The sequence below is a fragment of the Microbacterium sp. CIAB417 genome (genome assembly GCF_022788845.1).
On record NZ_JAHZUT010000001.1, the window covers coordinates 279486 to 336900 of the forward strand.

Consider the following 57415-nt stretch of genomic DNA (forward strand, 5'->3'; position numbering starts at 1 on the left):
GTCATCACCGTGAAGATCAAGCCGGACCTGAAGTGGAGCGACGGCGAGCCGCTGACCGCCGAGGACGTCGCGTTCACCTTCACCTACGAGGGGAACAACCCCGACGGGCAGGGCCTGGACTCCGCCGAGCCGCAGGACGACACCACCGTGGTGCTGACCTACGCCACGCCGCAGTTCACGTCCGAGTGGCAGCGCATGGGCGGCACCTGGATTCTTCCGGAGCACGTCTGGAGCGAGGTCGACGACTTCGCCACGTTCACGAACGAGGAGCCCGTCGGCTCCGGCGCCTACGTCGTGGACAGCGTCACGAGCGAGTCCTATGTCCTGGTCGCGAACGAGAACTATCGCGGCGCCGACGACCTCGGCGTCGGAACCGTGCAGTACATCGCCGTCGACAACAACCAGGCCGCGCAGGACCTCCTCGCCGCAGGCGAGCTGGACTGGGCCGGCATGTTCATCCCCAACCCGGACTCGGTCACGGGCAACGGGAAGATCGACTGGATCAACACGCCTCAGGACCCCACCGTCCTCTACACGTGCGCGAACGCCGACCTCGGCTGCACGGGCGAGCAGACCGACGTGGCCGTCCGTCAGGCGCTGAACGTCGCGGTCGACCGCGCCACGATCAAGGAGAAGGCGTTCGTGGGTCTCACGGGAGACATCTCGCCGACCTACGCACTGCTCCCGCGTGATGAGAAGTGGGTGGCCGACCCGGCGAACGCCGTGAGCCCGCAGGACCCCGACGCGGCCGAGGCCGGGTCCATCCTCGAGGCGGCCGGCTACACCAAGGACGGCGACGGCTTCTACGGCAAGGACGGCACCCCGATCGAGCTCGACCTGATCTCGGTGGACGGCTGGACCGACTACAACGACGCCGCGAAGCTGATCGCCGAGCAGGCGGCCGCCGCCGGCATCAAGATCAACGTCGGCACGGTGCAGTGGCAGGAGTTCTCGGACGCCCGCCAGACCGGTCAGTACGAGCTGATCGTGGGAGGCATGGTGGGGACGTCGGTCGCCGACCCGTTCCAGATCTACCGCGACTGGCTCGGCGGGACCGAGATCCAGTCGACGGGCCCCGTCGGCGAGGAGGTCCCCGCCGGACGCTGGAACTTCAGCCGCTACAACAACCCGACCGTCGACGCCGCGATCGCCGCGGCCAACGCGACGAACGACGAGGCCGTCAAGAAGGAGCAGTACGCCACGATCCAGTCCGAGATCGTCCGCGACCTGCCCTACATCCCGCTGGTGATCAACGCCACCCAGACCTTCTACAACTCGGCGGAGTTCACGGGGTGGCCGACGGAGGAGGACCTGTACGCCTTCCCGCCGTCGTGGGGTTCCGTGTCGGCCGGATTCATCCTGCCGCAGCTGAAGCCCGTCGGTTGATCCCGAAATGACGCAGAGGAGCAGGAAGTCGAGGATCTGACATGAAGTACTATGCCCGCAGGATCGGGTTCTACATCATCACGCTGTGGGCCGCGATCTCCCTCAACTTCCTGCTCCCTCGTCTGATGCCCGGCGACCCCGCCGACATCATGATCGCCAAGCTGCAGCGCAACGGCGGCGAGGTCTCCGAGACCACCGTCCGCAACATCAAGCTGCTGCTCGGCTCCGACGACTCCTCGATGTGGGAGCAGTACCTCGGCTACTGGGGCCGGATGCTGCGCGGGGATCTGGGGATCTCCGTCACGAAGTATCCGACCCCGGTGGCCGAGCTGATCGGCCAGGCGCTGCCGTGGACGCTGATCCTCGTCGGCGTCGCCACGATCATCTCCTTCGTGCTCGGCATCGTCCTGGGCGCGTGGGTCGGCTGGAAGCGCGGAACCTGGGTCGATCACCTGATCCCGGCGACCACGATCCTCCAGTCCATCCCCTACTTCTGGCTCGCCCTCGTGCTGGTGTCGGTGTTCGCGGTCGGACTCGGCCTGTTCCCCATCATCGGCGGGTACAGCGTGTTCGACTTCCCCAAGGGCCCGGAATGGAGCTGGGCGTTCTTCGCGGATGCCGTGTGGCACGCCATCCTCCCGGCCACGACGATCGTCATCAGCTCGGTCGGCGGCTGGCTGTTCGGCATGCGCAACATGATGGTCTCCACGCTCGCCGAGGACTACGTGACCACGGCCGAGGCGAAGGGACTTCGGCCGCGCCGGATCCTCACCATGTACGCGTCGCGCAACGCGGCGATCCCTTCGATCGCCGGTTTCGCCATCACGCTCGGCTTCGTCGTGGCGGGATCGATCGTCATGGAGCAGGTGTTCACCTATCCGGGCATCGGCAAGCTCATGTTCCAGGCGGTGCAGAACAGCGACTACGCGCTCATGCAGGGCGTCTTCCTCGTGATCACCCTGACCGTTCTCGCCGCGAACTTCATCATGGACCTCGTCTACGGCTACATCGACCCGAGGGCACGCCACAATGTCTGAGACCATCACCAAGCCCACCGCCGCACCGCCGGACACCGTCGCCCTGGTCACGCAGAAGCCTGCCAGGGGAGGCTGGCGGGCCATGCTGCCGACCATGTCGGCGAAGCTCATCACCGGCATCGTCATCGTCGTCGCGATCGTGCTGTTCGGGATCATCGGACCGTTCGTCACGCAGGATCCTCGCTTCTCCGGAAACGACGCGCTGCAGCCGCCGAACTCCGAGCACCTGCTCGGAACGACGAAGCTCGGTTACGACGTGCTGGCCCAGCTCGCGTACGGAACGCAGGGGTCGCTGCTGGTCGGAATCGTGGCCGGTCTCATCGCCATCGTGCTCTCCCTGCTGTTCGGTGTGCTCGCCGGATACGTCGGCGGGTGGCGGGACGAGACGCTGTCGCTGGTGACCAACATCGCCCTCGTGATCCCTGGGCTCCCGCTGGCCATGGTCATCGCGACGTACTTCAACACCCGCAGCTGGCTGCTCGTGGCCTTCGTGCTCGGCATCACCTCCTGGGCGGGGGCCGCCGTCGTGCTGCGCACGCAGGCGCGATCGCTGCGCAGCCGGGACTACGTCTACGCCGCGAAGGTGGCGGGGGAGAAGTCCTTCCGCGTCATCCTCGTGGAGATCCTGCCGAACCTGCTCCCGCTGCTGGCCGCGCAGTTCCTGTTCGCGATCATCTTCGCCATCCTGGGCGAGGCGGGCCTGTCCTACCTGGGTCTCGGCGCGACCGACTCCATCACGTGGGGGACCATCCTCAACGACGCGCAGTCCGGTCAGGCGCTCGGCACGGGAGCGTGGTGGTGGTTCATCCCGCCCGGCATCCTGATCGCGCTCCTGGGCTGCGGACTGTCGCTCATCAACTTCGCGATCGACGAGATCATCAACCCGAAGCTGCGGGTCGCCCCCGAGGCCGCGCGCCGCGTGCGCAAGGCCGCGAAGACGAAGGGAGTGGGCGCATGACCGCCTCCGAACCCGTTCTCACCGCCCGCGGCGTCTCGATCGAGTACGAGGTCGATCCGCCCGTCAAGGCCGTGCGCGACGTCTCGCTCACTCTTCACCGCGGTGAGATCCTGGGCCTCGCCGGCGAGTCCGGCTGCGGCAAGACGACGCTCGCCTACGGCCTCAACCGGCTGCTCAAGGCGCCGGCGCTGATGACCGGCGGCGAGATCGTCTTCCACGACAGGGACGGCGACGACATCGACATCGTCGGGCTCGAGGACGAGGGCCTGCGCGCGTTCCGGTGGGACAAGATCTCCATGGTGTTCCAGGGGGCGATGAACTCCCTCAACCCGGTCATCAGTGTGAAGGCGCAGATCTTCGACGTCTTCGACACGCATCGTCCCGGCATGAGCCGCCGCGCCAAGACCGAACGCGCGGAGGAGCTGCTCCGGCTCGTGGGGGTGGATCCCTCCCGGCTGACGAGCTTCCCGCACGAGCTGTCCGGAGGAATGCGCCAGCGCGTGATGATCGCGATGGCGCTGGCGCTGGATCCGCAGGTCATGATCATGGACGAGCCGACCACCGCCCTGGACGTGGTCGTGCAGCGCGGGATCATCCGCGAGATCATGCGTCTTCGGGAGAAGCTCGGCTTCGCGGTCATCTTCATCACCCACGACCTGCCGATGCTCCTGGAGATCAGCGACCGGATCGCGGTGATGCTGCAGGGCGAGATCGTCGAACAGGGCACCGCGGAGGAGATCTACCGGACCCCGCAGCACGAGTACACCCGGAAGCTGCTCTCCAGCTTCCCGAGCCTGCGCGGAGAGCGCGGCGGCTTCGTCCGCAGCGGCGACGCCGCACACGCGGGGGCGGCCGCGGCATCCGTCAAGGAGGACGTCCGATGAGCACTCTGGAAGCACGCCACCTCGTCAAGGACTTCCGCCTGCGTTCGGGGCTCAAGTCCACGACGCTGCACGCGGTCAAGGACGTCTCGTTCACTCTGGAGGCGGGCAAGACGATCGCGCTCGTGGGCGAGTCCGGCAGCGGGAAGTCGACCATCGCCCGGATGCTGATGAAGCTGGAGACGCCGACGTCGGGGGAGATCCTGCTGGACGGCGCTCCCAGCGGGAGATCCGGATCCGCGCTGGCGCGCTACCGGTCGGACGTGCAGATGGTGTTCCAGGACCCGTTCGCGTCGCTCAACCCGTTCCACACGATCATCCATCACCTCGAGCGGCCCCTGCGCATCCACCACCCGAAGCTCTCCCGCGGCGAGGTGCGCGAGAAGGCCCTCGATCTGCTCGAGCGGGTGCGGCTGTCGCCGGCCGAGAGCTTCGCGGAGCGGCGTCCGCACGAGTTGTCCGGCGGACAGCGGCAGCGCGTCGCCATCGCCAGGGCGCTTGCGCCGGGCGCACGGTTCATCGTCGCCGACGAGCCGGTCTCGATGCTCGACGTGTCGATCCGTCTCGGCGTCCTGAACCTGCTCGCCGACCTGCAGCGCGAGGAGAACCTCGGCGTGCTCTACATCACGCACGATCTCGCCACGGCACGCCACTTCAGCGACGAGATCCTCGTGATGTACCGGGGAGACATCGTCGAGCGCGGGCCGGCGGACGCGGTCATCCTCGACCCGCAGCACGACTACACGAAGACCCTGTTGGGCGCGGCGCCCGACCCGGAGAACATGGGCCGGCTGCGCGACGAGGTGCGCGCGGAGCTCGCGGGGAGGCCGTAAGCTGGTCGCACAACTGAAGACGGCCCCACGACCCGTGCGGGAGAGCCCCGGTGATTCCGGCCGGGCACCGAAGGAGCAAGCCTCCCCGCCAATCTCTCAGGTACGCGTACCGCGCCGGTCGGGCCACTCTGGAAAGCGATGCCCGCGCATCCGCCGACGGTGAAAGCCCCATCGGGGTGAAACTCTCAGGCCCATGACAGAGGGGGAGTTCTCGGATACCGTGCATTCCGTACGGCATCCATCCGTCCGATCCGGGAGAACTCCGTGGCCCGCTTCACACCTCTGCGCGAGCGACATGAGTCGCTGGGCGCGTCCTTCACCGACTTCGGCGGCTGGCAGATGCCGGTGCGCTACACGTCGGACCTCGCCGAGCATCATGCCGTGCGCCGGGCCGCGGGTCTGTTCGACATCTCGCACATGGCCGAGTTCACCGTCGACGGTCCGGATGCCGCGGCCTACCTCGATCACGCGCTGGCCGGTCGGATCTCCGCCGTGGCCGTCGGCCGGGCGAAGTACTCGCTCGTGCTGGCCGAGTCCGGCGGCATCGTCGACGACGTCATCGTCTACCGGCTCGGCAAGGAGAGCTTCCTGATCATCTCCAACGCCGGGAACCGGGATGCCGTGGCGCACGCGCTCCAGGAGCGGACGCGTTTCGACTCGCCTGCGGCTCGCTCAACGAGCGAGGGGGGTGCGGACCGTTCGACGAGCGAAGGGGGTGCGGACCGTTCGACGAGCGAAGGGGGTGCGGACCGTTCGACGAGCGAAGGGGGTGCGGACCGTTCGACGAGCGAAGGGGGCGTCACGGTCGTCGACGTCTCCGACGACTACGCGCTGCTGGCCGTGCAGGGCCCGGCCGCCGAGACGATCCTCGCCGAGACGGACGGCATCACGGAGGTCTCGATCCCGTGGGCGGAACAGCGCTACTACGCCTGGGCGTCGGCCCGCTTCCGCGGCGAGCCGCTGCTGATCGCGCGCACCGGGTACACCGGCGAGGACGGCTTCGAGCTGCTCGTGCGCGCCGCCGACGCGACCGCCCTGTGGGATGCGGTGCTCGCGGCGGGGGAGCCGCACGGTCTCGTTCCCGCCGGTCTCGCGGCACGGGACACGCTCCGTCTCGAGGCGGGCATGCCGCTGTACGGCCACGAGCTGACGCTGGACACCAAGCCGGCGCAGGCGGGGCTGGGACGCGTCGTCGCCGCCGACAAGGACGATTTCGTGGGCAGGGACGCGGTGCAGCCGGCATCCGACGCGCGAGTCCTGGTCGGCCTCGCCGCTGAGGGCCGTCGAGCCGGCCGTTCGGGCTACGCCGTCGTGTCGGAGGACGGTTCCGTCGTCGGCGAGATCACCAGCGGTGCGCTCAGCCCGACGCTCGGACACCCGATCGCCATGGCCTACATCGACCCGGCGGCGCGCGAGCAGCCGCTCTTCCTGGACGTGCGGGGGACGAGGATCCCCGCGACCCTGACCGACATGCCTTTCTACCGGAGGACGAGATGACCGACCTGACAACCCTGAAGTACAGCGAAGAGCACGAGTGGGTCGCCGTCGACGGCGACACGGCGACGGTCGGCATCACCGACTTCGCCGCGGACGCCCTCGGCGACATCGTCTTCGTGGAGCTGCCCGCCGTGGGCACCGAGCTCACCCGGGGCGCCGTCTTCGGCGAGGCCGAGTCGACGAAGTCGGTCTCCGAGCTCTATGCGCCGGTCGCAGGAACCGTGACCGAGGTCAACCAGGCCGTGGTCGACGACCCGGCCCTGGTGAACTCCTCGCCGTTCGAGGACGCGTGGCTGATCAAGGTCGCCGTCGCCGATGGCGCGCTCGACGGCCTGCTGGATCGCGACGCCTACGTCGCCATCACGGAGGGCTGATGGTCTCCTTCGCCGACCGTCACATCGGGACGACCTCCGACGCGCAGCGGCAGATGCTCGACGCCCTCGGGGTCGCGGATGCCGAGGCCTCCGTCGACGAGCTGATGCGCCAGGCCGTCCCGGCATCCATCTTCACCGCCGCAGGGGAGTCCGCCATCCCGAGCGCCGCTACCGAGGCCGAGGCGCTCGCGGAACTGCGCGCCCTCGCCGCGCGCAACACGGTCAGCACGCCCATGATCGGCCTGGGGTACTACGGCACGATCACTCCGAGCGTGATCCAGCGCAACGTCCTGGAGAACCCGTCCTGGTACACGGCGTACACGCCCTATCAGCCGGAGATCTCGCAGGGGCGCCTCGAGGCGCTCATCAACTTCCAGACCATGGTGGCCGACCTGACCGGGCTGTCCACCGCGAACGCCTCCATGCTCGACGAGTCGACGGCGGTCGCGGAGGGCATGCTGCTCGCACGCCGCGCGTCCAAGGCCGCCTCGAACGTCTTCGTGGTCGACTCCGGAGCGTTCCCGCAGACCAAGGCCCTGCTGGCGACCAGAGCGGATGCCGTGGGCGTCGAGCTCGTCGAGCGCGACCTCGCGGCCGGCGAGGCGCTGCCCGAGGAGCTGTTCGGCGTCTTCGTGCAGTATCCGGCTGCCTCGGGCCTCGTGTGGGACCCCACGGCGGTCATCGACGCGACGCATGTCGCCGGGGGCCTGGCCGTGGTCGCGGCCGATCTCCTGGCCCTCACGCTGATCGCCTCTCCCGGCTCGCTGGGGGCCGATGTCGCCGTCGGGACGACGCAGCGCCTCGGCGTGCCGATGGGCTTCGGCGGTCCGCACGCCGGCTACATGGCCGTCCGCCAGGGGCTCGAACGTCAGCTTCCCGGCCGGCTCGTCGGCGTCTCGGTGGACGCCGACGGCAAGCCCGCCTACCGGCTGTCGCTGCAGACCCGCGAACAGCACATCCGTCGTGAGAAGGCGACGTCGAACATCTGCACCGCCCAGGTGCTGCTCGCCGTCATGGCGTCCATGTACGCGGTCTATCACGGACCCGACGGGCTGCGCGCGATCGCCTCGGAGACCGCGGCGAAGGCGTCGCTGCTGCGCGACTGGCTCGCCGACGCGGGCGTCGAGGTCCTGAACGACGCGTTCTTCGACACCGTGTCGGTGCGGGTGCCCGGCCGCGCGGCGGAGTACGCCGAGCAGGCACACCACGGCTACGGCATCCTGTTCCATGTGGCGGACGCCGACACCCTCGGCATCTCGGTGGACGAGACGACCACGCTGGGCGAGCTGCACCAGGTGGCCATGGTGTTCGGAGGCAAGCAGGAGCGCGCGCTCGGCTTCCTCGGCACCGGCGCGAAGGACGCGCTGCCGGCGGAGCTGCGGCGCCGGGACGAGTACCTGACGCATCCGGTGTTCCACGTGCACCGCTCCGAGACCGCCATGATGCGGTATCTGAAGAGCCTCGCGGACCGCGACTACGCGCTCGATCGCGGCATGATCCCGTTGGGGTCGTGCACCATGAAGCTGAACGCCGCGACCGAGATGGCGGCCATCACCTGGCCCGAGTTCGCGGGGATCCACCCCTTCGCGCCGGCATCCGACGTCGCCGGGTATCTCGAACTCGTCGACCAGCTCGAGGGCTGGCTCGCCGAGGTCACCGGTTACGACGCGGTCTCCCTGCAGCCGAACGCCGGCTCGCAGGGCGAGCTGGCCGGGCTCCTCGCGATCCGCGGATACCACCGCGCGAACGGAGACGACCAGCGCACAGTGTGCCTGATCCCGTCCTCGGCGCACGGCACGAACGCCGCCTCGGCGGTCCTCGCCGGTATGAGGGTCGTGGTGGTCGCGTGCGACGAGCTCGGCAACGTCGACCTGGACGACCTGCGCGCCAAGATCGCCGTGCACGCCGACGAGCTGTCCGCCCTCATGATCACCTACCCGTCCACGCACGGCGTGTACGAGGAGGCTGTGGTCGAGATCACCTCCGCGGTGCACGAGGCCGGCGGCCAGGTGTACGTCGACGGGGCGAACCTCAACGCCCTGCTCGGTTTTGCGCGCTTCGGCGACCTCGGCGGCGACGTGTCGCATCTCAATCTGCACAAGACGTTCGCGATCCCGCACGGCGGCGGCGGCCCCGGTGTGGGACCGGTCGCGGCCAAGGCGCACCTCGCGCCCTTCCTGCCGTCGCACCCGCTCGAGCAGAAGGCCGCACATGCGGGCGGATTCGAGTTCGGCGGCGGTCCGGTCTCGGCGGCCCCGTACGGCTCGGCCGGCATCCTGCCGATCTCGTGGGCGTACGTGCGCATGATGGGATCCGCCGGTCTTCGCGACGCGACCGCCGCGGCCGTGCTGTCGGCGAACTACATCGCCGCGCGTCTGGGCGAGCACTATCCCGTGCTCTACACGGGCGAGAACGGCCGGGTCGCGCACGAGTGCATCCTCGACCTGCGTCCGCTCAAGGAGGCCACCGGGGTCACGGTCGACGACGTCGCCAAGCGCCTGATCGACTACGGCTTCCACGCGCCGACCATGTCGTTCCCGGTGCCGGGCACGCTCATGGTCGAGCCCACCGAGTCCGAGGACCTCGGCGAGATCGAGCGCTTCATCGAGGCCATGATCATGATCCGGTCGGAGGCGGATGCCGTGGCGTCGGGCCGCTGGCCGGCGGACGACAATCCGCTCGTGAACGCGCCGCACACCGCGGTTTCGCTGATCGCGGGGGAGTGGACGCACGCGTACACGCGTGAGGAGGCCGCGTATCCGGTTCCCGCGCTCGTGGCGGGCAAGTACTGGCCCCCGGTGCGGCGCATCGACCAGGCCTACGGCGACCGCAATCTCGTGTGCGCCTGCCCTCCGGTGGAGGCGTTCGCCTGAGCTTCCGCCACCCTCCGAGATCCCGTCGCCGGCCCGTCCGGCGGCGGGATCCGTCTTTTCCGACCGTTCGTTCAGTAACAGTTCATTAACGGCGTCTCCCGGGGATGCACGCGCAGGCGCACGGGGGCTTAACCTCTGAGTATCACGACGCACTCGATGAGGAGTGCGCGCTTGTCGATGTCCATTGGAGGACACAAAGTGAAGCGAAACAGGAGCGCCCTCGCGGGCGCGGCGCTGCTGACCGCAGGCGCCATCGCACTGGCCGGATGCTCGTCTGGTGACGGGGGCGACGGGACCGGAGACGATGAAGGATCCGGCGCCTCGACGGGAATCGTCACGGTTCAGAACAACGAGCCGCAGAATCCGCTGATCCCCGCCGTCACCAACGAGGTCGGCGGTGGCCTGGTGCTGCAGAACATCTTCGCAGGCCTGGTGTACTACGAAGCCGACGGCGCCATGGCCATGGACATCGCCGAGTCCATCGAGTCCGAAGACAACAAGACCTGGACGATCACGATCAAGGAAGACCAGACGTTCAGTGACGGGACGCCCGTGACGTCTTCGTCGTTCGTCGACGCGTGGCAATATGCCGCTTCGGACGCGGAATTCGAGAACCAGTGGTGGTTCGCCAACTTCGCGGGTTACAACCCTGAGGGCGGGGAGGACACTCTCGCGCTCGAAGTCGTCAACGAGACGTCGTTCACGGTCGAACTCGCAGCCGCACAGTCCGACTTCCCCATCTCGTTGGGCTACCAGGTCTTCTCACCGCTGCCTGAATCGTTCTTCGAGGACCCGGAGGCGTTCGGACAGAACCCGATCGGCAACGGCCCGTACAAGCTCGATTCCTGGGAGCACGACCAGGTGATCTCCCTGGTTCCGAACGAGACCTACGACGGCCCGAGGGTGGCCCAGAACGGCGGGGTCGATCTCGTCGTCTACGCGACGCAGGAAGCGGCCTACTCCGACCTGCTCGGCGACAACCTCGACGTCATCAACCCGAACGTGCCTCCGTCGGCGCTCGCCACCTACAAGGATGATCTGGGCGACCGCGCCGTCGACCAGGGCGCCGCGATCTGGGAAGGCCTCACCATCCCCGCTCGACTGGAGCACTTCGGCAACGATGAGGAAGGGCTGCTGCGGCGTCAGGCGATCTCGTACGCGATCGACCGAGAGCAGATCACCGACGTCATCTTCGAAGGCACGAGGACCCCGGCCGTCGACTTCACCTCGCCGGTGATCGAAGGCTGGTCGGATTCGATCCCCGGATCCGAGGTCACGCATGCCGACGCCACCAAGGCGCAGGAACTCTGGGCGCAGGCTGACGCCATCTCGCCGTGGAGCGGGACGTTCACGATCGCTTACAACGCGGACGGCGGCCATCAGCCGTGGGTCGACGCCGTGGCGAACCAGCTGAAGAACACGCTCGGCATCGACGCGATCGGCCAGTCGTTCCCCGACCTCGCCACGCTGCGTGAGGAGATCTCGAATCGCACACTCGACGCGGCGACTCGCTCGGGCTGGCAGTTCGACTATCCGGGCGCTTACAACATCCTGGGTGCCCTCTTCATCACCGGAGCCGGGTCCAACGACGGCGACTACTCCAACGAGGAGTACGACTCGCTCGTGCAGCAGGGCGCGACGGCGCCGTCCGTCGAAGAGGGCAACGCTCTCTTCGCACAGGCGCAGGAGGTGCTGTTCCAAGACCTGCCGGTGCTGCCGCTCTGGTACCGCTCGACGAACGCCGGTTACTCGACGCTGGTCGAGAACGTCGAGTACGGCTGGGACAGCTGGCCGATCATCTACGCCATCACGAAGGAGTGATACTCGGATCCTGCTCGGGTCCGTGGTGCGAGGCGGTTGCGATTCGCCGCCTCGCACCACGGGGCGCGCGTGCCTGACATGACTGCCTACATCATCCGACGCCTCCTGCAGGCGATTCCCGTCTTCCTCGGGGCGACGTTCCTGATCTACTCGATGGTCTTCCTCCTGCCGGGGGACCCGATCCTCGCGTTGTTCGGCGACAAGACGCCGACGCCAGCGCAGTACGAGGCGCTTCAGGAGCGCTTCCACCTGAACGAGCCCTTCCTCCAGCGCTACCTGATCTACCTCGGCGACCTGTTCCAGGGCGACCTCGGCACGACGTTCCGTGGACAGAGCGTCAACGACATCCTTGCGAGGACCTTCCCGGTGACGCTGCGTCTCGCCCTGCTCGCAGTGCTCATCCAACTGGTGTTCGGTGTCGCGATCGGTCTGATCGCGGGGCTGCGCAAGAACGGGATCGTCGACCATGCCTCGATGCTGCTGAGCCTCGTGCTCATCTCCGTCCCCGTGTTCGTGCTGGCGTTCGTCGCGCAGTACTTCCTGGGCATCCAGCTCGGACTCTTCCGGCCGACCGTCGGGCCAGGGGCGCCCTGGAGCGATCTCATACTTCCGGCCATCGTGCTCGCAGCGTTGAACTTCGCCTACGTCATCCGACTGACCCGGGCATCCGTGATCGAGACGCGACAGCAGGACTTCGTTCGGATGGCCTACGGCAAGGGCCTCTCCACCAGCCGCGTCATCCCGGTGCATGTGCTGCGCAACTCGCTCATCCCCGTCACGACCAACCTCGCCGCCGATTTCGGCATCCTGATCGTCGGAGCGACCGTGACAGAAGGCATCTTCAACGTCCCGGGCGTCGGCAACGAGCTGTTCGAGGCGATCAATCGCCACGACGGACCGGAGATCGTCTCGATCGTCACGATCCTCGTGGTGATCTACGTACTCGTCAACCTGCTGATCGACCTGCTCTACGGCGTGCTCGACCCGAGGATCCGCTATGCCAGATAACCTTCGAACCCACCGCATGCCGCATTTCGTGGCCGACATCGATGAAGAGGGCATCGGCGCCGTCGACGCCGTGCGCGTCAGCGCACGCAAGAGCAACCTCTGGCTCGACGCGTGGCGCGATCTCCGCGGGCGCTGGATGTTCTGGGTCGCCGGGTTCGTCGTCGTGGCGCTGACGATCATCGCGATCTTCCCCGGCCTGTTCGTCCAGATCTCGCCGACCGCGTGCAATCTGGACGATTCGAACGATCCCCCGACCGCAGGACACCCGATGGGGTTCGATTTCCAGGGGTGCGACGTGTACTCGCGTGTGATCCATGGCACGACCACCTCCCTCAGCGTCGGGGTCATCGTGACGGTGATCATCGCGGTGCTCGGCATCGTGATCGGCGCCTTCGCCGGCTTCTTCGGCGGATGGGTCGATTCGCTTCTGATGCGCATCAGCGACATGTTCTTCGCGATCCCGTACATTCTCGCTGCGGTCGTGATCATGTCGATGTTCCTGGACAACCGCAACATCCTGGTGATCTCGCTCGCGATCGGATTCTTCGCATGGCCGGCCACCGCACGAATCCTCAGATCCGAGATCCTGCGCGTGCGGTCCAACGACTTCGTGCTGGCGTCCGAAGCGCTCGGAGTGTCCCGCGTGCGCACCATGTTCACGCACGTGCTCCCGAATTCGATCGCCCCGGTGATCGTGGTGAGCACGGTCGGGCTGGCGGCGGCCATCACCGCTGAGGCGACGCTGTCGTTCCTGGGGGTCGGCCTGCCCGGGAACATCGTCTCCTGGGGTACGGACATCTCGAAGGCGCAGATCCGTCTGCGCACCGATCCGCTGCCGCTGATCTATCCGTCCATCGCGCTGTCGCTCACCGTGCTGTCCTTCATCATGCTCGGTGAGACGGTCCGAGACGCGCTCGATCCGAAGGCGAGGGCACTGCGATGAGCCGCAACGAGCTGGAAGGACCGCTGCTGGCGGTCGAGAACCTGGAAGTCGCGTTCAAGACCCAGGACGGCTACGTGCCCGCAGTTCGCGGAGTCAGTTTCGACATCTACCCCGGCGAGACGATGGCGATCGTGGGCGAGTCGGGTTCCGGCAAGTCGACCACGGCGCACGCGCTCATCAATCTGCTTCCCGGCAGCGGGAGAATCACCGGCGGGTCGGTGCAGCTGCAGGGTCAGGAGCTCACGACCTTGGGCCGGTCCGGGATGGAGGATGTCCGCGGCAAACGGATCGGACTCGTGCCACAGGATCCGATGAACAGCCTCAACCCGGTTCACCGGATCGGTTTTCAGGTGCAGGAGACGATCTTCGCGAACGGACTGGCCACGAGCCGTCGAGCTGCGCGCAAGAAGGCGATCTCCGTGTTGAACGAAGCCGGTCTCGCCGATGCCGAGCGTCGGCTTCGGCAGTTCCCACATGAATTCTCCGGCGGTATGCGCCAGCGCGTGCTCATCGGAATCGGCCTGTCATCCGATCCCGAGCTCCTCATCGCGGACGAACCGACGAGCGCGCTCGACGTCACGGTGCAGAAACGAATCCTCGATCACCTCGCCATGCTCACCGCTGAGCGAAACACTGCGGTGCTGTTCATCACCCATGATCTCGGGCTCGCGGCTGAGCGGGCCGAGAACCTCCTCGTGATGCACCGCGGGCGCATCGTGGAGTCCGGGCCGGCGCTGGAGATCCTGCAGAATCCGCAGCATCCATACACGCAGCGTCTCGTGGCCGCGGCTCCGAGCCTGGCGTCCAAGCGGATCCAGACAGGGGTCGAGCCCGCGACCGCCGCGTTGCCCGCAGATCTGGATCTCGCCGCTCTGGCTCCGGCAACGGGACAGCAGGTCGATGTTTCGACGGCGATCGAGTTCGTCGACGTGACCAAGGTCTACCGGATCCGGGGGACCGGCTTCCGATCCCAGCCGTTCACAGCGGTCGACGGGATCTCCCTCAGCGTGCCCAAAGGCTCCACTATGGCCATCGTCGGGGAATCCGGCTCGGGGAAGTCGACCGCGGCGAAGCTGTTGCTGCGGCTCGAGCCGAAGACGTCCGGGACGATTCGCGTCAACGGTCGCGACATCGACGCTCTCGGCCGAGCCGAGCTGCAGGCGTTGCGGCGCCAGATGCAGCCGGTGTTCCAGGACCCGTACGGGTCGCTCGATCCGTTGCACAACATCGGCAACACGGTTGCCGAGCCCTTGCGCGTGCACGGCGTCGGGGATTCGACATCGCGGCGCGCACGCGTACTCGAAGTGCTCGATCAGGTCGCGCTTCCAGCCAGCATCGTCGACCGTTACCCGAACGAGCTATCCGGAGGACAACGTCAACGCGTCGCGATCGCGCGGGCACTGGCGCTCAAGCCGGAGATCGTCGTGCTCGATGAGGCAGTCTCCGCGCTCGACGTCCTGGTGCAGGCGCAGGTGCTCGAGCTGCTCGCCCAGCTGCAGGCGGATCTCGACCTCACCTACCTGTTCATCACGCACGATCTCGCCGTCGTGCGTGTGATCGCCGACCGTGTCTGCGTGATGGAGCAGGGGCGGATCGTCGAACACGGCTCGGTGGACGAGATCTTCGCGAATCCTCGTCAGGAATACACGCAGCGGCTGCTCGACGCCATTCCGGGTGCGGCGATCACGCTGGGACAGGGGGCCGGCTGATCAGCCCGGCAGGCCGAACACCGCCGGCCACGTCGCCGCCGCCCAGGGGTAGCCGACGAAGACCGCCGCATCGATGAGGAAGTGCGCGACGAGGAACGGCAGCAGCCGGCCCGAGCGAGCGAACAGCCAGCCGAACAGCAGGCCCATGGCCAGGTTGCCGAGGAAGGCGCCCGGCCCCTGATAGAGGTGATAGGTCGCACGCAGGAGGCTCGTCGCGATGATGATCGGCCACGGACCCCAGCCCAGCTGCTTCAGCCGCGCGAACAGGTATCCGAGGACGACGAATTCCTCCTGGATCGACGCCCGCGCGGCCGAGAGCAGCAGGATCGGCACGGTCCACCAGTGCGCGTCCAGCCCGGCCGGGTCCACGGCCACGAACATCCCCAGCATCCGTCCGGTGGCGTAGAGGGCGAGACCCGGGATGCCGATCGCCAGCACGAGCAGGATGCCGCGCCCCACGTCGCCCCGGATGCGACGACCGTCCAGGCCGAGCCTCGCCAGGTGGGGACGCGAGCTCTGCCAGAGCAGGAAGCACACCAGCAGCACCGGAACCAGCGAGAACGCGATCGAGAGCACCTGGTAGACGAAGTCGAAGATCTCGCGGTCGCTGCGGGAGGGGTTCAGCGTCGCGGTCTGGTCGGCCAGGGGGACGGAATCGGTCAGGCGGTACGCCAGTTGTACGATCGCGTACACGGCCGACTGCCCGAGCCCCAGCGCCAGCACGATCGCGATCTCCCACCGCAGTCGCGCACGGGATGCCGGGGGAGTCGTCACCCGTCGATCGTATGCCGCTCAGTGAGGCCTCAGCGAGCGTGCGATATCCTGAGGAGTCGGCATCCCGGCGCATCCCACATCTTCTGAGGACTCCTTCATGGCGCACGCCCTCCGCTCCGACCTCCGCAACGTCGCCATCGTGGCGCACGTCGACCACGGCAAGACCACCCTCGTCGACGCCATGCTCCGTCAGACCGGCTCCTTCGGCGAGCACGCCCACGTCGACGAGCGCGCGATGGACTCGAACGATCTCGAGCGCGAGAAGGGCATCACGATCCTCGCGAAGAACACCGCGATCACGTACAACGGCGCCCACACCGACGTCCCGGTCACGATCAACGTGATCGACACCCCCGGCCACGCCGACTTCGGCGGCGAGGTCGAGCGCGGCCTGTCGATGGTGGACGGCGTCGTCCTGCTCGTGGACGCGTCCGAGGGCCCGCTGCCCCAGACGCGGTTCGTACTGCGCAAGGCACTCGAGGCCAAGCTCCCGGTCATTCTGCTCGTCAACAAGACCGACCGCCCCGATGCCCGCATCGCCGAGGTCGAGGAGGAGGCGCACGACCTGCTGCTCGGGCTCGCCTCCGACCTGTCCGACGACGTCCCCGACCTCGATGTCGACGCTCTGCTCGACGTCCCGGTGGTGTACGCCTCCGGCCGTGCCGGCGCGGCGTCCCGTACGCGCCCGGCCAACGGCGAACTGCCGGACAACGACGACCTCGAGCCCCTGTTCGAAGCGATCCTCGAGCACATCCCCGCACCGTCGTACGATGACGAGGCGCCGCTGCAGGCGTGGGTCACCAACCTCGACTCCAGCCCGTTCCTCGGCCGCCTCGCGCTGCTGCGCGTGTTCAACGGCACGCTCAAGAAGGGGCAGACCGTCGCCTGGGTGCGTCACGACGGATCGCATTCGAACGTCCGCATCACCGAGCTGCTGAAGACCCGCGCTCTCGAGCGCTTCCCCGCCGAATCCGCCGCCCCCGGCGACATCGTCGCGATCGCCGGCATCGAGGACATCACGATCGGCGAGACCATCGCCGATCCGGACGACATCCGGCCGCTTCCGGCGATCACCGTCGACGACCCCGCCATCTCGATGACCATCGGCACGAACACCTCGCCCCTGGTCGGCAAGGTGAAGGGCCACAAGCTCACCGCCCGCATGGTCAAGGACCGCCTCGACCGCGAGCTCATCGGAAACGTGTCCCTCAAGGTCGTCGACATCGGCCGGCCGGACGCCTGGGAGGTGCAGGGCCGCGGCGAGCTCGCGCTCGCGATCCTCGTGGAGAACATGCGCCGTGAGGGCTTCGAGCTCACCGTCGGCAAGCCGCAGGTGGTCACGAAGAAGGTCGACGGCAAGGTCCAGGAGCCCTTCGAGCACCTCACGATCGACGCTCCGGAGGAGTACCTCGGCGCGATCACGCAGCTGCTCGCGGCGCGCAAGGGGCGCATGGAGGGCATGACGAACCACGGCACCGGCTGGGTGCGCATGGAGTTCGTCGTGCCGTCGCGGGGCCTGATCGGCTTCCGCACCGAGTTCATGTCCGTCACGCGCGGCACCGGCATCGCCAACGCGATCTCGCACGGCTACGACGACTGGGCGGGCCAGATCGTGGCACGTGCGTCCGGCTCGATCGTCGCCGACCGCGCCGGCGTCGCCACCCCGTTCGCCATGATGGCGCTGCAGGAGCGCATGAGCTTCTTCGTGCAGCCCACCGAAGAGGTCTACGAGGGCATGGTCGTCGGTGAGAACACGCGCGCCGACGACATGGACGTCAACATCACCAAGGAGAAGAAGCTCACCAACATGCGCTCCTCCACGGCGGATGAACTGGAGCGCCTGACCCCGCCCCGGCAGCTCTCGCTGGAGGAGAGCCTCGAGTTCGCCCGCGACGACGAATGCGTCGAGGTCACCCCCGAGAAGGTGCGCATCCGCAAGGTGATCCTCGACCAGACGATCCGCGCCCGCGAGGCCTCGCGCCTGAAGCGCCAGGACGCCAACGCCTGACATTCCGGCTCGACGCTCGGACGCCGCCGCCCCCAACCGCTATGGTGTGACCTAGCCGCTGGGGGCGGCGCTGTGCGAGGAGGATGCCTGTGGACCCGACCCGGTTCCAGAACGTGCCGCAGGAGGTCTCCACAGGAAGGCTCCCGGGGTGGCATCGCGTCGAGGAGCTGGTGCGCCAGGCGCACGAGCGCTACGCGGAGGAGTCCTCCGGGGCCGTCGCGGACTACATCCCGATCCTCGCCCAGGCGGACCCCGAGCTGTTCGGGATCGCCGTGATCGAGGTCGCCGGCGGCGTCCACGATGCCGGCGACGCGCTGCACCCCTTCTCGATCCAGTCGATCTCGAAGATGTTCGTCTACGCGCTCGCGATCGCCGAGCACGGGCACGCGCACGTGCGGGACATCGTCGGCGTCAACAACACCGGCCTGGCCTTCAACTCGCTCATGGCGCTCGAGCTCAACGCCGGGCACCCCATGAACCCGATGGTCAACGCCGGAGCCATCGCCACGACCGCTCTGGTCCCCGGGGCCACCCCCGCCGAGAAATGGGAGACCATCCGGCAGGGTCTGTCCGCGTTCGCGGGGCGTCAGCTGAGCATGGACGGCGAGGTGTACCGCTCCGAGGCCGAGACCAACGACCGCAACCGCGCCATCGGGCGCCTGCTCGTCGGCTACGGGCGGCTGGAGGGCGACCCGGACGAGATCGTCGACGTCTACACGCGCCAGTGCGCGCTGAGCGTGACCACCCACGATCTCGCCGTCATGGGGGCGACGCTCGCCGACGGCGGCGTGAATCCCGTGACGGGGGAACGGGTCGTCTCGGCGGACGTCTGCCGCGACACGCTCGCCGTGCTCGCGTCGACCGGCCTGTACGAGCGGTCCGGGGAATGGCTCTTCGAGATCGGGCTCCCCGCGAAGTCCGGCGTCGCCGGCGGCATCGTCGCGGTCTCCCCTGGGAAGGGGGCGGCCGCCGCCTTCTCGCCGCGCCTCGACAGCGCGGGCAACTCGGTGCGGGCGCAGCTCGCCATCGGACACCTCTCCCGCGCCCTCGGACTCAACCTGTTCGCCTCCGCCCCTCACGTCCAGGAGCTCTCATGACCGCGTCCGCCACTCCCGCCGTCGAGCAGCGCAGCAGCTGGCTGCCAATGGTGAGCCTGTTCCTCGCGCAGGTCCTGATGTCGTTCAACGTCGCGGCGCTGCCCATCTCGCTGGGAGGCATGGTCGACGACTTCGGCGTCCCGCCCACGGTCGCGAGCTCCACGATCGTGGTGTACGGACTCGCCGTCGCCGCCCTCGTCATGACCGGCGCGAAGCTCGGCCAGCGGGTCGGCTGGGTGCTGATGTTCCGCGTCGTCGTCGCGCTCTTCGCGGCATCGTCGGTGCTCATGATCGTGTCGCAGAGCGTCGCGTGGGCGATCGCGGGTCAGGCGCTCGCCGGGGCCTCGGCGGCCATCATCGTGCCCGCCCTCGTCGCCCTGATCGCAGAGAACTACCGCGGAGCGCAGCAGGCCACCGCGATCGGGGGCCTGGGATCGGCCAGGGCGATCTCCGGCGTGACGGCCTTCCTCATCGGGGGCACGCTCGGGACGCTGGTGGGCTGGCGCCCCGTCTTCATGATCGTGCTCGCGATCGCCGTCGTCGTCTTCGCGTTCAGCTTCACGCTGCGCGGTGACCGCGGCGACGCCACGATCCGCATCGACCTGGTGGCGTCCGCGCTCATCGGTGCCGCGATCGTGCTGCTGACTCTCGGCTTCAACAATCTGAACGCCTGGGGCGCGGTGCAGGCGACCGACGCCGCGCCGTTCGACGTCCTCGGTCTGTCTCCAGCGCCGGTGCTCATCGTGCTGGGTGTCATCCTGGGACAGGCGTTCTTCCTGTGGACGCGCCGGCGCATGCGCGAGGGCAAGGTGCCGCTCATCGATCTGAGCATCCTGAAGTCCTCGCGCGAGCGGGCGGCGGTGTACGCGATGTTCATCGTCGTCGCGCTCGAGGCATGCGTGAACTTCTCGATCCCGCTCTACATCCAGATCGTGCAGGGGCGGACGCCCTTCGACACATCCCTGGCGATGATGCCGTTCAACCTCACGGTGTTCATCACGGCGACCCTCGTGGTGCGCTTCTACCGGCGATACCCGCCGCGCACCATCGGTGTGTTCGGGTTCATCCTCACCACAGCGGCACTGGTCTGGCTGTCCTTCGTCGTCACGAACAACTGGGAGACGCTGCCCACGATCCTGGGGCTCATCGTCTTCGGCATCGGCCAGGGGGCGCTCGTGACCCTGGTGTTCAACGTGCTCGTCACCTCGGCGCCCTCCGAGCTCGCCGGTGACGTCGGTTCGCTGCGCGGCACGACGCAGAACCTCGCATCCGCCGTCGGCACGGCGGTGGCCGGCGCGTTGCTCGTCTCCCTGCTGGGGCTCAGTGTCGGCCGGGCCGTCGTCGAGCACCCGGAGATCCCTCCGGCGCTCGTCGAGCAGGTCAACATGGACGAGCTGAACTTCATCAGCAACGACGACCTGCGCGAGGCGCTGGCCGAGACCGACGCGACGCCGGCACAGGTGGATGCCGCGGTAGAGGTCAACGAGCAGACACGACTGGACGCGCTGCGGCTGGGACTGCTGGTTCTCGCCGGCGTCAGCGCCCTGGCGATCCTTCCGGCCTCCCGCCTGCCACGGTACAAGCCCGAGGAGATCCCGGATCCCTCGCCGGCGGACGAGTGAAGATAACGAACTCATAACATACTTTCCCGGGAACGAGAGGCGTCCATTCCCGGGAAAAAACCACGGGACGTCCAGGCGGGCGAATGGTTTCGCCCAGGTAAGGGGATCAGACTCGATCACCGTGCCCGGGATGAGCTCCCGATGAGCTGCCCTGCAGGGGTCCGGGCCGACGACGACCCGAAAGTCGAACCCTTCATGCTGCATTCCCCGCTCACGCGCGCCTCCGCGCGCGCCGCGACGATGGCCCGCGCCCACGCGGACGTCACATCCCGCCACCCGCTCGTCCTCGGCATCGCCCTGGGTGCCGTCCTCAGTGTCGCCGTCACGGCCGGCACCGCGTCCTCCGCCGCCGCGGCCGTCGAGGCGCATTCTGACGCCGTGGCGTCGCTCGCCACGGTGACCACGGCCGATCCCAACGCCGAGGCCACCGGCGCCGCCGCACTCGCCGTTCCGCTCGCCGGCATCGCGGAGGACGTCACGACCACGATCACCGCAGCCGAGACCGCCGTGGCGGATGCTGCGGCGCTGACGGCCGAGGTCGCGGACTCCGGCCTGACCGTCGAGGCCGAGACGACCATCGACACCAGCGTGCTCGAAGCGGGAATCGCCGACCTGGCGGACACCGTGAACGTCGCCGACGAGACCGCGCTCACCGCCGACGCCGAACGCGAGGCACCTCTCGAGGTCGTCCTGGACACGGCCGAGGTCGCCGAGGGCACCGCGTCCGTCGTCGCGGACACCGCCGCGCTGCGCGAGGCGCTCACGGCTGCCCAGAAGGCGGCGGCCGAGAAGAAGGCCGCGGCCGAACGCGCCGCGGCGGCCCGCGCCGCGGCCAACACCCCGGAGGGGGCGAAGGCGACCGCGCGCGCCATGGCCGCGAGCCAGTACGGCTGGGGCGACGGGGAGTTCTCCTGCCTCGAGTCGCTGTGGACCAAGGAGTCGGGCTGGAACTACCAGGCCTACAACGCCTCGTCCGGCGCGACCGGCATCCCGCAGTCGCTGCCCGGCGACAAGATGGCCACCGCCGGAAGCGACTGGCGCACCAACGCGACGACCCAGATCGCGTGGGGCCTGAGCTACATCGATCGCGCGTACGGCTCGCCGTGCGCGGCGTGGGGGCACTCGCAGGCGACCGACTGGTACTGAGCAGATCCGCGAGGACGCGACCGCACTGCGGCCGCATCCTAGGATGAGGGGATGACGACCGAGAGCTCCCGCGAAGTGTGGCGGGAGGGTCTCGGCGTCGCCCTCGCCACGAGCGCGTACGGGATCTCGTTCGGCGCTCTCGCCGTGGCCTCGGGGCTGGACGTCTGGCAGACGTGCGTGCTGAGCCTGCTGATGTTCACGGGCGGCTCCCAGTTCGCCTTCATCGGGGTGCTCGCCTCCGGCGGCGTCTCGGCCCTTCCCTCCGCGATCGCCTCCGCGGCGCTGCTCGGCGTCCGAAACGTCGCGTACGGCATGCGGATGTCGCCGATCATCGGCCGAGGATTCTGGCGTCGTGCGGCCGCCGCCCAGTTCACGATCGACGAATCGACCGCCGTCGCGATCTCGCAGGACGATCCGCGTCTGAGCCGCATCGGCTTCTGGGTCACCGGCATCGGGATCTTCCTCGGCTGGAACGCCACGACGCTCGTCGGCGCACTGCTCGGGGACGTCCTGGGCGACCCCCGCGCGTGGGGCCTGGATGCCGCGGCCGCCGCCGCGTTCCTGGCGCTGCTGTGGCCTCGGCTCAGGCAACGCCAGGCCGTCGCCGTCGGGATCGCCGCCGCGGTCGTGGCCGCATCACTGACCCCGTGGCTCATGCCAGGTATCCCGGTGCTGCTGGCCGCGGTCGTCGCCATCGTGGTGGGCTGGTTCAACTGGCTCGGTCGTGACGTCGCCCCGGCAGGGCGGGAGGCCGGCGCATGAGCATCTGGAGCGCCGTGCTGCTGGCGGCGTGCATCTGCGTCGCGCTGAAGACGTTCGGCTACCTCATCCCGGCGCACATCCTCGCCGCTGCCCGCCCGGCGCGGATCTCCGATCTGCTCACGGTCGCACTGCTCGCCGCGCTGGTCGCCGTGCAGACCCTCGGGGACGGGCAGGCGATCGTCGTCGACGCCCGCGTGCCCGCGGTGCTCGTCGCGGCGGTGCTGCTGTGGCTGCGGCAGTCCTTCCTCGTCGTCGTGTTCGCGGCCGCGGCGGTCGCCGCGCTGCTGCGCCTGGCCGGCTGGGCGGCGTGAGAAGCGGCATCCGCTCGGTGCGGTCCCCGTAGAATCGCAGGGTGAACACCTGGCTCTCCCGCATCCTCTCCTGGGTCGCCGCCGCGCTCGTCGGAGGCGTCTACGGAGTGGCGGGCACGATCGCCCACAGCCTGACGTGGGGAGCGGTTCCCGTGGGCCTCATCATCGCCGCCATCGCGTGCGGCGCCTTGCTCGTCGCGATCCGCGCGCTCACCCATGACCGCGGTGCCACGCTCGCCGCCGGACTCGGGATGCTGGGCATGGTCACGCTCATCTCCGGGGTCGGCCCCGGGGGTTCCGTGGTCGTGGCGGACGGCGTGTGGGGACGTATCTGGATCTATCTCGTCGCGGGTCTGGTGCTTCTCGCGGTCGCGTGGCCGCGGTTCTCCCGTCCGGCGACCGGACGGCCCGCTCCTGCGGCTGCCGGCGCGCCCGCACCATCCGGAGCGCCCGACGTCATCACAGCGGTCCCCGGAGTGCGGGAGGAGCCGGCCGGTCACGGGTCGTAGACTGGACGGGTGACGTATGTGATCGCCCTGCCGTGTGTCGATGTGAAGGATCGTGCCTGCATCGACGAGTGTCCCGTGGACTGCATCTACGAGGGCGAGCGATCGCTGTACATCCATCCCGACGAGTGCGTGGACTGCGGCGCGTGCGAGCCCGTGTGCCCCGTGGAGGCGATCTACTACGAGGACGACCTCCCCGAGGAGTGGCAGGACTACTACAAGGCCAACGTCGAGTTCTTCGACGAGGTCGGCTCTCCCGGCGGTGCGGCCAAGATCGGTGTGATCCACCACGACCACCCGATCATCGCGGCCCTTCCCCCGCAGGGGGAGTGACGGTGTCGGTCCGAGACCTGGCCGACTACCCCTGGGATGCGGTCACCCCGTTCCGCGACCGCGCCGCTCAGCATCCGGACGGCCTGGTCGATCTGTCGGTCGGTTCCCCGGTGGACCCGACGCCCGAGATCATCCGCACCGCGCTGGCGGAGGCGACCGATGCTCACGCCTACCCGCAGACGGTCGGCTCCCCGGCGCTGAGGGAGGCGATCGTGGACTGGTACGCCCGCCGACGCGGCGTGCCGGACCTGACCGTCGCGAACGTCCTCCCCACGATCGGCTCGAAGGAGCTCGTCGCGCTGCTGCCGACGTTGCTCGGCCTCGGCGAAGGGGACGTGGTCGTGCACCCGACGGTGGCCTACCCCACCTATGAGGTCGGCGCGCAGGTCGCCGGGGCGACCCCGGTGCGCGCCGACGACCCCGCCGACTGGCCCGACGGTGCACGCCTGGTCTGGATCAACAGCCCCGGCAACCCCGACGGACGCACCTGGACCGTACCTGAGCTCGCCGCGGCCGTGCGCCGCGCACGGGAGATCGGCGCGGTGCTCGCGAGCGACGAGTGCTATGCCGAGCTGGGCTGGGACGGGCCGTGGGCGAGCGAGCCGGTGCCGTCTGTGCTGGATCCTCGCGTGACCGGCGGCAGCAGGGCGAACCTGCTGAGCGTGTACTCGCTGAGCAAGCAGTCCAATCTCGCCGGCTACCGCGCGGCGTTCCTCGCCGGGTGCGCGCGGGTCGTCGGCGATCTGCTCACGGCGCGCAAGCATCTGGGAATCATGCCGCCGGCTCCCGTGCAGCACGCCATGGCGGTCGCGCTGCGCGACGACGAGCACGTCGCGGCTCAGAAGCAGCTCTACCGCGAGCGCCGCGAACTGCTGCTGCCCGCCGTGACCGCCGCAGGATTCCGCATCGACGGGTCGGAGGCGGGCCTGTATCTGTGGGCCACAGAGGGCCGCGACGCGTGGGAGACGATGGGCCGCCTCGCCGATCGCGGCATCCTCGCAGGTCCCGGTCCGTTCTACGGCGCGGACTCGACGGAGCACATTCGGCTGTCGCTGACCGCGGCCACCGAGCGCGTCGCGGAGGCGGCGCGACGGCTGCACTCGGCGGCGCTGTAGGTTTCGGCATCCCGAGCATGCATCTCTTGGCGGATGTCACAGTAGGCCGGTGTGCGCACTAGGCTGTAGAGGCGATTCTTCGGCCGGCGCACGACGCCCGGAGCCGACGACCCCAGACCAACACGGTCCACACAGACGTAGGAGGAGGTCCGCGTGAGCGCGACGGGCGACCAGCAGGCGAAGGCGACCCTTTCGATCGACGGAACCACGGCGGAATTCCCGGTGGTGCGCGGCACGAGCGGCAACGACAGCATCGACTTCTCGACTCTCACGCGCCAGACCGGCTACACGGCTCTGGACTACGGGTTCGTGAACACGGCGTCGACCAAGTCGGCGGTCACGTTCATCGACGGCGACCAGGGCATCCTGCGCTATCGCGGGTACCCGATCGAGCAGATCGCCAAGAACTGCAGCTACCTCGAGGTGGCCTGGCTCCTCATCTACGGCGAGCTGCCGACGCCCTCAGAACTCAGCGACTTCGACGAGCGCATCCGGCGCCACACGCTGCTGCACGAGGATCTCAAGCACTTCTTCTCGGCGCTGCCGCACACCGCGCATCCCATGTCGGTGCTCTCCTCGGCCGTCGCCGCACTGTCCACCTACTACGAGGGCCAGACTGACCCGCACAACCCCGAGCACGTCGAGCTCAACATGGTGCGCATGCTCGCGAAGCTCCCGGTCATCGCGGCGTACGCCCACAAGAAGAGCATCGGTCAGGCCTTCCTCTACCCGGACAACTCGCTGAGCTTCGTGGACAACTTCCTCAAGCTGAACTTCGGCGTGCTCAGCGAGCCGTACGAGGTCAATCCGGTGATGTCCAAGGCGCTCGAGCTGCTGCTGATCCTGCACGAGGACCACGAGCAGAACGCCTCGACGTCGACGGTCCGCCTGGTCGGGTCCACCGGCGCCAACCAGTTCGCCTCGGTCTCGGCCGGCATCCAGGCGCTGTCGGGTCCGCTGCACGGCGGCGCCAACGAGGCGGTCCTCACGATGCTGGGTCAGATCCGCGAGTCCGGTCAGAGCGTGCAGCGCTTCGTCGAGCGGGTCAAGAACAAGGAAGACGGTGTGAAGCTCATGGGCTTCGGGCACCGCGTCTACAAGAACTACGACCCGCGGGCCAAGCTCGTCAAGGAGGCCGCGGACGAGGTGCTCGCCTCGCTGGGCGTCAGCGACCCCCTGCTGGACCTCGCCAAGGAGCTCGAGGAGATCGCCCTCGCGGACGACTACTTCGTCCAGCGGCGCCTGTACCCGAACGTCGACTTCTACACCGGCGTGATCTACAAGGCCATGGGCTTCCCGACCCGCATGTTCACCGTGCTCTTCGCGATCGGACGTCTCCCCGGCTGGCTGGCGCAGTGGCGCGAGCTGCAGTTGGACCCGCAGACCAAGATCGGCCGTCCGCAGCAGCTGTACACGGGGGCAGCGGAGCGCTCGTTCCCCACGCGCTGACGCGCGTCGCGGCGCGTCGCGGAGGGCGCGCACATCAGCGGCGTCGCGCGCTCAGTCGAGCCTCACGCCGCCAGCCGCACTTCGCGTTCCGGTGCGGTCGCGCTCCGGTCGCGATTCTTGCCGGCTCTCCGGCGGGTGCCGGTGCTCCGGTCGCATTTCGTGCCGCTTCTCCGGCGCATGAGCGGCACGGAATGCGACCTGAACGGCAGGGTCCGCTCGAGTGGCGGCGGAATCTGCGACCGGAACGGGCGGTCGCCGGCCCCGTCAGCCGCGCGGGGCGCCCGAGGGGCGCTGTGCCCGACGCCGACGGTTGCGGGAGGGCTGTCCGGACGGGGCCGCGGGGGAGTGCTGGCCGCTCTCGCTGGAGTACCGGGCCACTGACCCGCCGCGGGGAACGTCGGTGCGGGCCGAGGAGGCCGCGTCGCGACCGCCCTGACCGCGTCCACCGGAGCGCGCCCCTGCCGACTGCTGACGGCCGCCGCGACGTCCGCCCTGCGCCTGGCCGCCCCGCGACTGACCGCCCTGAGGCTTCTGCGCGGAACGCTGCTGCTGCTGCTGCTGCGGCGGCGCGGGCTTCACGTGCGGGGCGCGGTCCCCGACCAGGCCCTCGACGACGTCGGTCGTCACGGGCTCGAGCGCGGCCGTGATCTGCGCCTTGCGCAGGAGGTCCTTCACGTCGCGGCGCTGCTCGGGCAGCACGACCGTCACGACCGTGCCTGCGGCGCCCGCACGGGCCGTGCGGCCCGAGCGGTGCAGGTACGCCTTGTGCTCGACCGGCGGATCGACGTGGACGACGAGATCCACATTGTCCACGTGCACGCCTCGGGCGGCGACATCGGTCGCGACGAGGACGCGGACGCCGCCGTCGGCGGGGTCCGACGAGAACGCCGCCAGGTTGCGCTCGCGGGCGTTCTGCGACAGGTTGCCGTGCAGGTCGACGGCGGGGATGCCGGCTGCCGTCAGCACCTTCGCGAGCTTCTTCGCCTGGTGCTTGGTGCGCGTGAACAGGATGCGACGGCCGAGACCGGACGCCAGGTGGTTCACGAGCGCCTTCTTGCGGTCGACGTCCTCGATGAGCAGCACGCGGTGCGTCATCTCGCCGACGGGGACGCTGGCCTCGTCGACCTCATGGCTCACCGGGTTCACCAGGAAACGCCGGGCGAGGGTGTCGATGCCGCGGTCCAGCGTGGCGCTGAACAGCAGACGCTGACCGCCGGTCGGAGTCGCCTGGAGGATGCGCGTGACGCCGGGGAGGAATCCGAGATCGGCCATGTGGTCGGCCTCGTCCAGGACGGCGACCTCCACGGCATCCATGAAGGCGACCTTCTGCTTCATGAGATCCTCGAGGCGGCCGGGGCAGGCCACCACGATGTCCACCCCGCTGCGCAGCGCCTGCTCCTGCGGGCGCTGGCTGACGCCGCCGAACACGGTCGCGACCGTGAGACCTGCAGCCTTCGCCAGGGGCGACACGGTCGCGGCGATCTGGGTGGCGAGCTCACGGGTCGGGGCGAGGACGAGGCCGCGCGGGTGGCCAGGACGGGTGCGCGTGCCGGACGCGGCGAGCCGGGCGACGAGCGGGAGCGCGAAGGCGATCGTCTTGCCGCTGCCGGTGCGGCCGCGGCCGAGCAAGTCGCGACCGGCGAGGGAGTCGGGAAGCGTGTCGCGCTGGATCGCGAACGCCTCGGTCTTGCCGTCGGCTTCGAGAACCGCAGCGAGGGGCGCCGGAACGCCGAGGTCGAGGAAAGAAGGCATGGATGTACTCCGTCGGCGCGCGAAGAGGCGCGCGGTAGTGGGTGTGAGGTGGGCGAGGGCGCACGGAGGGTGCGCTCCGGTTCGCCGTTCGAAAGGCCAGATGCTGGGGGAGCGGTGAGCTCGCTTCGGTCCTCGAAGACCCCGTGACGACGACGCAGCTGCCCGTGGGCAACCTCGCAAGTCTACCAGGTCAGGCGTGCAGCGCCTCGTTGAGGGTCACGCCCACTCCGGCGCGCTGCTTGGCCTCGATGGCGCCGGTGACCGAATTGCGCCAGAACAGGAGGCCGTCGCGTCCGCTCAGCTCCGCGGCCTTCACGGTGCGCTTCCCTCCCTCTGCGGCGTCCGGTCCGTCCGCGAGCACGACCTTCGAGCCGGCCGTCACGTACAGGCCGGCCTCGACGACGCAGTCGTCGCCGAGCGCGATGCCGATGCCGGCGTTCGCGCCCAGCAGCGAGCGCTCGCCGATCGAGACGCGTACCGTGCCTCCGCCGGACAGGGTGCCCATGATCGACGCGCCGGCGCCGATGTCGCTGTTCGCGCCGACGACGACGCCCTGTGAGATGCGGCCCTCCACCATGACGGGACCGAGCGTGCCGGCGTTGAAGTTGACGAAGCCCTCGTGCATGACCGTCGTACCCGGGGACAGGTGCGCCCCCAGGCGTACGCGCGACGTGTCCGCGATGCGAACGCCCTCGGGGAGGACGTAATCGGTCAGGCGCGGGAACTTGTCCAGCCCCTGCACCTGGATCCCGTGGCGCTGCAGCAGCGGCCGCAGCCGCGCGGCGTCGGCGGGGAGCATCGGGCCCGCGGTGGTCCAGGCGTTGTTCGGCAGGTGGCCGAAAACGCCGTCGAGGTTCAGGTCGTTGGGCCGCACGAGAAGCCGCGACAGCGCGTGCAGACGCAGGTACGCGTCGGCCGTCGACGCGGGCGCCTCGTCGAGGTCGATCCGCAGCTGCACCAGCTCGGTGCGGACGTTGCGCCGCTCGTCGGCGTCGGCGAGCGCTTCCCAGGTCGCGACGGCGGCCACGGCATCCGCGGCATCCAGTTCGCCGAACCCGATCTCGGGATACCAGGCGTCCAGAACCGTGCCGTCCGCGGCGATCGTGGACAGTCCGACACCCCATACCGTGCGCGCAGTGCTCATGACCACCACGCTACCGTGCCGCGCGATCCGCCCGAGCCGTAGGCTTGTGCCATGCCTCTGGATCTCACCGCGTCCTCGCTCGACATCACCCGGACGATCTGCGACATCCCGAGCGTCTCGGGGGACGAGGCGGCGCTCGCCGACGCCATCGAGGCGGCGGTCCGTCCGCTCGCGCATCTCGATGTGCTCCGATTCGGGAACACGGTCGTCGCGCGGACGCAGCGCGGGCGCGCGCAGCGCGTCGTGATCGCGGGGCACATCGACACCGTCCCCATCAACGACAACGTGCCCACGCGCGCCATCGACGTCGAGGGCGAGCCGTACCTGTGGGGTCGCGGGACGGTCGACATGAAGGCGGGGGTCGCGGTGCAGTTGAAGCTCGCTGCGGAGCTGACCGATCCCGCACTGGACATCACCTGGATGTGGTACGACAACGAGGAGGTCGCGGCCAGCCTGAACGGCCTGAACCTCCTCTCGGATGCCCGGCCGGAGCTGTTCCAGGCCGATTTCGCGATTCTCGGCGAACCGTCGAACGGCCAGGTCGAGGGCGGCTGCAACGGCACGCTGCGCGCCGTCGTGCGCACCCGCGGAGTCCGAGCGCACAGCGCGCGGGCCTGGGTCGGGGAGAACGCGATCCACGGGGCGGCTCCCATCCTCGCCCGTCTCGCGGAGTACCGCGCCAAGGAGGTGCCCGTCGAGGGACTGGTGTACCGCGAGAGCCTGAGTGCGGTGCGCATCTCCGGGGGCGTCGCCGGGAACGTGATCCCCGACCTGTGCGAGGTCGAGGTCAACTACCGTTTCGCGCCCAGCAAGACGGCCGCACAGGCGGCCGCGCACGTCCGCAAGGTGCTGGACGGCTTCGAGGTCGAGATCACGGACGCCGCGGACGGCGCCCGCCCAGGACTCGACGCGCCCATCGCCCGGCAGTTCGTGACGGCCGTCGGCGCCGAGCCGCGTCCGAAGTACGGCTGGACGGATGTCGCGCGGTTCTCGGCGCTGGGCATCCCGGCCGTCAACTACGGACCGGGTGACCCGCACCTCGCGCACCATGACGAGGAGCGCGTCGCCGTGGCGCAGATCGATGCGGTCGAGCGGGGCCTGCGCGCGTGGCTCACGGCGTCCTGACCGCCGCCCGGCGCTGGGCACGGACTCCGATCGCGGCGCGGATCGCCGCGATCTATGTGCTCGCGCGGCTGGTGACCACCGCGCTGCTGGGCCTCGCGGCCTCCCTGTCGGGGCCGGCGTCGCGGTTCGGACCCGAGGCCGGAATCGACGACTTCGTCGTCGGATGGGATGCTCAGTGGTACTGGTTGGTCGCGGTCGAGGGCTATCCGTCCGAACTGCCGCTCACCGAAGCGGGCACGGTGGCCGAGAACGCATGGGCGTTCATGCCGGTCTACGCATATCTGGCGCGCATCGTGGGTGTGCCGTTGGGTTCCTGGGGTGCCGGGGCGCTGGTGATCTCGCTGGCCGCCGGGTACGCGGCGTGCCTCGCTCTGCACCGGCTGCTGCGCGGGCGGATCGGATCCGCGCCCGCGCTGTGGGCTGTGGCCTTCTTCGCCTCCGGCCCGCTCGCCGCGCTGTTCCAGGTCGGATACGCCGAGGCGCTGTTCGTCATGATGCTGCTGTTCGCGCTGGATGCCGTGCAGCGCCGGCGCTACGGCATCCTCTACGCCCTCATTCCGATCATGGCATTCACGCGCCCGGGCATCCTCGCGTTCGCGCTCTTCCTGGGGCTGCACGGCATCCTGCGCTGGGTGCGCCGTGATCGAGAGCCGCTGCGGAGGGTCGAGGTCGTGCACATCCTGCTCCTCGGTGCGCTCGCGACCGTCACGGGCTTCGCCTGGCAGGTGATCGCCGGCCTCGTCACGGGGGACGCCGGTTCGTACCTCGCCACCGAGCTGGCGTGGCGCCGGGCCTGGGGGATGGGCGAGGACGGCTTCGTGCCGTTCGAGGGATGGATCCAGGCGGCGCAGTTCTGGTTCTCGCACTGGGGGATGCCGGGGTGGTGGGGTCTCGTGGCGCTGGTGCTGCTCGTGGCCGGCGCGACAGCGGCGCTGCTGTTCGCCCCGTCGGTCCGTCGGCTCGGAGCCGACGTGCGGCTGTGGAGCGCCAGTTACCTGCTGTACTTGCTCGCGGTGTTCTTCCCACAGTCATCGACGTTCCGTCTGCTCCTGCCGCTGACGCCGCTGTGGGGTGCGGTGGTGCCGAGGCGGCGGGCGTATCGGTTCGCCGTCCTCGTGCTGTGCATCGCCGGGCAATGGCTGTGGATCTATCACGTGTATGCCCTGGGGAACACGTTCTGGCAGGTTCCGTGACCCGTTGTTCATGACGGATTCTTCCCAGCGGGCGCACAGGGTACCGGCCCTACCGATAAACTCGATGCATACCACCGAGGAAAAGGAGCCACGATGGCAGCGATGAAGCCGAGGACTGGAGACGGACCCATGGAGGCCGTCAAGGAGGGGCGCCTCATCATCGTGCGTGTTCCGCTCGAAGGCGGCGGCCGTCTGGTCGTCTCCGTGAACGACGCCGAAGCGAAGGAGCTTCACGACGTGCTGGCAGCCGTCGTGGATGCGGCCTGAGTCCTCTCCCGCTCCGGCGGGGACGATGGGGCGGCGGATCTCCGGATCCGCCGCCCCTTTCGCGTCAGTCGGTCTCGGCGACGCTGATCAGCTGGAGCAGTCCCTCGCCCGAGGACGAGATCGACGCCAGCACGGCCTCGGACTGCTGGGTCTCCTGGATGAGCGAGCGGTACCCGGCGGTCACGGCGTCGCGCTGCACCGGGTCGGCGACCTTGCCCCCGACGAGGATGCGGGGGACGAGGACGATGCCGCCGGTGCGCACCAGGCGCAGGCCGTGCTCGACGTACTCGATCACGTTCTCGGGGTCGGCGTCGACGAGGACGATGTCGTAGGAGCCCTCGTTCATGCGCGGGAGCACATCCGCTGCGCGGCCGGTGATGAACCGTGCGCGCGTGGTGGGGATCCGTGCTTCGGCGAAGGCCTGCCGCGCCGCGGCGAGGTGCTCCGGTTCGTTGTCGATCGACGTCAGCACGGCGTGCGGCGCTCCGCGCAGCAGCCACAGTCCGGACACCCCGGCACCCGTGCCGATCTCCACCATGGTGCGGGCGTTCACGGCTGCGGCGAGCAGGGCGTACTGCGAGCCGACCAACGCGCTGATGGGTGCCGCGCCGATCTCGTCGGCTCGGGCTCGGGCGCGGGTGATGGCATCCGGCTCCGCCGTGGCCTCGCGGATGTATCGCGCGTTGGCGTCGTGCTCGCTCATGGCGTCTCCCGTACTGCTGGTTTCCTTCAGATTAGGTGCATGCCGCGGTCTCGTCGGTCAGGCGCGGCGGGGTAGCCTGGAGCGATGGGGTTCGGACTCGACTTCGAGAAGCTGCTGGTGATCGGTCTGATCGCCGTGCTTCTGATCGGCCCTGAGCGCCTGCCGCACTACGCCGAGCAGTTCGCGAAGCTCGTGCGCCGGGGCGGAGAGCTCCTGCGCGACACCCGCAGCCGCGTGCAGGAGGAGATGGGCCCGGAGGTCGCGGACGTCGACTGGCGCAAGCTCGATCCCCGGCAGTACGATCCGCGCCGGATCATCCGGGACGCGCTGTTCGAGGACTCCGCGCCGGCGCCGATCGCGCCGTCGGCACCCGTCGCGGCGCCGGCGCCGACACCTCCTCCTGCCCCGCGCGTGATGCCGGTGTTCACCCGGACCAGCCCGCCGCCGTTCGACCCCGAAGCGACCTGACGACCGCCGGCCGTTCTCAGCCGATCTTCGCGCGCAGCCGTTCGAGATCGGCGTCGGTCAGCAGGAGGCGCGGGAGGGCGGTCATGGCGGAGGACCCGCGCAGCTGGAGCATGACGGCGTCCTGACCGGCCTTCATGCGCCGGAACGTCGAGTACGCGATCCGCGACGTGCCCTGGGCGCTCTCGACCCGGAGCTCGTCCTCGCCGACCCGGACCGACACGCTCGTCCCCGCCGGCATCGCCGCGGCGAGCGAGCGGCGCACGCTGGTCACCGTGAGGATCGCGTACAGCACCATGACGCCGGCGATGAGGGTCGGCATGACGATCATGCTCCCCGCTTCTGCCGGCGCCAGCGCCGCCGCGGTGCCGAAGGAGATCAGGGCGATGAGCAGCGCCGCCGCGAGCACGATCCACACGACGATCGACAGCGGGCGGGTGAGGACGAAGATCGTCGCGTCGCGGGACATGCGGGCCAGCAGGTCGCGATCGACCGGGACGTATCGGGGGGCATCGGTCACCCCTCCATTGTCGCGTGTGCGCGCGGTGGAGGGATCAGGCGGGGGAGAAGGGAAGCGGCCGTCCGGCCAGCCCCCTGCCTCTCGTCGTGATCCGCCGGGCGAGCGCGTCGATCGCGGCGGCCGCGGCATCCTCGGCGTCTGCGACGACGACCGGAGTCCCGGCATCCCCGCCGGCGCGCAGTGCGGGGCTGAGCGGGATGGAGGCCAGCAGGGCGACGGGCTCCTCGGGGGTGGACAGGGCGCGGGCGACCTCGGCGCCGCCGCCGGAGCCGAACAGGTCGACCACGGTCCCGTCCGGCAGTGCGAACGGCGCCATGTTCTCCACCACGCCGATCACCCGCTGTCCGGTCTGCCTGGCGACCAGGCCGCTGCGCACCGCGACCTCGGAGGCCGCGGCCTGAGGCGTCGTCACCACGATCACCTCGGCGTGCGGCAGGATCTGACCGATCGAGATCGCGATGTCACCGGTCCCTGGGGGCATGTCGATGAGCAGCACGTCCAGGTCGCCGAAGAACACGTCGGTGAGGAACTGCTGGACCGTGCGGTGCAGCATTGGGCCGCGCCACGCCACGACCGACTCGCCGTCGCGCAGGAACATGCCGATCGAGATCGTCTTCACTCCGTGGGCGACCGGCGGCAGCATGAGGTCGTCGATGCGCGTCGGCTGCGTCCCCGACGGGATGCCCAGAAGGCCCGGGATCGAGAAGCCGTGCACGTCGGCGTCCACCAGACCGACCGCGAGTCCCCGCTCGGCGAGGGCGACCGCGAGATTGGCCGTGACGGTGGACTTGCCGACGCCGCCCTTGCCGCTGGAGACCAGGATCACCCGTGTGAGGGAGTCGGGTCCGAAGGGCATCTGCCTGGCGGGGCGGCCGGCGCGCAGCTTCTCGGTGAGCGCCCTGCGCTCGTCGGGGGTCATGACCCCGACGGCGACCTCGACGTCCTCGACGCCGGGGACGGATGCCGCGGCGCGCCTGACGTCGGACTCGATGCGGTTCGCGGCCGGGCATCCCACGATCGTCAGGACGATCGCGACGTACGCGGTGGAACCCTCCAGGCTGATGTCCCGGACCATGTCGAGCTCGCCGATGGGCCGGCGCAGCTCCGGGTCGGAGACCGCCTCGACCGCGGCGCGGACGCGCTCTGCCGTCATCGGCGCGGCCGCCGCGTCGTGATCGGGCCGGTGCGCGGGGACGCGCCATCCGACGGGCTCTCCGCATCAGCCGACGGCCCGTCCTCGAGCTCGGCCAGCAGCGCCCTCAGCTCCTGGCGCAGCACGTCGCGTGTGACGACCTGGGCGTTGCGCTCCTCGAGCGACAGCCGCAGCGCCACGATCTCGCGCGCCAGATACTCGGTGTCGGCGAGGTTGCGCTCGGCGCGCTGACGGTCCTGCTCGATCTGCACGCGATCGCGGTCGTCCTGACGGTTCTGCGCCAGCAGGATCAGCGGTGCGGCGTACGACGCCTGCAGCGACAGCATGAGCGTGAGCGCCGTGAAGCCGAGGGCCGCGTCGTCGAAGCGCAGGTTCTCCGGCATGAGCGTGTTCCAGCTGATCCAGAGCACGCAGAACAGCGTGAGGATCAGCAGGAACGCGGGGGTGCCCATCGCACGGGCCACCCACTCCGTGAAGCGACCGAAGCGGTCGCGCGAGGTCGGCCGCTGCCGGGTCGTGGCTCGCCCGAGGGGGGCGTCGAGCGCGGTGCGCGCGTTCCTGGCCATCATCGGGCCCCCGAACCGGTCGCGGGTTCATCGATGTCGTGCGTCCGCCAGTCGTCGGGAAGCAGATAGTCCAGCACGTCGTCGATGCTGATGGCGCCGACCAGGCGGTGGGCGGCGTCCACGACGGGGAGCGACACGAGGTCGTAGCTGGCCAGCATGCGGGCGACTTCCGCCGCCGACGCGGTCACCGAGACGGGCTCCATGCTGTCGTCGACGATGGCCCCGAGGCGCTCATGCGGCGGGTAGCGCAGCATGCGCTGGAAGTGCACGACGCCCAGCAGCCGCCCGGTGGGGGTCTCGAACGGCGGGAGCGTGACGAAGACCGCGGCGGCCAGAGCGGGGTGCAGCTCATGCCGGCGGATCAGGGCGAGGGCCTCGGCCACCGTGGCGTCCGCGGACAGGATGATGGGCTCGGTGGTCATGAGGCCGCCGGCCGTGTCCGGCCCGTACGCGAGGAGCGTCCGGACGTCCTCGGCCTCCTCCGGCTCCATGAGCTCGAGGAGCTGTTCGAGGCGCTTCTTGGGCAGCTGGGCGAGCAGGTCGGCCGCGTCGTCCGGCTCCATCTGGTCGAGGATGTCGGCCGCGCGCTCGTCGCCGAGGCGGTCGAGGATGTGCACCTGCTCGTCCTCGGGCATCTCCTCCAGCGCGTCGGCGAGCCGGTCGTCCGGCAGCTCCTCCGCCACCTCGATCATGCGCTGCTGCGGCAGATCGAGCAGGGTGTTCGCGAGGTCGGCGGCGTGCAGCTCGGAATACGAGGCGACGAGCTGCTCGGCGGACTGCGCCTCACCGGGCGCGCGCTCCTCGGCGACCTCGTTCCAGGCGGCGAAGGCGGTCGGACCCTTGGCGAACGGCGAGGCGCTGGTCTTCGGCTTGCGCAGGAACAGCTGGGTGATGCTCCATTCGCCGAGCCGGTTCGGTTCGATCGCGACGTCCTCGATGACGGCGGAGCCGCCGCCGTCGACGAATGCGACCCTCCGACCGAGCAGTTCGGCCAGCACGCGCACCTCGCCGGGGCGCGGCTGGAACCGGCGCACGTTGATGAGCCCGGTCGTGATGACCTGGCCGGCGCGGATGGACGTGACGCGGCCGATCGAGAGGAACACCTGGCGACGGCCGGGGATCTCCACGACGAGGCCGATCACGCGCGGCGCGGCCGTACTTCGGTACACGATGACGACATCCCGGACCTTGCCGAGCCGGTCGCCCACGGGGTCGAAGACGGCGCACCCGGCCAGGCGCGCGACGAATACCCGTTGTGTGCTCACGCGTCCAGCGTAGTCCGCGGGCGCGGGCGAGCGGGGCCCACAGCTCCGGCCACGGACGCGCATGGAAGAATGGACGGATGAGCATGCTGAACCGCCCCGCAGACGGTGCCGAGGTCGGAGAGACCGTCGCCTCGATGCGCGAATACGAGCGCGCACAGAAGACGGTGTCGCAGCTCATCGCGGGCGAGGTCCCGGCAAGGGACATCGCGATCGTCGGCCAGGGGGTGCGCACGATCGAACGCGTCACCGGTCGGCTCGGCTACGCGGCCGCCGCGCGCTCGGGCGCCATCAACGGGCTGCTGATCGGCCTGCTCCTCTCCGCGATACTCGTGCTCGGCAATCCCGAAGCGCCCATCCAGCTCTTCGTCGCCTACCTCTTCATCGGCGTCGCGATCGGCATGATGCTCAGTCTCGTCACGTTCGCGATCGTCCGCCGCCGCCGCGACTTCGCGAGCGTCACGCAGATGGCCGCGGACCACTACGAGGTGACGGTCCTGCCGGCATCCCTCGCGAAGGCGCGCCAGGTGCTCGGCGGTCAGCGTCCGGCACCGGTGCGACCGCCGGTGAACCTCGACGAGCCGCCGCGGTACGGCGAGCGGATCACCCCCGGGCAGCAGGAGCAGGCAGCGGCGCCGTCCGGACCGGTCTCCGCGACCTCGGCGGCCTCGGCGACCGGTGGTCAGCCGGTCATCCCGCCGCGTCCCGCGGATCCGCGCCCGCGCTACGGCGAGCGGGTCCCTGGGGACGCCGCGGCGCCTGCCGACCCGAAGCCGGCCGCTCCTGCCGAGCCGAAGCCGGCAGCTGCCGCGGGATCCGAGCCCGTGTCGCCCGACGCCGCGGACGGCGAGGCTCCTGCTTCCTCCGCGGCACCGGCGAAGCCGGCCTCCGATGAGGCGGCCGGCGGCAAGCCCGCCGACGACTGAAATGGTCGACGAGCCGCTGCGGATCGAGGTGGCGCTGCCGAACGGCACCGCGACGGTTCCGGCATCCTGGGCGGAACCGGAGAACGACCCGGGACGGGGCACGGTCATCATCGCGCACGGCGCCGGGACGGGGATGGAACATCCCTTCCTCGTCGGACTCGCCGGGGCGCTGAACCAGTCCGGTTTCGCCGCCGTCCGCTTCGACTTCCCCTACCGCGCGCAGGGGCGGCGCATGCCCGGGCCGGCCGCCCACGCCGTCGCGGCCTGGAACGCCGTGCTCGCCGCGGTGCGGGCGCGGACGGAGGGGCCGGTGTGGGCTTCCGGACGATCCTACGGCGGCCGCATGGCGTCGATGGCCGCGGCCGAGGGCATGGAGGTGGACGGGCTCGTCTACCTCGGGTATCCGCTGCATCCGCCGGGACGGCCGGAGAAGCCGCGCGTCGAACACCTGCCGTCGGTTATCGCGCCCCAGCTGTTCGTCTCGGGGACGGTCGATCCGTTCATCCAGCCGCTGGAGCAGTTCGAGGAGGCCGTGGCGAGCTGCCAGGACGCACGCATCGCCTGGATCGACGGGGGAGGACACTCCTTCGAGGTGAAGGGGAACAAGCGCCCCGCGGCGATCATCGGCGCATCGCTGGCGCCACTCGTGGTGGACTTCGCCGCGACCGCGCGATGACGTCTGCGACGATGGTGGGGTGAGCCTCGACCGCATCGCCCTCATCTCGGACGTCCACGGCAACATGACGGCCCTGGAGGCCGTGCTGGCCGACATCGCGGAGCGCGGCATCCATCGGATCTTCAACCTCGGAGACACGGCAGGGAAGGGACCGCGGGGAGAAGCCGCGGTGCGGCGCTGCCGTGAGGTGTGCGAGGTGAACGTTCGCGGGAACTGGGACGACTTCCTGCGCTTCACTGCGGACGATGCGCCGGAGGAGATGCGCTGGTGGCATGCCGAACTGTCGGCGGAGAGCCTGGCCTGGCTCGGCGCCCTGTCGCTCAGCCACGACCTGGTGATGAGCGGGCGGCGCATCCGGCTGTTCCATGCGTCGGCGGAGAGCCCCCACACGCGAGTGCACTTCCACCACACTCCCGAGCAGTTCGCCGGCATGTTCGTCAACACCGAGATGACGGGAGACGGTCCTTCCCCCGATGTGGTCGGGTATGCGGACATCCACGACGCATACATCGAGTCCGTCGACGGGCGGACCCTGTTCAACGTCGGAAGCGTCGGGAACCCGCTGGACATCCCGCAGCCCTCGTACGTGATTCTCGAGGGCGTGACGGATGCCGAGGACCCGGCGCCCTTCGGCGTCCAGTTCGTGCGCGTGCCCTACGACGTCGAGGTCGAGATCGCGGTGGCCGAGGAAGTGGGGATGCCGACGCGCGACGTGTGGTCGGTGGAACTCCGGACGGCCGTGTACCGGGGGCAGCAGTGAGCGGCTTCCACCACGTCGAAGTGTGGATCGCGGATCGCTCCCTCGATGCGGCATGGGAGTGGCTGCTTTCGGCGCTGGGATTCGTCCGGGAGCAGGAGTGGTCCGAGGGGATGTCCTGGGCGGCGGGCGGTGCCTACCTGACGCTCACGACCTCGCCGAACCTGTCCGCCGCTGCGCACGATCGGCGCCGACCCGGAGTGAACCACCTGGCGTTCCGCGGCGGTGCGCCCGCAGCGGTGGATGCTCTGATGGCGGCAGCTCCCGCGCACGGATGGACGCCGCTGTACGCCGAGCGGTACCCGCATGCCGGGGGCGAGGACTACTACGCGGGTTGGCTGGAGAACGCGGCGGGATTCAAGGTCGAGGTCGTGGCGGAGTCCTGACGCGTGCCGAACTCCGGCAGACCGAGAGTCGGCGGGCCGCATCACCGGCGTTCTGGTCGATTCTGCAGGAGTTCGGTACACCCGGGCCGTCGCTTGTAGGGTGTCGGTCATGCCCCTCGCCCTCGTCACCGGTGCCGCCCGCGCAGACAGCATCGCCGCCGGCATGGTCCCCCGCCTGCGGGCGGACGGATGGGAAGTCGTGACCAGCGATCTCACTGATGCCGACCACCCGTGCGACCTGTCCACTCCGACCGGGCCTGAGGAGTTGGTCTCGACCATCGTCCGCGAGCACGGCGCGATCTCCGCACTCGTCCTCTCGCATGCGCACGACGTGCCGACCGGCATCCTCGACACGACGGCGGAGAGCTTCGACCGCCACGTCGCCGTCAACGCCCGCGCGAGCCTGCTGCTGATCGCCGCCTTCGCTCGGCAGATCCCGGAGGACGGGGGAGCGGTGGTGGCGCTGACCAGCGACCACACGACCGGCAACCTGCCCTACGGGGCGTCCAAGGGCGCGCTCGACCGGCTCGTGATCTCCGCGGCGCGCGAACTCGGCCCTCTCGGCATCTCGGCGAACGTGCTCAACCCGGGCCCGATCGACACGGGCTGGTTCCCGGACGGATTCGCCGAGACACTGCTGCCGGCGCACCCGCTCGGGCGCGTCGGGACCCCGGCCGACATCGCGGCGTTCGTGTCGTTCCTGGTGTCACCCGAGGGACGCTGGGTCTCCGGGCAGCTCCTGCACGCCGACGGCGGTTTCTCGGCCCGCTATTGAGCCGAGCGACGCCGTCAGGCCTGGACGCGCCGGATCCACTCCTCGACCTCGTCGGCCGTGCGGGGGATGCCCGCCGAGAGGTTCACGGGTCCGTCCTCGGTCATGAGGACGTCGTCCTCGATCCGCACGCCGATGCCGCGCAGCTCCTCGGGCACGGTGAGGTCGTCGATCTGGAAGTACAGCCCCGGCTCGATCGTGAACACCATCCCCGGCTCGAGGATGCCGTCGTAGTACATCTCCCGCCGCGCCTGGGCGCAGTCGTGCACGTCGATGCCGAGGTGGTGGGAGGTGCCGTGGACCATGTAGCGGCGGTGCTGTCCACCGGCATCCGCATCCAGCGCCTCCTCGGCCGTGACGGGCAGCAGGCCCCACTCCGCGACGTGTGCGGCGATGACCGACATGGCCGCCTCGTGCACGGTGCGGAACGGCACGCCCACCCGGGCCGCAGCGAACGCCGCGTCCGCGGCCTCGCGCACCGTCTCATAGACCCGTCGCTGCACGTCCGAGAACGTCCCGTTCACCGGCAGCGTGCGAGTGATGTCCGCCGTGTAGAGACTGTCGGCCTCGACCCCGGCATCCACCAGGATCAGGTCCCCGGGGACGACCGTCCCGTCGTTGCGCGTCCAGTGCAGGTAGCAGGCGTGCGGACCGGAAGCCGCGATCGTGTCGTATCCCTCGCCGTTGCCGTCCTCGCGGGCCCGGCGATGGAAGACGCCCTCGACGACGCGCTCGCCGCGTGCGTGCGCGGCGGCCTGGGGGAGCGCGCGGATGATGTCGTCGAAGCCCTGGGCGGTGATGTCCACGGCCCGACGCATCTCGGCGATCTCGTACTCGTCCTTCACGAGGCGCAGTTCGGACACCACTCGATCGAGGTCGGCATCGCCCAGTGCGACGTCGTCGTCTCCGGGCTGGAAGACGTGCAGGTGGTCGGTCGCGATGTCGAGATCCGCGGCGACCCCGGCGAGCGACGGGCGAGGCCCGATCCAGAACTCGCCCACCGTCGCGTCCGCGTAGAACTCGGTGGTGGTGCGGTCGGCGCGCTCGCGGAAGTACAGCGTGACGTCGTGCCCGGCGTCCGTCGGCTCGAAGACGAGCACCGAATCGGGCTCGGAGTCCGACGCCCACCCGGTGAGGTGCGCGAAGGCGGAGTGCGCGCGGAACGGGTAGTCGGTGTCGTTGCTGCGCTGCTTGAGGGAGCCCGCCGGGATCACCAGGCGCTTCCCGGGGAACGCCGCCGAGACCTTCGCGCGCCGCGCCGCGGCGAACGGCGCCTGCGCCCGAGGCGCGGGCAGCGATTCCGGGCGCTCGGCCCAGCCGGTCGAGATGCTGTCGAGGAAGCCCCGCGGGAACGGCTGCTTGCGGTTGGTGACCGGCGTCTTCGCCGCGTCCTCGTCGGTGGCCTGTGCGATCGTGTCGCTGGATCCGGTGCTCATGCGTCCAGTCTCTCACTCCTGCCCGCGACATAGGCTGGACGAGTGAGTCCCGAGAGCACCCCGCAGCGCCCGACCCCCGCCGTCACGATCCTCATCGACGCCGTCCTCGTCGTGGTGTTCTGCCTTCTGGGCGGACTGTCGCACTCGCTCGGCGAGCCGGATGCCGCGGCGCGCGTCCTCGCCTCCATCTGGCCGTTCCTGGCGGCGCTCATCGTCGTGCACGCCGTGGCGCTGCTCGGAGGGATCGACGCCGCTCGGGTCGTCCCCGGCATCCTGATCTGGGTCGTCACGGTGGCCGGCGGCATGGCGCTGCGCGCGCTGACCGGCCAGGGAACGGCCTGGGCGTTCGTCGTCGTCACGGCGATCGTGCTCGCCGTGTTCCTCGTCGGGTGGCGCGTGGTCGCGCTGCTCCGGCGCCGCCGGTCGCGCTGAATCAGCCGGCCGGGTCGAGCTGGACGACGAGACCGCGGTGGTCGCTGCCGTCGGCGTCGAGCACGACGGACCCCACCGGCTCCCAGTTCCTGCTCGCCATGATGTGGTCGATGGGTGCGCCGACGAGCTCCGGCAGGGACGCCGGCCAGGTGGCCACCGCCCCGTTGCCCGTCGCGGCGGCCGCGTCGCGGCAGTAGCCCATGTCGCCGCCGTCGACGCCCAGGGACGCCATGTGGTCGATCGTGGCGTTGAAGTCACCCGCGAGGATGAAGTCCCCCTCGGGACACTGGTCCGCGATCCACGCCAGATCGCTCTGCCAATGATCCATCGCCTCCGGGCGCGGCGCGACCGCGTGCACCGCGACGACGGTCGGACCGTCGCCGTCCACCGGCATCACGACCGCGCTCGGCACGGAGCTGGTGTTGCTGGACCCGTCCACGGAGGACTGGATCACGGAGTAGTCGCCCAGCTCAGGGGAGATCAGGATCGTGGTCTGCCACGCCTGCGGACCGTCCGGGATGTCCGGGTTGAACTGCACGTGATGGACCCACATCGGATGCCCCTGCTCGCGCAGCATCACGGCTATCCGCGCGCCGACGGACTCCGCCGTCTCGGGCAGCGCCACGATGTCGGCATCCTGTTCCAGGATCTCCGAGGCGATGTCCTCCGCCGGGATGGCTTCGCCTGCCGTGTTCCAGGTCATCACCCGCACGCTGCCCTCGGTGCGCTCCGGGAGCGCATCCGTGCCCAGGCCGCGGACGGCGCCGATCGCGATGGAGGCGCCGGCCCCGATGAGCGCGACGATCAGGATGGACGCCGCGAAGCCGCGCAGCGGCTTGGCGAACAGCAGCAGCAGCGCCAGCACGACGATGACCCCGTAGGCGAGTGCCACCGCACCCCGCACGGCGACCAGCTGCGCGAAAGGATATGTCTGCTCCAACCGGAAGAACTGCGGCCACACCAAGACCGCCGTCGCGATCGCGAACAGCACGGTCACCAGAATCCCCAGCACTCGGAACATCGCCTTCCAGCCTAGGTGCGCGGCCTGTGAATCCTCTGGCGTGCCGGGCCGCGTCTCGACACGGCGCGTCGCCCCGGCGCGAGCCCGTGCGTGCAGCGGGCGATACGCTCGGGGGATGAGGAGTGCCCAGCGGTTTGACGGTCCGAGCGACCTGCATCTGCACTCCAACCACTCCGACGGCACCCAGCCGCCTTCCGAGGTCGTGCGACAGGCGCACGCCCACGGCATCCGGACCCTCGCGCTCACGGACCACGACCGCACGACGGGGTGGGAGGAGGCCGGACGTGCCGCCGCCGAGCTGGGCATGACGTTCCTGCCCGGGATGGAGCTGTCCGCCAAGCATGAGTGGCGCAGCGTCCATGTGCTCGGATACCTCTTCGACCCCATCGATCCGGCGCTCGCCGCCGAGACCGACCGGATCCGCGGTGACCGCGTCGGCCGCGCCGAGCGGATCGTGCGCAACATCGGCCGCGACTATGACCTGCACTGGGACGACGTCCTGGCACAGACGACGCAGGACGCCACGGTCGGACGCCCGCACATCGCGGATGCGCTCATCGCCCGCGGCATCGTCCGTGACAGGGCCGAGGCCTTCGACGGCATCCTGCACCCCCGCGAGGGGTACTACGAGCCGCACTACGCGCCGGATCCGCTGACGGCGGTGCGCCTGATCACCCGCGCCGGCGGCGTCGCGATCATCGCGCATCCGGTCACCAGCGGGCGGGACCGGATGATGCCGCTCGCATTCATCGAGCGTCTGATCGCCGAGGGCCTGGGCGGATTCGAGATCGACCACCGTGAGAACACCGAGGACGGCAAACGGCTGCTGCGCTCGATCGCGGCGAAGCACGACCTCATCGTCACCGGGTCCAGCGACTATCACGGCGCAGGCAAGCCGAATCTTCCCGGAGAGAACACGACCGCCGACGACATGGTCGCGCGGATCATCGACCGCGCCACCGGCACGGCACCGCGATATCCCTGAGGCGCGACTGTCGGGGAACTCCCGGGTGACGACGATAGGTTCCGGGCATGCAGCGGGCGACTTCCCTCGAGCGGCGCATCGACGACATCGCCCATCGACTGCTGCGGGACGCCTCGGCGGGCGGCGTCCGCGCGGGGATCATCGAGTTCGCCGTGTTCGTGCTCAAGCAGGCCTGGGCCTGCGTCTTCGGTGCGGCGCTGCTCGCGGTGATCGTCGCCGCACGGCTCTGGTATCCGGACGACGCGGTGCTCGCCCGTAACGACATGCTGACGATCGCGGCGGTGCTGATCCAGGTCGCCATGCTCGTGCTCCGGCTCGAGACGGGGCGCGAGCTCTGGGTCATCGTGCTGTTCCACATCACCGGGACGGCGATGGAGATCTTCAAGACGGATGCGGGGTCGTGGGCGTACGCCGCGGACGGGATGCTGCGCATCGCCGGCGTCCCGCTGTTCAGCGGGTTCATGTACGCGGCCGTGGGCTCGTACATGGTTCGCGTCCACCGGCTGTTCGACCTCGGTTTCACGCGCTATCCCCGCCGATGGATCACGACCGTCGTCGCCGCGGGGATCTACTCCAACTTCTTCACCCACCACTTCTGGTGGGATGCCCGCTGGGTGCTGCTCGCGGCCGTCGTCCTGGTCTGGCTGCCGACGGTCCTGCACGCGCGGGTGTGGCGGCGCGTGCTCCGGCTCCCGCTGCTGGTCGTGTTCGCCGGCGTCGCGGTGGCGATCTACCTCGCCGAGAACATCGGCACGTGGGCGGGCGCGTGGGCGTATCCGGATCAGGTCGACGGCTGGCAGCCGGTGTCCCCGAGCAAGCTGGTCTCGTGGTTCCTGCTGATGATCATCTCGGTGGTCATGGTGACGTGGGTCTACCCGCCGCGGGAGCCTGCTCCGACTCTGCCGGAAGAGGACGAGGGGCGGATGCCGCAGCATCCGCCCCTCGATGGGAACTCTCAGGCGCCGGTCGCCGGTGCGGCCGGTGCGGAGCCGCCGCCCGAGCCGCCGCGGCGACGGCGACGACGACGGGCCGGAGCCGGCTTGCCGTCGTGATGCTCCTTGCCGGCGCCGTCGTGGGTGCCGGCGCCTTCGGCGGCGCGGTCGGCCGCAGGCGCGGACGCGGAGTGCTCGCTCTTGGTCTCGGTGCCCTCGGTGAACGTCGACCCGACGGGGTCGGCCGCGCGGCGACGGCGACGGCGGCGGCGCGTGGTGCCGTCCGAGGTGCCCTCCGCCGCGGCATCCGCAGCCTTCTCCGGACGCTGGCGCTGGGTCTTGACGGCCTGCGTCTTCGGCGCCGTCGTGAGGCGCCCCTTCGTGCCCTCCGGGATGTTCAGGTCGGTGTACAGGTGCGGGCTGGACGAGTACGTCTCGACCGGCTCGGGCTGGCCGAAGTCGAGGGCGCGGTTGATGAGCGCCCACTTGTGCAGGTCCTCCCAGTCGACGAAGGTGACCGCGGTTCCGGTCTTGCCCGCGCGGCCCGTGCGCCCCGCCCGGTGCAGGTACGTCTTCTCCTCATCGGGGATCGTGTGGTTGATCACGTGGGTGACGTCGTCGACGTCGATGCCGCGGGCCGCGACGTCCGTCGCGACGAGCACGTCGCGCTTTCCGGCTTTGAAGGCGGCCATCGACCGCTCGCGCTGCTCCTGTCCCATGTCGCCGTGCACGCCGCCGACGTTGAAGCCGCGGTCGCTGAGCTCGTCGACGAGCTTCTGCGCCGCCCGCTTGGTGCGGGTGAAGATCACGGTCTTGCCGCGGCCCTCGGCCTGGAGGATCCGCGCGATGACCTCGTCCTTGTCCAGGGAGTGAGCGCGGTACACGACGTGCTTGATGTTGGCCTGGGTCAGGCCCTCGTCGGGGTCGTTCGCCCGGATGTGGATCGGGTTCGTCATGAACCGGCGCGCCAGCGCCACGATGGGCCCGGGCATGGTCGCGGAGAAGAGCTGCGTGTGGCGCTTCTCGGGGACCTTCTGGAAGATCTTCTCGATGTCGGCGAGGAAGCCGAGGTCGAGCATCTTGTCCGCCTCGTCCAGCACGACTTCGGTCGCGTTCGACAGGTCCAGCAGACGCTGGCCGGCGAGGTCGATGAGGCGCCCCGGGGTGCCGACGACGATCTGCGCCCCCGCCTTGAGCTGGTCGATCTGGCCCTCGTAGGCCTTGCCGCCGTAGATCGCGACGACGCTGGTCGAGCGGTTGCTGGTGAGCAGATCCATGTCCTCGTACACCTGCACGGCCAGTTCGCGGGTCGGGACGACGATGAGCGCCTTGACGCCCGGCTCCGGGTTCTCGCCCAGTCGCTGGACGACGGGGATGCCGAAGCCGAAGGTCTTGCCCGTTCCGGTCTTGGCCTGGCCGATGATGTCCTGGCCGGGAAGACCCAGCGGGATGGTCTGCTCCTGGATGGGGAACGCGTCGACGATGCCCTTGGCGGCGAGAGCGTCGACGATGTCCTGATCGATGCCGAGTTCGGCGAAGGTTGTCACGATGTGATGTTGCCTGTCCGGCGGCCCGTGCGCGGGGCGCGCCACGTTTACGGATCCACGCCGTCTCATGTGCCACAGGCGCGGGGCCCTGCGTCCTGCGGCAGAGCGTGTCTCCAGCCTACCCGAGCACCCGCTCCGGACCGTCAGGCGGATGCTCGGCGGCCGGACGGGTCGGTAGTCTGAAGTCCATGGTTCAGTGGTTCTGGCAGCGCAAGGCGCCGCGGCGCACGCTGACCCTGCGCAGCCGGGGCGAGGACTCCGGTGCGACGCGCGTCGACTTCGCCGAGCTCGCACCCGAGGAGGACCGCTTCCTCGGGCAGGCGGCGTACTTGCAGCTGGGGTACTTCGAAACGCTGACACGGCTGATCAGGGCGACGCCCGAGCTCAGCGAGAAGGAGGCGCTGTCGCGCGCGGCCGGCGCCGCCCTCGACAAGCACCGCGACATCGTCGACCTCATCGCCGAGCGCGGCGACGACCCGACCGAGCTGATGCTGCCGTTCCGCGAGCACCTGGATGCGTTCCGCCGCAAGACCATCGGCGCGCGTCCGCGCGAGACGCTGCTGGCGGTCTACATCACGGCGGGGATGCTGGACGACTTCTACCTCGCGCTGGCGGGGAGTTACGGCGAGACCGGGCGTCGGGTGGGGGAGATCCTGCGCCAGGACGACCACACCGAGGAGATCGTCGCGATCCTCACCGCGACGATCGAATCGGATGCCGAGTGGCGGTCGCTGCTGTCGATGTGGGCGCGCCGGCTCGTCGGCGACACGCTGCTCGTGGCGCGCTCGGCGCTGCGACCGGAGCGCCTCGTCGTGGACGACGACCGGATCGAGCCGGTGTACACCGAGCTCATGGGCGCCCATGCGCGCCGGATGGACGCGATGGGCCTCGCGGCCTAGCAGCCGCCTCCCTCGCCCCGTGAGCGCCTTCGCGCGAGCGCCTTTCCGCGAGACTTGGCTTGCGGGGTGAGACTTGGCGCACTGACGCAAGTTTCGCTCTGCAAGCCAAGTCTCGCGGGATGCGTGGGGCAGGATGCGAGGGCGCGGATGCGGCGCGAGGCGACGAGGCTAGATGCCGAGAGCGGCCTTCTGCGCGGCATCCGACCGGCGGCGTGTCGCCGTGAGCCCGAGCGTCGCGAGGGCGGCGAGCAGCAAGCCGCCGCCGATGCTCGCCAACCACAGCCAGATGCTGTCCTCGCCGACGCCGGCCCATTGCATCCCGGTGTAGACCAGAGCCGCGACGGCCGTGGCGATCCCGGGCGTCACCACCACCCCGCGCAGCGCGCGTTCGGGCATCAGGAAGTGCAGGGCGATGCCCAGGGCGCACGCGGCGATGAGTGCGAGAAGGATGTACATGTCAGGCGACGAAGCCGACGCGGCGCGATTCCTCGGTGCCGAGTTCGATGTAGGCGAGGTTCGCCGTCGGCACGATGTACGCGCTGCCCTTCACATCGCTGAAGCTGAGGTGCGTGGCGCTCTGCTCGAGCGCCGAGGCCACCTGCGAACGCACCTCGTCGGGGCTGGAGGAGGTCTCGAAGTTCAGCTCACGGCCGGTGTTGACGATGCCGATGCGGATTTCCACGCGTGCTCCTTGAAGTCGGGGACTGAGGCAACTCTACCCCGCGCCCCGGGGGCGGGATCGGGGTGACCGCCGGTTTCGCCCACGGCGCACACGCCGGTGTCGGCGCGCCGCGTTAGCGTGGAGACATGACCGAGGATGCCGCGCAGACCGCCGTGATCGAGGCGCCCGCCGATGCATCCGCCGTCGTGATCGGCTCCCCGGGCACCGGCAAGACCCGCACGCTGATCGCCCGGGTCTCGACGCTCCTCGAGCAGCGGGGATTGCCGCCCGAGTCGGTGCTCGTGCTGACTCCCAGCCGGCAGGCCGCGACCCAGCTGCGCGACGCTGTAGGCGTGCGCACGCGGCAGGCGACCCCGGGCCCGCTGGCCCGGTCCCTGGCCTCGTTCGCCTTCCAGGTCGTGCGCGGGGCGACGGTGCACGCCGGGTACGAGCCGCCGGCGCTGCTGACCGGAGCCGACCAGGACCGCATCATCGCCGACCTCCTCGAAGGGGATGCCGCCGACGAGCGGGACGGGGCCGCATCGCGCTGGCCGGACCAACTGAGTCCTGCGATGCGCGCGTCGAAGGGGTTCCGTTCGGAGCTGCGCGCGTTCCTCGCCGAGTGCACGGAACTCGGCGTCGGGCCCGACGAACTGCGCGCGTCCGACGACGAGGTCTGGCGCGCGGTCGGCGACTTCCTGTCCGAGTACCGCCGCGTGCTCGCGGGCATGCGTTCCGCGCACCGCGACATCCCCGACCTCGTGAGCGAGGCGGCCGCTCTGCTGCGCGAGGCCGATGCCGCCGTGCTCGGCCCTCTCGCCGCATTGCGCGTCGTGCTGATCGACGATGCGCAGGAGCTCACGCGCGGCGGCGTCGAACTCGTGCGGGCGATGCGCGCGCGAGGGGTCGCCGTCTTCGCCTTCGGCGACCCCGACATCTCGTCCGGAGCGTTCCGGGGAGCGACGCCCCAGCTGTTCCACGATCTCGCCTCGGTCCTCGAGGAGGTGCACGTGCTGGACGCCCCGCACCGGCAGACGCCCGCCCTGACGATGCTCACGCGCACGGTCACACAGGCGATCGGCGTCGCCGGACGCGTCGACCACCGCCGTGCGCCGGTGCCCGTGGACGACGACGGGGCCGTCTCGACGTTCATGGCGTCGTCGCCCTATGAGGAGTTCGACCGGATCGCGGGCGTCCTGCGGGACTGGCATCTGAGCCACGGCATCGCCTGGAGCGACATGGCCGTGATCGCGCACGACACCCGTCAGGTCGCGGCGCTGGAGACCGAGCTCGCGGCGCGTGAGGTGCCCACGCGCGCCGCCGGGGTGCAGCGCCCGCTCGGCAGCGAGGGCGTCGTGCGCGACATCGTCGGGATCGTGCGTCTCGCGCTCACCCCGCCGGCGGAGCGCGAGATCGATGCCCTGACCGAGGCGCTGCGCACGCCGTTCGGTGGCATGGACGCCGTGGGGCTGCGCCGGTTGCGCGCGCGGCTGCGCCATCTCGAGCTCGCCGACGCGGGCTCGACGCCGGCCGCAGAGCTACTGCGCCAGGCGATGATGCACCCGGCGCAGCTCGACCGCATCGATGCGCCGGAGGCCAGGGCCGCCGATCGGTTCGCGGCGACGCTCGCGGAGGTCGCGGCCGCCGCCGACGCGGGAGAGACCATCCACGAACTGCTTTGGCGGGTCTGGGACCGCGCCCGCGGGCTGGACGGCGCGCGGCTCGAGCGATCCTGGCGCATCGCGGCCGAGCAGCCCGGCGGCGGCGAGACCGCACGGGCGCTGGACAGTCTGGTGGCGCTGTTCGACGCCGCGAAGCGCTTCGTGGAGCGCTCGCCGGAGGAGAAGCCGGCCGTGTTCATCCACGACATCCTCGACAGCGAGGTCCCCGAGGACACCCTTTCCACGCCGGACCGGCCCGGCCTCGTGACGCTCCTGACGCCGGCGACCGCTCTGGGCGGCGAGTTCGAGGCCGTCATCGTCGCCGGTGTGCAGGACGGCGTGTGGCCGAACGTCCGCCTGCGCGGAGGGATGCTGGGGACCTGGCGTCTCGCGGACGCCGTCACGGCGGCCCGCGCCGGCACGACTGTGCCCGCGCCCGGAGTGCTGGATCGCCGCCGCACCGCGCTGCACGACGAGCTGCGGCTCTTCGTGCGCGCCCTCTCTCGAGCGCGATCCCGACTGCTCGTCACGGCGGTGGACGACGACGACGCGACCCCGAGCGGGTTCTTCGCGTTCCTCCCTCAGCCTGACGCTCCGCATCTGCACCCCTCGGCTGAGCATCCGCTGACGCTCCGCGGTCTCGTGGCGCGTCATCGGCGCGTGCTGACGACGTCGACGTCGGCGCTCGCCCGCGAGGAGGCCGCAGGACAGCTCGCGATCCTCGCGGACGAGGGCGTCCCCGGTGCGCATCCCGACGAGTGGTACGGCGTGACCGCGCCGTCCACGCTTGCCCCGCTGCACGATCTGTCCGTCGACGCGGCGCGGGTCTCGCCCTCGCGGATGGAGTCGTTCGAGGAGTGCGAACTGAACTGGGTCGTGTCGGCACTGGGTGGTGACACGATCCTCCCGCCGTCCGCGGGAATCGGCACGATCGTGCACGAGGCGATGGAGAAGGTGCCGGACGGCGATCTCGAGAGCATGCGTGCGATCCTCGCCGAGCACTGGCCCGAGCTGGACTTCGAGACGGCATGGATCGGCCGGAAGGAGCGCCGGAGGGCGGATCAGTACATCGACCGTCTGCACTCCTACCTGTCCGACGTCACCGTGGACGGCGGGCGCGTGCTCGCCGGTGAGGTCGAGTTCCGCTTCGCCGTCGACCTCGAAGAGGACACCGAGGCCGCGTCGGAGACCGGGACGGCGCCGGCCGTGCACGGACTCTCGGCGGACTCCGGCCCTCACCCGCATCGTGCGGTGGTGCACGGGTTCATCGACCGGGTGGAGGCGTATCCGCCGGGCGGCGGGGAGCACGCCAAGGCCCGCGGCCAGAGATGGGACCGGATGGCCCCGGGGACAACGGAAGGACGGGTCGTGGTCGTCGATCTCAAGACGGGCAAGTACGAGCCCGAGAACGAGCAGAAGGTCGTCGATCACGCGCAGCTCGCCGCCTACCAGATCGCCGTGCAGCAGGGCCTCATCGACGGCGCCGATCCCGCGGCGCTCACGGGAGCGCGTCTGGTGCTCGTGGCCAAGACACTGTCCGGCAGCGACTACCGCGTCGCCCATCAGCACACGCTCGACGGCGAGGCGCGCGCCCGGTTCCTGAACCGCATCGCGGACGCCGCGCGCGGCATGTCGGCGAGCAGCTTCACGGCGCAGACCGAGGCGCACTGCGCGGACACGCAATGGCGGGTGCAGCCCTGCCGCATCCACACCGTCCCGGCGGTGAGCGCATGAGCACGATCTCCACCGAGGAACCCGTGCTGGACGCCTCCGCCGACTGGCCCGATCCTGGAAACGGGATCTCGGCGACCGACATCGCCGCCGCTCTCGGGCTGCCGGCGCCGACGACCGCCCAGCAGCGCGTGATCGAGGCGCCGCCGGCCCCGGCCCTCGTGGTCGCGGGCGCGGGCAGCGGGAAGACCGAGACCATGTCGGGGCGCGTGGTCTGGCTCGTGGCGAACGGGCATGTGCGCCGCGACGAGATCCTGGGTCTCACTTTCACGCGCAAGGCGGCCGGCGAACTCTCCGAACGCATCGGGGCGCGTCTGGCCCTGATCGACGAGTACGGCCGACGAGGCCTCCTGCCGCATCTTCCCGAGATCGTCGCCTCGGGGGCGCTCAGTCGGGTGGATGCCGCGGCCACCGGACCCCAGCGCGATCTCGTCCGTCGGCAGGTGCTCGACGAACTCGGCGAGCGCTTCGGGGTCGCCGGGGCGCCGCCCGCGGCGCGCAGCGCGGAGGACCTCCTGATCCGCCCCCGCGTGTCGACGTACAACGCGTTCGCCGATGCCATCGTGCGCGAGCACGCGGCGCGCATCGGTCGGGACCCCGACGTGGCGATGCTCAGCCAGGCGGCCTCCTGGATGCTGGCCCGCGAGGTCGTGCTGCGGGCGGATCTCCCCGAGCTCGAGGAGATCGACCGGGCGGTCGGGACGGTCGTGGACGCCGTGCAGCGTCTCGCCGGGGACGCGCTCGACCATCGCGCCGATCTCGACCGCGCCGACCGGATCGCCGTCCGGCAGGCTGAGCAGTTCGCTCCGTACACGAGCGGGGGCACGGGGGACATCGACAAGGCGACGGCGAATCTGCTGGCCCTTCCCACCCTCACGGCGCTCGTGCGCGAATACATCGCCGAGAAGCAGCGCCGCGGCGTGCTGGACTTCGCGGATCAGGTGGCCGGCGCGTTCGACATCGTCGAATCCTCTCCCGACGTGCGCGCCGAGCTGCGTGAACAGCACCGCGTGGTCCTGCTGGACGAGTACCAGGACACCTCGGTGATCCAGACCCGGTTCCTGGCAGCCGTGTTCCGCGACTCGGCGGTCATGGCGGTGGGGGATCCGCACCAGTCGATCTACGGCTGGCGCGGCGCGAGCGCCGACAATCTGTACGCCTTCTCGCGCACCTTCGCCGAATCCGTTCCCGCCGTCACCTACAGCCTCATGACGAGCTGGCGCAACGATTCCCGCATTCTCGACGTCGCGAACCGCGTGCTCGAACCGCTGCAGCGGCCCGGCCTCGACGTGCCTCCTCTCGAGCCGCGACCCGGCGCCGGATCCGGAGAGGTGCAGGTGCGCTTTCCGCTCACCGTCGACGACGAGGCGGTGGCGGTGGCCGACTGGTTCGCCGACCGACGCGAGGCGCACGGGGGTCCGAAGCCGCACACCGGAGCCGTGCTGTTCCGCTCCAAGCGGCACATGCAGACCTTCGCGGCCGCGCTCGCCGCGCGGGGCATCCCTCATCGCATCCTGGGGCTCGGCGGTCTGCTGGCCACACCCGAGGTGGTCGACGTCGTCTCCGTGCTGCGGGTGATCCACGACCCCAACGCCGGCTCGTCGCTCATCCGGCTCCTCGTCGGACCGCGGTTCGCCGTCGGCGTCGCGGACATGGCCGCGCTGTACGACCTGGCAGCGGAACTCTCGCGCCGGGACAGCGGCCTGCTCCCGCTCCCGGACGACCTGCGTCAGCGCATCCGCTCCTCGCGCGGCGCCGACGAGGCGGTGTCGATCATCGACGCGGTCGATGTCGTGCGGAGTCTGCGCGACGACTACCGGCTCCTGGAGAGCATCACGCCCGAGGGGCGGGCGCGGCTGCGCGCGGCGGGGGAGATGCTGGAGCGGTTGCGTCGCGCCGCGGCGCAGCCGATCCCCGAGCTCATCCGCCTCATCGAGACGGAGCTGCGGCTCGACATCGAACTCGCCGCGAACGAGACCCGGGGCCCTGCGCGCGTCGCATCGACCCAGTTGCGTGCGTTCGCCGACGAGGTGCGCGCGTTCCTGGCGGCGGATGACCGCGGCACGATCGGGAGCCTCATCGCCTGGCTCGACAAGGCCGAGAGCACCGACGAGCTCATGCCGCGCCCCGAGCCGCCCGAACCCGGCGTCGTCCAGTTGCTCACCATCCACGGATCGAAGGGGCTGGAGTGGGACGCGGTGGCGGTGGTCCGGATGGTCGACGACGAGCTGCCGTCGCGACCGACGGACACCTCGGGGTGGTTCGGGTTCGGAGTGCTGCCCTTCGTCCTGCGGGGCGACGCCGACGCTCTGCCTCGCTTCACCTGGATCCCTCCGGCTGAAGAGGAACTGGATCCCGTGAAGCGCAAGAAGGCCGGGGTCGCCTCGCTGACGAGCTCGAGCAAGACGAACCCGGGCGCGCTCACCGTGTTCAAGGATCGGTACCGCGAGTATCAGAAGCAGGAGGAGCGCCGGCTGGCCTACGTCGCCGTGACCCGCGCCCGCACGGATCTGCTGCTGACGGGGGCGCACTGGGCCGGGCAGAAGAGTCCGCGCAAGCCGTCGCCCTATCTGCTCGAGGCGCTGGACGTGCTCGGTTCCCCGATCCCGGGGGAGCCGGGCGAGGAGAATCCGTACGACGGCCCAGGGAAGACCACCCGGTGGCCGCTGGATCCGCTCGGCGCGCGACGCACCGCGGTCACGGCGGCGGCGGACGCCGTGCGCGGAGCACGGGAACGCCGGTCCCTGCTCGAACCGACCCCGGAGCTCGCGCGCCTGCTGGCGGAACGCGCCGCGCGGCAGGTCGGCGCGGTCGCTGATGCGCCCACGCGTGTGCCCGCGTCGCGGTTCAAGGACTACGTGACCGACTACACCGGCACGGTGCGCTCGCTCGCGCGACCCATGCCGGAGCGTCCCTACAGGCAGACGCGTCTGGGCACGCTGTTCCACGCCTGGGTCGAGCACCGATCTGGGCTCGTCGGCGCGGGGACTGCTCCGGATGCCGCGCTCTGGGAACGGGATGAGGAGGCTCCCGAGGCACACGAGGTCTCCGCGGCCGATCAGGCCGACATGTCGCGGCTCCAAGAGATCTTCGAGCGGAGCGAATGGGCGCCGCTGCAGCCCATCGCCGTCGAGATCGAGATCGACTTCGCCCTCGGCGCGCCCGCGGCGGGAACTTCCGCCGGGAGCGAGCACATCGTCATCTGCAAGCTCGACGCCGTCTACCGACGCGCCGATCGCGGCGGGCGCATCGAGATCGTCGACTGGAAGACCGGCAAGGCGCCCCGCACCGCGGCGGAGAAGGAGGAGCGGATGCTGCAGCTCGCGCTGTACCGGCTCGCCTACCATCGACGGTTCGGCGTGCCGCTGGACGAGATCGACGTCGCCCTCTACTACGTGGCGGACGACCTCGTGATCCGCGGCGACCGGATCTATTCGGAGGAGGAGCTGGTCCAGCGCTGGAGCGCGGCGCGAGCCGCGCGCTGAGCCTCGTCCACGCCGTCGCCCTCCGGGCGCTCGCGCTCGCGGGTCTCGGGCGACCCCGAATCCGCGTCATCGCGCGGCCGCAGGTCGGAGTCGGAGATGTCGGTGAGATCGGCCGTGGCATCGGCGTCGCCGACCGGCTCGGACTCCGCGTTCTCCAGCCAGAGATCCTCCGGGTTGTAGGCATCCGTCTGCATCGACGTGTCGACGCCGGAAGCCGCCTGCTCCGGGACGCGATCGAGGGCGTCCAGGGCGGAGTCCACCCCGTCTCCGCCACGTTCGGCGATCACGGCCAGGTCGTCGCCGCGCAGGCCCTCGGCGAGGGAGTCGAGCAGCGTGGCGGCGTCGTCGACGATGTCGGGGCGGCGCAGGGCGTCTCCGTGCACGAGCCACCGCGCGAACTCGAGTTCGGCGAGCAGCCGTGCCCGGACGCCGATCGCGGCGTCCGGGGCGCGACCGGACGCCGAGGTGTACGCGGCCTGCACATCGGCCGCGGCATCCGGGGCCGCCGACAGCCAGGCCAGATCGACCGCGGGATCCCCCAGGGACAGGGCGTGCCAGCCGACCACGCCCGTCACCCGGGGGCCCTCCTCCGGGTCGTCGGCGAACAGGAAGGACGTGGACTGGGCGCCGCCCAGAGTGACCGCCGATTCGAATCGCCACAGCTCGTCGTCATCGGCCGCTTCGCGCCACCGGACGGTCAGCCGGGCGGGCACCCGCCCGGTGGAGGCCGCGCGATCGACGAGTCCGCGGATCTCGGTGCGCACATCCTCGGCGGTGCGCGCGGGAAGCCCCGCTCCGCGGACGACGGATGCCGGGAGCGCATGGACGGCCGCGATCGCCTGTCCCATCGAGACCGCAGCTCCCCGTCCGGCGGGGACGTCGGCCGCCTCGACGAGGAAGCCGTCCAGGAGTTCGGTCACCAGGGCGCGGGAGTCCCCGAGACGGGTCTCGCCGATGTACTCCGGGACTCGGAACGGCAGCATGGCACGGGCGCCGGCGGTCAGTGCGCGCAGCGCCAGGGCCTCGGCGGCCAGTTCGCGGGCGGTCTCATCGTCGTCGGCGACCCGGATCGCCAGTTCGCGCCCGTCGGCCAGGGTCGCGACCGCGGAATCGAAGCGTCCGTCGCCGGCGGCCGTGAGCGGGCGCGCACCGGTCACCTCCGCTCCGGGCAGTGCCGCTGTCACCGCCGCCGCTAGAGTGAATGCAGAGCGTGCCATGCCCCCAGGGTAGGTCGGCCGCCGGTCCCATCCGTCCACGCCACGCCCGGAGAGGGGGAGTCGATGACCCTCGGACGCGCCCTGTTCGACCGCGCCGCCCACCTGCGCGACGTGCCGGGGATCCTCGACGCGCTGCGGGCGTCCGAGGAGGTCGAGGTCGTCGTCGTCCGGGACGGTCGGGCCCGCGTCGCCGACGGCGCTCTCGTCACGACCACGCCGGCCGAGGTCGGCGAAGCGCAGTGGGCGCTGCTCGGCCGCCGCCCCGCGGGCACGCCGCTGCTCGTGGCCGCGGTCGACACGCCCGCCGAGTCGATCGACGCCGCCCCGGCCGAGACCTGGCTGGGTCTGCGGGACACGGGCGGGATGCTGGACGAGCTCGACACCGAGATGCTCGTCGAGGCCGTCACGCTCGCCGGATGGCTGCGCGACGCGCGGTACTGCCCGACGTGCGGAGTCGCGATGGAGGTGCGTCAGAGCGGCTGGTCGCGCCTGTGCACGGAGTGCGACCGCGAGCATTTCCCCCGGACAGACCCCGCCGTGATCGTCGCGGTGGAGAGCGAGGACGGCCAGGCGCTCCTGCTCGGCGCGAACGCGCAGTGGAACGGTCGGATGTACTCCTGCTTCGCCGGATTCGTCGAAGCCGGGGAGTCGCTGGAGACCACGGTCCACCGGGAGATCGAGGAGGAGGCCGGGGTGCGGCTCAGCGCGCTCCGGTACATCTCCTCGCAGGCGTGGCCCTATCCGCGATCGCTGATGATCGGATTCCGGGCGACCGCGAGCGCCGAGCGCGCCGCCCGCCCCGACGGCGAGGAGATCATCGACGTGCGGTGGTTCACGCGCGCCGAGATCGGCTCGGCGCTGGCCGGAGACGGCCCGGTGGGCCTGCCAGGGCCGGCCTCGATCGCGCGCGCTCTCATCACCGACTGGTACGAGGATCGCGAGCGGCCTGACCGGGCCGAGCAGGCAGGCCAGGGCGCGCAGGCCGCGCAGATCGACGTGGCCGTGCCGAGCGAGCGGAGCGAGTCGGAGTGCGCCGTGCCGAGCGAGCGGAGCGAGTCGGAGTGCGCCGTGCTGAGCGAGCGGAGCGAGTCGAAGTGAGCGCGCTCGACGCGCTCGACGAACGGCAGCGCGAGGCGGCATCCGTGCTGCGCGGACCCGTCGCCGTGCTCGCGGGCGCCGGTACCGGCAAGACTCGCGTGATCACGCACCGCATCGCGCACGGCGTCGACACCGGTGCCTACTCGCCGTCCCGCGTCATGGCGGTGACCTTCACCGCGAAGGCAGCGGGTGAGCTGCGC

Annotated in this window: 53 protein-coding genes and 1 riboswitch (2 of these 54 only partly in view); of the genes, 39 read left to right on the forward strand and 14 right to left on the reverse strand. The window is 70.2% G+C overall.

Annotated elements, in window-relative coordinates; translation table 11 throughout:
• The 12 genes from KYX17_RS01440 to KYX17_RS01495 form a co-directional block, all read left to right on the forward strand.
• A protein-coding gene (locus tag KYX17_RS01440) for an ABC transporter substrate-binding protein (RefSeq protein WP_243224759.1) crosses the window boundary here: on the forward strand, positions 1-1386 show its 3' portion. The gene continues 312 nt to the left of window position 1, outside the view; only the last 1386 of its 1698 coding nucleotides appear in the window; its start codon lies off the left edge, out of view; the stop codon is at positions 1384-1386.
• Positions 1387-1427: 41 nt separating this feature from the next.
• Positions 1428-2423 (forward strand): ABC transporter permease, encoded by a 996-nt coding sequence (locus tag KYX17_RS01445; protein WP_243224760.1) that lies wholly within the window; start codon positions 1428-1430, stop codon positions 2421-2423.
• Positions 2416-3381: an ABC transporter permease gene (locus KYX17_RS01450; RefSeq protein WP_243224761.1), complete on the forward strand. Its 966-nt coding sequence runs from the start codon at positions 2416-2418 to the stop codon at positions 3379-3381. Before KYX17_RS01445 ends, KYX17_RS01450 begins: the two co-directional genes overlap by 8 nt.
• Entirely contained in the window at positions 3378-4265 is an 888-nt protein-coding gene (locus tag KYX17_RS01455; RefSeq protein ID WP_243224762.1) for an ABC transporter ATP-binding protein, read from the forward strand. The genes KYX17_RS01450 and KYX17_RS01455 overlap by 4 nt, the downstream gene beginning before the upstream one ends.
• Entirely contained in the window at positions 4262-5095 is an 834-nt protein-coding gene (locus KYX17_RS01460) for an ATP-binding cassette domain-containing protein (RefSeq protein ID WP_243224763.1), read from the forward strand. The genes KYX17_RS01455 and KYX17_RS01460 overlap by 4 nt, the downstream gene beginning before the upstream one ends.
• A gap of 27 nt (positions 5096-5122) precedes the next feature.
• Positions 5123-5217, forward strand: a riboswitch (glycine riboswitch).
• Between the two features lie 142 nt (positions 5218-5359).
• A complete protein-coding gene (locus KYX17_RS01465) occupies positions 5360-6592 on the forward strand; it encodes a glycine cleavage system aminomethyltransferase GcvT (RefSeq protein WP_243224764.1) in 1233 nt (410 codons plus the stop codon).
• Entirely contained in the window at positions 6589-6966 is a 378-nt protein-coding gene (gene gcvH / locus KYX17_RS01470; protein WP_243224765.1) for a glycine cleavage system protein GcvH, read from the forward strand. Before KYX17_RS01465 ends, gcvH begins: the two co-directional genes overlap by 4 nt.
• Entirely contained in the window at positions 6966-9839 is a 2874-nt protein-coding gene (gene gcvP, locus KYX17_RS01475; protein WP_243224766.1) for an aminomethyl-transferring glycine dehydrogenase, read from the forward strand. Before gcvH ends, gcvP begins: the two co-directional genes overlap by 1 nt.
• Before the next feature lie 198 nt (positions 9840-10037).
• The gene (locus KYX17_RS01480; RefSeq protein WP_243224767.1) at positions 10038-11660 is read left to right on the forward strand and encodes an ABC transporter substrate-binding protein; all 1623 of its coding nucleotides are present in this window, start codon (positions 10038-10040) and stop codon (positions 11658-11660) included.
• Between the two features lie 78 nt (positions 11661-11738).
• Positions 11739-12668 carry an ABC transporter permease gene (locus KYX17_RS01485; protein ID WP_243226152.1) on the forward strand — a complete coding sequence of 310 codons (930 nt, stop codon included), beginning with the start codon at positions 11739-11741 and terminating at the stop codon, positions 12666-12668.
• Positions 12658-13611, forward strand: coding sequence for an ABC transporter permease (locus tag KYX17_RS01490; RefSeq protein WP_243224768.1), 954 nt, complete (start codon positions 12658-12660; stop codon positions 13609-13611). Before KYX17_RS01485 ends, KYX17_RS01490 begins: the two co-directional genes overlap by 11 nt.
• Positions 13608-15320, forward strand: a complete 1713-nt coding sequence (locus KYX17_RS01495) for an ABC transporter ATP-binding protein (protein WP_243224769.1) — start codon at positions 13608-13610, stop codon at positions 15318-15320. Before KYX17_RS01490 ends, KYX17_RS01495 begins: the two co-directional genes overlap by 4 nt.
• Here KYX17_RS01495 and KYX17_RS01500 read toward each other — a convergent pair whose 3' ends face one another.
• Positions 15321-16094: a CPBP family intramembrane glutamic endopeptidase gene (locus KYX17_RS01500; RefSeq protein ID WP_243224770.1), complete on the reverse strand. Its 774-nt coding sequence runs from the start codon at positions 16092-16094 to the stop codon at positions 15321-15323.
• A 97-nt stretch (positions 16095-16191) separates the two neighbouring features.
• Between KYX17_RS01500 and typA the strand changes: the two genes are divergently transcribed.
• From typA to KYX17_RS01550, 10 genes are all read left to right on the forward strand, one after another.
• Positions 16192-18102 carry a translational GTPase TypA gene (gene typA, locus KYX17_RS01505; RefSeq protein WP_243224771.1) on the forward strand — a complete coding sequence of 637 codons (1911 nt, stop codon included), beginning with the start codon at positions 16192-16194 and terminating at the stop codon, positions 18100-18102.
• Positions 18103-18191: 89 nt separating this feature from the next.
• Positions 18192-19199: a glutaminase A gene (glsA, locus tag KYX17_RS01510; RefSeq protein WP_243224772.1), complete on the forward strand. Its 1008-nt coding sequence runs from the start codon at positions 18192-18194 to the stop codon at positions 19197-19199.
• Positions 19196-20821 carry an MFS transporter gene (locus tag KYX17_RS01515; RefSeq protein ID WP_243224773.1) on the forward strand — a complete coding sequence of 542 codons (1626 nt, stop codon included), beginning with the start codon at positions 19196-19198 and terminating at the stop codon, positions 20819-20821. Before glsA ends, KYX17_RS01515 begins: the two co-directional genes overlap by 4 nt.
• A 141-nt stretch (positions 20822-20962) precedes the next feature.
• Positions 20963-21967 (forward strand): phospholipase, encoded by a 1005-nt coding sequence (locus tag KYX17_RS01520; protein ID WP_243224774.1) that lies wholly within the window; start codon positions 20963-20965, stop codon positions 21965-21967.
• A gap of 51 nt (positions 21968-22018) precedes the next feature.
• On the forward strand, positions 22019-22729 hold the full coding sequence (locus KYX17_RS01525; RefSeq protein ID WP_243224775.1) for an AzlC family ABC transporter permease: 711 nt from the start codon (positions 22019-22021) through the stop codon (positions 22727-22729).
• The gene (locus KYX17_RS01530) at positions 22726-23040 is read left to right on the forward strand and encodes an AzlD domain-containing protein (RefSeq protein WP_243224776.1); all 315 of its coding nucleotides are present in this window, start codon (positions 22726-22728) and stop codon (positions 23038-23040) included. The genes KYX17_RS01525 and KYX17_RS01530 overlap by 4 nt, the downstream gene beginning before the upstream one ends.
• Before the next feature lie 41 nt (positions 23041-23081).
• On the forward strand, positions 23082-23549 hold the full coding sequence (locus KYX17_RS01535) for a histidinol dehydrogenase (protein WP_243224777.1): 468 nt from the start codon (positions 23082-23084) through the stop codon (positions 23547-23549).
• Between the two features lie 9 nt (positions 23550-23558).
• A complete protein-coding gene (gene fdxA, locus KYX17_RS01540; RefSeq protein ID WP_243224778.1) occupies positions 23559-23879 on the forward strand; it encodes a ferredoxin in 321 nt (106 codons plus the stop codon).
• A 2-nt stretch (positions 23880-23881) separates the two neighbouring features.
• Positions 23882-24994: a succinyldiaminopimelate transaminase gene (gene dapC, locus KYX17_RS01545; protein WP_243224779.1), complete on the forward strand. Its 1113-nt coding sequence runs from the start codon at positions 23882-23884 to the stop codon at positions 24992-24994.
• 153 nt (positions 24995-25147) lie between these two features.
• Positions 25148-26443, forward strand: a complete 1296-nt coding sequence (locus KYX17_RS01550) for a citrate synthase (protein ID WP_243224780.1) — start codon at positions 25148-25150, stop codon at positions 26441-26443.
• 264 nt (positions 26444-26707) lie between these two features.
• Here KYX17_RS01550 and KYX17_RS01555 read toward each other — a convergent pair whose 3' ends face one another.
• Both KYX17_RS01555 and dapD read right to left on the reverse strand, forming a co-directional pair.
• Entirely contained in the window at positions 26708-28195 is a 1488-nt protein-coding gene (locus KYX17_RS01555) for a DEAD/DEAH box helicase (protein ID WP_243224781.1), read from the reverse strand.
• A 190-nt stretch (positions 28196-28385) separates the two neighbouring features.
• Positions 28386-29339, reverse strand: coding sequence for a 2,3,4,5-tetrahydropyridine-2,6-dicarboxylate N-succinyltransferase (gene dapD, locus KYX17_RS01560; RefSeq protein WP_243224782.1), 954 nt, complete (start codon positions 29337-29339; stop codon positions 28386-28388).
• 51 nt (positions 29340-29390) lie between these two features.
• Here dapD and dapE point away from each other — a divergent pair, with 51 nt between their 5' ends.
• The 3 genes from dapE (at position 29391) to KYX17_RS01575 (ending at position 31924) form a co-directional block, all read left to right on the forward strand.
• Positions 29391-30464 carry a succinyl-diaminopimelate desuccinylase gene (dapE, locus tag KYX17_RS01565; protein ID WP_243224783.1) on the forward strand — a complete coding sequence of 358 codons (1074 nt, stop codon included), beginning with the start codon at positions 29391-29393 and terminating at the stop codon, positions 30462-30464.
• Positions 30446-31657 (forward strand): hypothetical protein, encoded by a 1212-nt coding sequence (locus tag KYX17_RS01570; protein WP_243224784.1) that lies wholly within the window; start codon positions 30446-30448, stop codon positions 31655-31657. The genes dapE and KYX17_RS01570 overlap by 19 nt, the downstream gene beginning before the upstream one ends.
• A 93-nt stretch (positions 31658-31750) precedes the next feature.
• Positions 31751-31924 carry a DUF3117 domain-containing protein gene (locus tag KYX17_RS01575; protein WP_243224785.1) on the forward strand — a complete coding sequence of 58 codons (174 nt, stop codon included), beginning with the start codon at positions 31751-31753 and terminating at the stop codon, positions 31922-31924.
• A 64-nt stretch (positions 31925-31988) separates the two neighbouring features.
• On the opposite strand, the gene KYX17_RS01580 is transcribed toward KYX17_RS01575, so the two are convergent.
• Positions 31989-32627 carry an O-methyltransferase gene (locus KYX17_RS01580; RefSeq protein WP_243224786.1) on the reverse strand — a complete coding sequence of 213 codons (639 nt, stop codon included), beginning with the start codon at positions 32625-32627 and terminating at the stop codon, positions 31989-31991.
• 84 nt (positions 32628-32711) lie between these two features.
• Here KYX17_RS01580 and KYX17_RS01585 point away from each other — a divergent pair, with 84 nt between their 5' ends.
• Positions 32712-33095, forward strand: a complete 384-nt coding sequence (locus KYX17_RS01585; RefSeq protein ID WP_243224787.1) for a Sec-independent protein translocase TatB — start codon at positions 32712-32714, stop codon at positions 33093-33095.
• A gap of 16 nt (positions 33096-33111) precedes the next feature.
• Here KYX17_RS01585 and KYX17_RS01590 read toward each other — a convergent pair whose 3' ends face one another.
• From KYX17_RS01590 to KYX17_RS01605, 4 genes are read right to left on the reverse strand one after another with little or no spacing between them, the layout of a single operon-like run.
• On the reverse strand, positions 33112-33612 hold the full coding sequence (locus KYX17_RS01590) for a YcxB family protein (RefSeq protein WP_243224788.1): 501 nt from the start codon (positions 33610-33612) through the stop codon (positions 33112-33114).
• Between the two features lie 34 nt (positions 33613-33646).
• Positions 33647-34765 carry an Mrp/NBP35 family ATP-binding protein gene (locus KYX17_RS01595; RefSeq protein ID WP_243224789.1) on the reverse strand — a complete coding sequence of 373 codons (1119 nt, stop codon included), beginning with the start codon at positions 34763-34765 and terminating at the stop codon, positions 33647-33649.
• On the reverse strand, positions 34762-35331 hold the full coding sequence (locus KYX17_RS01600; protein ID WP_243226153.1) for a DUF1003 domain-containing protein: 570 nt from the start codon (positions 35329-35331) through the stop codon (positions 34762-34764). Before KYX17_RS01600 ends, KYX17_RS01595 begins: the two co-directional genes overlap by 4 nt.
• Positions 35331-36596, reverse strand: a complete 1266-nt coding sequence (locus KYX17_RS01605; RefSeq protein WP_243224790.1) for a magnesium transporter MgtE N-terminal domain-containing protein — start codon at positions 36594-36596, stop codon at positions 35331-35333. Before KYX17_RS01605 ends, KYX17_RS01600 begins: the two co-directional genes overlap by 1 nt.
• Before the next feature lie 77 nt (positions 36597-36673).
• On the opposite strand from KYX17_RS01605, the gene KYX17_RS01610 reads away from it, so the two are divergent.
• The 5 genes from KYX17_RS01610 (at position 36674) to KYX17_RS01630 (ending at position 40113) form a co-directional block, all read left to right on the forward strand.
• Positions 36674-37519, forward strand: a complete 846-nt coding sequence (locus KYX17_RS01610) for a general stress protein (RefSeq protein WP_243224791.1) — start codon at positions 36674-36676, stop codon at positions 37517-37519.
• Between the two features lies 1 nt (position 37520).
• Positions 37521-38195: an alpha/beta family hydrolase gene (locus tag KYX17_RS01615; RefSeq protein WP_243224792.1), complete on the forward strand. Its 675-nt coding sequence runs from the start codon at positions 37521-37523 to the stop codon at positions 38193-38195.
• Between the two features lie 19 nt (positions 38196-38214).
• Positions 38215-38955 (forward strand): metallophosphoesterase, encoded by a 741-nt coding sequence (locus tag KYX17_RS01620; protein ID WP_243224793.1) that lies wholly within the window; start codon positions 38215-38217, stop codon positions 38953-38955.
• Complete coding sequence (locus KYX17_RS01625) at positions 38952-39338, forward strand: VOC family protein (RefSeq protein ID WP_243224794.1); 387 nt, start codon at positions 38952-38954, stop codon at positions 39336-39338. The genes KYX17_RS01620 and KYX17_RS01625 overlap by 4 nt, the downstream gene beginning before the upstream one ends.
• A 109-nt stretch (positions 39339-39447) precedes the next feature.
• Positions 39448-40113, forward strand: a complete 666-nt coding sequence (locus KYX17_RS01630) for an SDR family oxidoreductase (protein WP_243224795.1) — start codon at positions 39448-39450, stop codon at positions 40111-40113.
• A gap of 14 nt (positions 40114-40127) precedes the next feature.
• Here KYX17_RS01630 and KYX17_RS01635 read toward each other — a convergent pair whose 3' ends face one another.
• Positions 40128-41546 carry an aminopeptidase P family protein gene (locus tag KYX17_RS01635; RefSeq protein ID WP_243224796.1) on the reverse strand — a complete coding sequence of 473 codons (1419 nt, stop codon included), beginning with the start codon at positions 41544-41546 and terminating at the stop codon, positions 40128-40130.
• Between the two features lie 42 nt (positions 41547-41588).
• Between KYX17_RS01635 and KYX17_RS01640 the strand changes: the two genes are divergently transcribed.
• A complete protein-coding gene (locus tag KYX17_RS01640) occupies positions 41589-41978 on the forward strand; it encodes a DUF3054 domain-containing protein (protein WP_243224797.1) in 390 nt (129 codons plus the stop codon).
• Between the two features lies 1 nt (position 41979).
• Here the strand turns inward: KYX17_RS01640 and KYX17_RS01645 are convergent, their stop codons facing one another.
• Positions 41980-42999: an endonuclease/exonuclease/phosphatase family protein gene (locus KYX17_RS01645; RefSeq protein WP_243224798.1), complete on the reverse strand. Its 1020-nt coding sequence runs from the start codon at positions 42997-42999 to the stop codon at positions 41980-41982.
• A 115-nt stretch (positions 43000-43114) separates the two neighbouring features.
• Between KYX17_RS01645 and KYX17_RS01650 the strand changes: the two genes are divergently transcribed.
• Positions 43115-43984 carry a PHP domain-containing protein gene (locus tag KYX17_RS01650; RefSeq protein WP_243224799.1) on the forward strand — a complete coding sequence of 290 codons (870 nt, stop codon included), beginning with the start codon at positions 43115-43117 and terminating at the stop codon, positions 43982-43984.
• Positions 43985-44031: 47 nt separating this feature from the next.
• Positions 44032-45036: a DUF817 domain-containing protein gene (locus KYX17_RS01655; protein WP_243224800.1), complete on the forward strand. Its 1005-nt coding sequence runs from the start codon at positions 44032-44034 to the stop codon at positions 45034-45036.
• On the opposite strand, the gene KYX17_RS01660 is transcribed toward KYX17_RS01655, so the two are convergent.
• On the reverse strand, positions 44940-46463 hold the full coding sequence (locus KYX17_RS01660) for a DEAD/DEAH box helicase (RefSeq protein ID WP_243224801.1): 1524 nt from the start codon (positions 46461-46463) through the stop codon (positions 44940-44942). The two genes, KYX17_RS01655 and KYX17_RS01660, sit on opposite strands and share 97 nt — an antisense overlap.
• A 188-nt stretch (positions 46464-46651) precedes the next feature.
• On the opposite strand from KYX17_RS01660, the gene KYX17_RS01665 reads away from it, so the two are divergent.
• Positions 46652-47362, forward strand: coding sequence for a ferritin-like fold-containing protein (locus KYX17_RS01665; protein WP_243224802.1), 711 nt, complete (start codon positions 46652-46654; stop codon positions 47360-47362).
• Between the two features lie 168 nt (positions 47363-47530).
• Here the strand turns inward: KYX17_RS01665 and KYX17_RS01670 are convergent, their stop codons facing one another.
• Positions 47531-47818 carry a hypothetical protein gene (locus KYX17_RS01670; protein ID WP_243224803.1) on the reverse strand — a complete coding sequence of 96 codons (288 nt, stop codon included), beginning with the start codon at positions 47816-47818 and terminating at the stop codon, positions 47531-47533.
• A 1-nt stretch (position 47819) separates the two neighbouring features.
• Positions 47820-48044, reverse strand: a complete 225-nt coding sequence (locus tag KYX17_RS01675; protein ID WP_243224804.1) for a DUF3107 domain-containing protein — start codon at positions 48042-48044, stop codon at positions 47820-47822.
• A 125-nt stretch (positions 48045-48169) separates the two neighbouring features.
• Between KYX17_RS01675 and KYX17_RS01680 the strand changes: the two genes are divergently transcribed.
• Both KYX17_RS01680 and KYX17_RS01685 read left to right on the forward strand, forming a co-directional pair.
• Positions 48170-51418: an ATP-dependent DNA helicase gene (locus KYX17_RS01680; protein WP_243224805.1), complete on the forward strand. Its 3249-nt coding sequence runs from the start codon at positions 48170-48172 to the stop codon at positions 51416-51418.
• A complete protein-coding gene (locus KYX17_RS01685; RefSeq protein WP_243224806.1) occupies positions 51415-54900 on the forward strand; it encodes an ATP-dependent DNA helicase in 3486 nt (1161 codons plus the stop codon). Before KYX17_RS01680 ends, KYX17_RS01685 begins: the two co-directional genes overlap by 4 nt.
• Here the strand turns inward: KYX17_RS01685 and KYX17_RS01690 are convergent.
• Positions 54846-56117 (reverse strand): phosphotransferase, encoded by a 1272-nt coding sequence (locus tag KYX17_RS01690; RefSeq protein ID WP_243224807.1) that lies wholly within the window; start codon positions 56115-56117, stop codon positions 54846-54848. The genes KYX17_RS01685 and KYX17_RS01690 overlap by 55 nt on opposite strands.
• Before the next feature lie 63 nt (positions 56118-56180).
• Here KYX17_RS01690 and nudC point away from each other — a divergent pair, with 63 nt between their 5' ends.
• Both nudC and KYX17_RS01700 read left to right on the forward strand, forming a co-directional pair.
• Positions 56181-57215, forward strand: coding sequence for an NAD(+) diphosphatase (gene nudC / locus KYX17_RS01695; protein ID WP_243224808.1), 1035 nt, complete (start codon positions 56181-56183; stop codon positions 57213-57215).
• Positions 57212-57415 carry the start of an ATP-dependent helicase gene (locus KYX17_RS01700; RefSeq protein ID WP_243224809.1) on the forward strand. The gene runs 1518 nt beyond the window's last position, so 204 of the gene's 1722 nt are visible here — the first part of the coding sequence; the start codon lies at positions 57212-57214; its stop codon lies beyond the right edge, outside the window. The genes nudC and KYX17_RS01700 overlap by 4 nt, the downstream gene beginning before the upstream one ends.

Excerpts from the sequence above, each read along its gene's own strand:
- nudC (WP_243224808.1), top strand. The coding sequence starts at position 56,181 with ATGACCCTCGGACGCGCCCTGTTCGACCGCGCCGCCCACCTGCGCGAC.
- typA (WP_243224771.1), top strand. The coding sequence starts at position 16,192 with ATGGCGCACGCCCTCCGCTCCGACCTCCGCAACGTCGCCATCGTGGCG.
- KYX17_RS01585 (WP_243224787.1), top strand. The coding sequence starts at position 32,712 with ATGGGGTTCGGACTCGACTTCGAGAAGCTGCTGGTGATCGGTCTGATC.
- dapE (WP_243224783.1), top strand. The coding sequence starts at position 29,391 with ATGCCTCTGGATCTCACCGCGTCCTCGCTCGACATCACCCGGACGATC.
- KYX17_RS01515 (WP_243224773.1), top strand. The coding sequence starts at position 19,196 with ATGACCGCGTCCGCCACTCCCGCCGTCGAGCAGCGCAGCAGCTGGCTG.
- KYX17_RS01445 (WP_243224760.1), top strand. The coding sequence starts at position 1,428 with ATGAAGTACTATGCCCGCAGGATCGGGTTCTACATCATCACGCTGTGG.
- KYX17_RS01490 (WP_243224768.1), top strand. The coding sequence starts at position 12,658 with ATGCCAGATAACCTTCGAACCCACCGCATGCCGCATTTCGTGGCCGAC.
- KYX17_RS01615 (WP_243224792.1), top strand. The coding sequence starts at position 37,521 with ATGGTCGACGAGCCGCTGCGGATCGAGGTGGCGCTGCCGAACGGCACC.
- KYX17_RS01525 (WP_243224775.1), top strand. The coding sequence starts at position 22,019 with ATGACGACCGAGAGCTCCCGCGAAGTGTGGCGGGAGGGTCTCGGCGTC.
- KYX17_RS01580 (WP_243224786.1), bottom strand. The coding sequence starts at position 32,627 with ATGAGCGAGCACGACGCCAACGCGCGATACATCCGCGAGGCCACGGCG.
- KYX17_RS01455 (WP_243224762.1), top strand. The coding sequence starts at position 3,378 with ATGACCGCCTCCGAACCCGTTCTCACCGCCCGCGGCGTCTCGATCGAG.
- KYX17_RS01680 (WP_243224805.1), top strand. The coding sequence starts at position 48,170 with ATGACCGAGGATGCCGCGCAGACCGCCGTGATCGAGGCGCCCGCCGAT.
- KYX17_RS01685 (WP_243224806.1), top strand. The coding sequence starts at position 51,415 with ATGAGCACGATCTCCACCGAGGAACCCGTGCTGGACGCCTCCGCCGAC.
- dapD (WP_243224782.1), bottom strand. The coding sequence starts at position 29,339 with ATGAGCACTGCGCGCACGGTATGGGGTGTCGGACTGTCCACGATCGCC.
- KYX17_RS01555 (WP_243224781.1), bottom strand. The coding sequence starts at position 28,195 with ATGCCTTCTTTCCTCGACCTCGGCGTTCCGGCGCCCCTCGCTGCGGTT.
- gcvP (WP_243224766.1), top strand. The coding sequence starts at position 6,966 with ATGGTCTCCTTCGCCGACCGTCACATCGGGACGACCTCCGACGCGCAG.
- KYX17_RS01665 (WP_243224802.1), top strand. The coding sequence starts at position 46,652 with ATGGTTCAGTGGTTCTGGCAGCGCAAGGCGCCGCGGCGCACGCTGACC.
- KYX17_RS01495 (WP_243224769.1), top strand. The coding sequence starts at position 13,608 with ATGAGCCGCAACGAGCTGGAAGGACCGCTGCTGGCGGTCGAGAACCTG.
- KYX17_RS01530 (WP_243224776.1), top strand. The coding sequence starts at position 22,726 with ATGAGCATCTGGAGCGCCGTGCTGCTGGCGGCGTGCATCTGCGTCGCG.
- gcvH (WP_243224765.1), top strand. The coding sequence starts at position 6,589 with ATGACCGACCTGACAACCCTGAAGTACAGCGAAGAGCACGAGTGGGTC.
- KYX17_RS01485 (WP_243226152.1), top strand. The coding sequence starts at position 11,739 with ATGACTGCCTACATCATCCGACGCCTCCTGCAGGCGATTCCCGTCTTC.
- KYX17_RS01520 (WP_243224774.1), top strand. The coding sequence starts at position 20,963 with ATGAGCTGCCCTGCAGGGGTCCGGGCCGACGACGACCCGAAAGTCGAA.
- KYX17_RS01460 (WP_243224763.1), top strand. The coding sequence starts at position 4,262 with ATGAGCACTCTGGAAGCACGCCACCTCGTCAAGGACTTCCGCCTGCGT.
- KYX17_RS01450 (WP_243224761.1), top strand. The coding sequence starts at position 2,416 with ATGTCTGAGACCATCACCAAGCCCACCGCCGCACCGCCGGACACCGTC.
- KYX17_RS01630 (WP_243224795.1), top strand. The coding sequence starts at position 39,448 with ATGCCCCTCGCCCTCGTCACCGGTGCCGCCCGCGCAGACAGCATCGCC.
- KYX17_RS01655 (WP_243224800.1), top strand. The coding sequence starts at position 44,032 with ATGCAGCGGGCGACTTCCCTCGAGCGGCGCATCGACGACATCGCCCAT.
- KYX17_RS01670 (WP_243224803.1), bottom strand. The coding sequence starts at position 47,818 with ATGTACATCCTTCTCGCACTCATCGCCGCGTGCGCCCTGGGCATCGCC.
- KYX17_RS01600 (WP_243226153.1), bottom strand. The coding sequence starts at position 35,331 with ATGGCCAGGAACGCGCGCACCGCGCTCGACGCCCCCCTCGGGCGAGCC.
- KYX17_RS01690 (WP_243224807.1), bottom strand. The coding sequence starts at position 56,117 with ATGGCACGCTCTGCATTCACTCTAGCGGCGGCGGTGACAGCGGCACTG.
- KYX17_RS01610 (WP_243224791.1), top strand. The coding sequence starts at position 36,674 with ATGAGCATGCTGAACCGCCCCGCAGACGGTGCCGAGGTCGGAGAGACC.
- KYX17_RS01595 (WP_243224789.1), bottom strand. The coding sequence starts at position 34,765 with ATGACGGCAGAGCGCGTCCGCGCCGCGGTCGAGGCGGTCTCCGACCCG.
- KYX17_RS01650 (WP_243224799.1), top strand. The coding sequence starts at position 43,115 with ATGAGGAGTGCCCAGCGGTTTGACGGTCCGAGCGACCTGCATCTGCAC.
- KYX17_RS01645 (WP_243224798.1), bottom strand. The coding sequence starts at position 42,999 with ATGTTCCGAGTGCTGGGGATTCTGGTGACCGTGCTGTTCGCGATCGCG.
- KYX17_RS01575 (WP_243224785.1), top strand. The coding sequence starts at position 31,751 with ATGGCAGCGATGAAGCCGAGGACTGGAGACGGACCCATGGAGGCCGTC.
- KYX17_RS01635 (WP_243224796.1), bottom strand. The coding sequence starts at position 41,546 with ATGAGCACCGGATCCAGCGACACGATCGCACAGGCCACCGACGAGGAC.